50 protein-coding genes and 1 pseudogene (2 of these 51 cut by a window edge) are annotated in these 57,671 nt (G+C 65.9%); 32 read left to right on the forward strand and 19 right to left on the reverse strand.

Annotated features, from left to right (window positions below; all coding sequences use genetic code 11):
• Together G8760_RS19615 and G8760_RS30925 are read right to left on the reverse strand one after the other, a co-directional pair.
• Window positions 1-10 carry the beginning of a DUF6112 family protein gene (locus tag G8760_RS19615; RefSeq protein ID WP_246222621.1) on the reverse strand. 323 nt of this gene lie to the left of the window's left edge, so the window shows 10 of its 333 coding nt (coding positions 1-10); it begins with the start codon at window positions 8-10; its stop codon lies beyond the left edge, outside the window.
• A gap of 95 nt (window positions 11-105) precedes the next feature.
• Window positions 106-207, reverse strand: a pseudogene (locus tag G8760_RS30925) (DUF6112 family protein); the annotation flags it as partial.
• A 412-nt stretch (window positions 208-619) separates the two neighbouring features.
• Between G8760_RS30925 and G8760_RS31185 the strand changes: the two are divergent.
• Window positions 620-1,126, forward strand: coding sequence for an AAA family ATPase (locus G8760_RS31185; protein ID WP_425502363.1), 507 nt, complete (start codon window positions 620-622; stop codon window positions 1,124-1,126).
• A 48-nt stretch (window positions 1,127-1,174) separates the two neighbouring features.
• Here the strand turns inward: G8760_RS31185 and G8760_RS19625 are convergent, their stop codons facing one another.
• Complete coding sequence (locus tag G8760_RS19625; protein WP_166354312.1) at window positions 1,175-1,429, reverse strand: hypothetical protein; 255 nt, start codon at window positions 1,427-1,429, stop codon at window positions 1,175-1,177.
• The gene (locus tag G8760_RS19630; protein WP_166354314.1) at window positions 1,430-1,765 is read right to left on the reverse strand and encodes a DUF6247 family protein; all 336 of its coding nucleotides are present in this window, start codon (window positions 1,763-1,765) and stop codon (window positions 1,430-1,432) included. It lies immediately after the preceding gene.
• Between the two features lie 154 nt (window positions 1,766-1,919).
• Here G8760_RS19630 and G8760_RS19635 point away from each other — a divergent pair, with 154 nt between their 5' ends.
• The 3 genes from G8760_RS19635 to G8760_RS19645 all read left to right on the forward strand — a co-directional run bounded on the left by G8760_RS19635 (window position 1,920) and on the right by G8760_RS19645 (window position 3,908).
• Complete coding sequence (locus G8760_RS19635; RefSeq protein ID WP_207782528.1) at window positions 1,920-2,099, forward strand: hypothetical protein; 180 nt, start codon at window positions 1,920-1,922, stop codon at window positions 2,097-2,099.
• A 162-nt stretch (window positions 2,100-2,261) separates the two neighbouring features.
• Window positions 2,262-2,654 carry a hypothetical protein gene (locus G8760_RS19640; protein ID WP_166354316.1) on the forward strand — a complete coding sequence of 131 codons (393 nt, stop codon included), beginning with the start codon at window positions 2,262-2,264 and terminating at the stop codon, window positions 2,652-2,654.
• Window positions 2,655-2,765: 111 nt separating this feature from the next.
• Window positions 2,766-3,908, forward strand: coding sequence for a DUF429 domain-containing protein (locus G8760_RS19645; protein ID WP_166354318.1), 1,143 nt, complete (start codon window positions 2,766-2,768; stop codon window positions 3,906-3,908).
• A 34-nt stretch (window positions 3,909-3,942) separates the two neighbouring features.
• Here the strand turns inward: G8760_RS19645 and G8760_RS19650 are convergent, their stop codons facing one another.
• From G8760_RS19650 to G8760_RS19665, 4 genes are all read right to left on the reverse strand, one after another.
• Complete coding sequence (locus tag G8760_RS19650; RefSeq protein ID WP_166354320.1) at window positions 3,943-5,505, reverse strand: serine hydrolase domain-containing protein; 1,563 nt, start codon at window positions 5,503-5,505, stop codon at window positions 3,943-3,945.
• A 206-nt stretch (window positions 5,506-5,711) separates the two neighbouring features.
• Window positions 5,712-6,263 (reverse strand): insulinase family protein, encoded by a 552-nt coding sequence (locus G8760_RS19655; RefSeq protein WP_166354322.1) that lies wholly within the window; start codon window positions 6,261-6,263, stop codon window positions 5,712-5,714.
• A gap of 209 nt (window positions 6,264-6,472) precedes the next feature.
• Window positions 6,473-7,345, reverse strand: a complete 873-nt coding sequence (locus tag G8760_RS19660) for an LLM class flavin-dependent oxidoreductase (protein ID WP_166354324.1) — start codon at window positions 7,343-7,345, stop codon at window positions 6,473-6,475.
• Window positions 7,346-7,349: 4 nt separating this feature from the next.
• Window positions 7,350-7,499 (reverse strand): hypothetical protein, encoded by a 150-nt coding sequence (locus G8760_RS19665; protein WP_166354326.1) that lies wholly within the window; start codon window positions 7,497-7,499, stop codon window positions 7,350-7,352.
• Between the two features lie 333 nt (window positions 7,500-7,832).
• On the opposite strand from G8760_RS19665, the gene G8760_RS29945 reads away from it, so the two are divergent.
• The 3 genes from G8760_RS29945 to G8760_RS19680 all read left to right on the forward strand — a co-directional run bounded on the left by G8760_RS29945 (window position 7,833) and on the right by G8760_RS19680 (window position 9,628).
• A complete protein-coding gene (locus G8760_RS29945; protein ID WP_246222625.1) occupies window positions 7,833-7,937 on the forward strand; it encodes a helix-turn-helix transcriptional regulator in 105 nt (34 codons plus the stop codon).
• 190 nt (window positions 7,938-8,127) lie between these two features.
• The gene (locus G8760_RS19675; protein WP_166354328.1) at window positions 8,128-8,916 is read left to right on the forward strand and encodes an SDR family oxidoreductase; all 789 of its coding nucleotides are present in this window, start codon (window positions 8,128-8,130) and stop codon (window positions 8,914-8,916) included.
• A 16-nt stretch (window positions 8,917-8,932) separates the two neighbouring features.
• A complete protein-coding gene (locus G8760_RS19680; protein WP_166354330.1) occupies window positions 8,933-9,628 on the forward strand; it encodes a TetR/AcrR family transcriptional regulator in 696 nt (231 codons plus the stop codon).
• A 151-nt stretch (window positions 9,629-9,779) separates the two neighbouring features.
• Here the strand turns inward: G8760_RS19680 and G8760_RS19685 are convergent, their stop codons facing one another.
• A complete protein-coding gene (locus G8760_RS19685) occupies window positions 9,780-10,988 on the reverse strand; it encodes an ROK family protein (protein ID WP_166354332.1) in 1,209 nt (402 codons plus the stop codon).
• Window positions 10,989-11,097: 109 nt separating this feature from the next.
• Here G8760_RS19685 and G8760_RS19690 point away from each other — a divergent pair, with 109 nt between their 5' ends.
• The 7 genes from G8760_RS19690 to G8760_RS19720 all read left to right on the forward strand — a co-directional run bounded on the left by G8760_RS19690 (window position 11,098) and on the right by G8760_RS19720 (window position 23,233).
• Window positions 11,098-12,240 (forward strand): Gfo/Idh/MocA family protein, encoded by a 1,143-nt coding sequence (locus tag G8760_RS19690; RefSeq protein WP_166354334.1) that lies wholly within the window; start codon window positions 11,098-11,100, stop codon window positions 12,238-12,240.
• A gap of 8 nt (window positions 12,241-12,248) precedes the next feature.
• Window positions 12,249-13,796, forward strand: a complete 1,548-nt coding sequence (locus tag G8760_RS19695) for an ATP-binding cassette domain-containing protein (protein ID WP_166354621.1) — start codon at window positions 12,249-12,251, stop codon at window positions 13,794-13,796.
• Window positions 13,793-14,932, forward strand: a complete 1,140-nt coding sequence (locus G8760_RS19700) for an ABC transporter permease (RefSeq protein WP_166354336.1) — start codon at window positions 13,793-13,795, stop codon at window positions 14,930-14,932. Before G8760_RS19695 ends, G8760_RS19700 begins: the two co-directional genes overlap by 4 nt.
• Window positions 14,929-15,975 (forward strand): ABC transporter permease, encoded by a 1,047-nt coding sequence (locus tag G8760_RS19705; RefSeq protein ID WP_166354338.1) that lies wholly within the window; start codon window positions 14,929-14,931, stop codon window positions 15,973-15,975. Before G8760_RS19700 ends, G8760_RS19705 begins: the two co-directional genes overlap by 4 nt.
• Window positions 15,976-15,987: 12 nt before the next feature.
• Window positions 15,988-17,271: a substrate-binding domain-containing protein gene (locus G8760_RS19710; RefSeq protein ID WP_166354340.1), complete on the forward strand. Its 1,284-nt coding sequence runs from the start codon at window positions 15,988-15,990 to the stop codon at window positions 17,269-17,271.
• A gap of 28 nt (window positions 17,272-17,299) precedes the next feature.
• Window positions 17,300-18,154 (forward strand): sugar phosphate isomerase/epimerase family protein, encoded by an 855-nt coding sequence (locus tag G8760_RS19715; protein WP_207782531.1) that lies wholly within the window; start codon window positions 17,300-17,302, stop codon window positions 18,152-18,154.
• A 114-nt stretch (window positions 18,155-18,268) separates the two neighbouring features.
• Window positions 18,269-23,233 carry a ThuA domain-containing protein gene (locus tag G8760_RS19720; RefSeq protein WP_166354344.1) on the forward strand — a complete coding sequence of 1,655 codons (4,965 nt, stop codon included), beginning with the start codon at window positions 18,269-18,271 and terminating at the stop codon, window positions 23,231-23,233.
• A gap of 170 nt (window positions 23,234-23,403) precedes the next feature.
• On the opposite strand, the gene G8760_RS19725 is transcribed toward G8760_RS19720, so the two are convergent.
• Entirely contained in the window at window positions 23,404-24,657 is a 1,254-nt protein-coding gene (locus tag G8760_RS19725) for an ROK family transcriptional regulator (RefSeq protein WP_166354346.1), read from the reverse strand.
• Window positions 24,658-24,838: 181 nt separating this feature from the next.
• Between G8760_RS19725 and G8760_RS19730 the strand changes: the two genes are divergently transcribed.
• Window positions 24,839-25,846, forward strand: coding sequence for a sugar phosphate isomerase/epimerase family protein (locus G8760_RS19730; RefSeq protein ID WP_166354348.1), 1,008 nt, complete (start codon window positions 24,839-24,841; stop codon window positions 25,844-25,846).
• An 80-nt stretch (window positions 25,847-25,926) separates the two neighbouring features.
• Window positions 25,927-26,388 (forward strand): DUF4190 domain-containing protein, encoded by a 462-nt coding sequence (locus tag G8760_RS19735; RefSeq protein WP_166354350.1) that lies wholly within the window; start codon window positions 25,927-25,929, stop codon window positions 26,386-26,388.
• Window positions 26,389-26,476: 88 nt separating this feature from the next.
• On the opposite strand, the gene G8760_RS19740 is transcribed toward G8760_RS19735, so the two are convergent.
• Window positions 26,477-26,773 carry a DUF4287 domain-containing protein gene (locus G8760_RS19740; protein ID WP_166354352.1) on the reverse strand — a complete coding sequence of 99 codons (297 nt, stop codon included), beginning with the start codon at window positions 26,771-26,773 and terminating at the stop codon, window positions 26,477-26,479.
• Between the two features lie 248 nt (window positions 26,774-27,021).
• Here G8760_RS19740 and G8760_RS19745 point away from each other — a divergent pair, with 248 nt between their 5' ends.
• Window positions 27,022-27,645 (forward strand): TetR/AcrR family transcriptional regulator, encoded by a 624-nt coding sequence (locus G8760_RS19745; protein WP_166354354.1) that lies wholly within the window; start codon window positions 27,022-27,024, stop codon window positions 27,643-27,645.
• A 3-nt stretch (window positions 27,646-27,648) separates the two neighbouring features.
• Here the strand turns inward: G8760_RS19745 and G8760_RS19750 are convergent, their stop codons facing one another.
• Both G8760_RS19750 and G8760_RS19755 read right to left on the reverse strand, forming a co-directional pair.
• A complete protein-coding gene (locus tag G8760_RS19750; protein WP_166354356.1) occupies window positions 27,649-28,344 on the reverse strand; it encodes a DUF998 domain-containing protein in 696 nt (231 codons plus the stop codon).
• Between the two features lie 236 nt (window positions 28,345-28,580).
• Window positions 28,581-28,976: a RidA family protein gene (locus tag G8760_RS19755; RefSeq protein ID WP_166354358.1), complete on the reverse strand. Its 396-nt coding sequence runs from the start codon at window positions 28,974-28,976 to the stop codon at window positions 28,581-28,583.
• A 125-nt stretch (window positions 28,977-29,101) separates the two neighbouring features.
• Here G8760_RS19755 and G8760_RS19760 point away from each other — a divergent pair, with 125 nt between their 5' ends.
• A complete protein-coding gene (locus G8760_RS19760; protein WP_166354360.1) occupies window positions 29,102-30,076 on the forward strand; it encodes a helix-turn-helix transcriptional regulator in 975 nt (324 codons plus the stop codon).
• 44 nt (window positions 30,077-30,120) lie between these two features.
• Here G8760_RS19760 and G8760_RS19765 read toward each other — a convergent pair whose 3' ends face one another.
• Complete coding sequence (locus G8760_RS19765) at window positions 30,121-32,694, reverse strand: tetratricopeptide repeat protein (protein WP_166354362.1); 2,574 nt, start codon at window positions 32,692-32,694, stop codon at window positions 30,121-30,123.
• Between the two features lie 381 nt (window positions 32,695-33,075).
• Between G8760_RS19765 and G8760_RS19770 the strand changes: the two genes are divergently transcribed.
• Together G8760_RS19770 and G8760_RS19775 are read left to right on the forward strand one after the other, a co-directional pair.
• Window positions 33,076-33,771, forward strand: a complete 696-nt coding sequence (locus G8760_RS19770; RefSeq protein WP_166354364.1) for a hypothetical protein — start codon at window positions 33,076-33,078, stop codon at window positions 33,769-33,771.
• Window positions 33,772-35,363: 1,592 nt separating this feature from the next.
• Window positions 35,364-36,413 carry a DNA glycosylase AlkZ-like family protein gene (locus G8760_RS19775; RefSeq protein ID WP_166354366.1) on the forward strand — a complete coding sequence of 350 codons (1,050 nt, stop codon included), beginning with the start codon at window positions 35,364-35,366 and terminating at the stop codon, window positions 36,411-36,413.
• A gap of 135 nt (window positions 36,414-36,548) precedes the next feature.
• On the opposite strand, the gene G8760_RS19780 is transcribed toward G8760_RS19775, so the two are convergent.
• From G8760_RS19780 to G8760_RS19795, 4 genes are all read right to left on the reverse strand, one after another.
• Entirely contained in the window at window positions 36,549-36,992 is a 444-nt protein-coding gene (locus G8760_RS19780; protein WP_166354368.1) for a helix-turn-helix domain-containing protein, read from the reverse strand.
• Between the two features lie 700 nt (window positions 36,993-37,692).
• Window positions 37,693-38,520: an ImmA/IrrE family metallo-endopeptidase gene (locus G8760_RS19785; RefSeq protein WP_166354370.1), complete on the reverse strand. Its 828-nt coding sequence runs from the start codon at window positions 38,518-38,520 to the stop codon at window positions 37,693-37,695.
• A gap of 1 nt (window position 38,521) precedes the next feature.
• Entirely contained in the window at window positions 38,522-38,857 is a 336-nt protein-coding gene (locus tag G8760_RS19790; protein ID WP_166354372.1) for a helix-turn-helix domain-containing protein, read from the reverse strand.
• Window positions 38,858-39,130: 273 nt separating this feature from the next.
• Window positions 39,131-39,826 carry a helix-turn-helix transcriptional regulator gene (locus tag G8760_RS19795; protein ID WP_166354374.1) on the reverse strand — a complete coding sequence of 232 codons (696 nt, stop codon included), beginning with the start codon at window positions 39,824-39,826 and terminating at the stop codon, window positions 39,131-39,133.
• A 49-nt stretch (window positions 39,827-39,875) separates the two neighbouring features.
• On the opposite strand from G8760_RS19795, the gene G8760_RS19800 reads away from it, so the two are divergent.
• From G8760_RS19800 to G8760_RS19850, 11 genes are all read left to right on the forward strand, one after another.
• Window positions 39,876-40,565: an alpha/beta fold hydrolase gene (locus tag G8760_RS19800; RefSeq protein ID WP_166354376.1), complete on the forward strand. Its 690-nt coding sequence runs from the start codon at window positions 39,876-39,878 to the stop codon at window positions 40,563-40,565.
• Window positions 40,566-40,715: 150 nt separating this feature from the next.
• A complete protein-coding gene (locus tag G8760_RS19805; RefSeq protein ID WP_166354378.1) occupies window positions 40,716-42,224 on the forward strand; it encodes a tetratricopeptide repeat protein in 1,509 nt (502 codons plus the stop codon).
• 161 nt (window positions 42,225-42,385) lie between these two features.
• Window positions 42,386-44,173 carry an alpha/beta hydrolase gene (locus G8760_RS19810; RefSeq protein WP_166354380.1) on the forward strand — a complete coding sequence of 596 codons (1,788 nt, stop codon included), beginning with the start codon at window positions 42,386-42,388 and terminating at the stop codon, window positions 44,171-44,173.
• Between the two features lie 320 nt (window positions 44,174-44,493).
• On the forward strand, window positions 44,494-45,699 hold the full coding sequence (gene wecB / locus G8760_RS19815; protein ID WP_166354382.1) for a non-hydrolyzing UDP-N-acetylglucosamine 2-epimerase: 1,206 nt from the start codon (window positions 44,494-44,496) through the stop codon (window positions 45,697-45,699).
• Between the two features lie 39 nt (window positions 45,700-45,738).
• Window positions 45,739-45,903: a hypothetical protein gene (locus G8760_RS19820; RefSeq protein ID WP_166354384.1), complete on the forward strand. Its 165-nt coding sequence runs from the start codon at window positions 45,739-45,741 to the stop codon at window positions 45,901-45,903.
• A gap of 4 nt (window positions 45,904-45,907) precedes the next feature.
• The gene (locus G8760_RS19825) at window positions 45,908-46,528 is read left to right on the forward strand and encodes an exosortase/archaeosortase family protein (protein ID WP_166354386.1); all 621 of its coding nucleotides are present in this window, start codon (window positions 45,908-45,910) and stop codon (window positions 46,526-46,528) included.
• On the forward strand, window positions 46,525-47,856 hold the full coding sequence (locus G8760_RS19830; RefSeq protein ID WP_166354388.1) for a glycosyltransferase: 1,332 nt from the start codon (window positions 46,525-46,527) through the stop codon (window positions 47,854-47,856). The genes G8760_RS19825 and G8760_RS19830 overlap by 4 nt, the downstream gene beginning before the upstream one ends.
• 173 nt (window positions 47,857-48,029) lie before the next feature.
• Window positions 48,030-48,776, forward strand: a complete 747-nt coding sequence (locus G8760_RS19835) for a hypothetical protein (protein WP_166354390.1) — start codon at window positions 48,030-48,032, stop codon at window positions 48,774-48,776.
• Window positions 48,777-48,878: 102 nt separating this feature from the next.
• The gene (locus tag G8760_RS19840) at window positions 48,879-49,634 is read left to right on the forward strand and encodes a hypothetical protein (protein WP_166354392.1); all 756 of its coding nucleotides are present in this window, start codon (window positions 48,879-48,881) and stop codon (window positions 49,632-49,634) included.
• Window positions 49,635-49,679: 45 nt separating this feature from the next.
• Window positions 49,680-50,426: a hypothetical protein gene (locus tag G8760_RS19845; RefSeq protein WP_166354394.1), complete on the forward strand. Its 747-nt coding sequence runs from the start codon at window positions 49,680-49,682 to the stop codon at window positions 50,424-50,426.
• A gap of 108 nt (window positions 50,427-50,534) precedes the next feature.
• Entirely contained in the window at window positions 50,535-52,925 is a 2,391-nt protein-coding gene (locus G8760_RS19850; protein ID WP_166354396.1) for an acyltransferase family protein, read from the forward strand.
• Here G8760_RS19850 and G8760_RS19855 read toward each other — a convergent pair.
• Window positions 52,882-55,338 carry a helix-turn-helix transcriptional regulator gene (locus tag G8760_RS19855; protein ID WP_166354398.1) on the reverse strand — a complete coding sequence of 819 codons (2,457 nt, stop codon included), beginning with the start codon at window positions 55,336-55,338 and terminating at the stop codon, window positions 52,882-52,884. The genes G8760_RS19850 and G8760_RS19855 overlap by 44 nt on opposite strands.
• A 306-nt stretch (window positions 55,339-55,644) precedes the next feature.
• On the opposite strand from G8760_RS19855, the gene G8760_RS30625 reads away from it, so the two are divergent.
• On the forward strand, window positions 55,645-57,671 hold the 5' portion of the coding sequence (locus G8760_RS30625) for a helix-turn-helix transcriptional regulator (protein WP_166354400.1). It continues 730 nt past the right edge of the window; 2,027 of the gene's 2,757 nt are visible here — the first part of the coding sequence; its start codon is at window positions 55,645-55,647; its stop codon lies beyond the right edge, outside the window.

Below are 57,671 nucleotides of genomic sequence, written 5' to 3' on the forward strand. Positions count from 1 at the left end.
GTTCCAACATGATCAATGACGTTCCTTCGCACCTAGGTGGAAGACGGACTCGTCGTACAGGTGCGCCCACGTTGCCCACCCAGCGGAGGGCGACGCTTGCCAGGACTAGATCGTTGAGCCGAGGTCGATCAGGAAGTTCGTCCACCCAACCGCGGCACCAGCCAAGACGGCAGCGCCAAGAGATACCCACACGCCCGCCCTCGCCCGGGCTACGGACTGAACCGCGTCGCCATCTTGGGGAGGTCATTCTCCCGTACGAGCCCGTAGGGCTCCGGCGGTAGAGGTGTACAAGTCTGCCTTGTTTGTCGGGCGAAGGTAACTCACGTTGTCGGGTAACACTGGATCGTGTTGTCGGGTCAAAAGGGCTCTCATTGTCGGGTAAGATCAGCTCATGTTGTCGGATGGCCATGTTGATCGCCGCCTCCTGACCGTGGTCTCTGGCACTGGAGGAGCAGCCGGCGGTTGCCGTGACGGGGCCGCGGACATCGGGGAAGAGCACTCTAGCCCGTAAGATCGTCGATGGTCTGGGTGGCACGTTGCTTGACCTAGATGATCCAGCGGTGCGCGCCCTAGCCGAGGATGACCCTTCTGCGTTGTGGGCGACCTCGCTGAGCTCGTCGTGGTTGAAGAGTTCCAGCGTGTGCCGCCGGTGCTGTCCGCAATCAAAGCCGAGCTGAACGTCGACCGTCGGCCGGGTCGGTACGTCCTAACAGGTTCGGCGCGACATCAAGTAGTGCCGGAGCTCGCCGACTACCTCACCGGGAGAATCGAGCTGCTGACCTTGTGGCCCTTCGCGATGGCAGAGCTCGAGCCTGGAGCAGCATCGATTGTCGACCGGCTGTTCGATGGATCATTGACCATGCAGCGTCGTGCCACTGCCATCGATCGCAAGGCTCTCGTCGATCTTGTCCTGCGTGGTGGTTGCCCGATCGCTGTCACGCTGGGGCCGCCTGCGCGGGGACGGTGGTCGCGTAACCTGGTCGACCTTGTCGCCGAGGGCAGGAGTCGACGCCGGGTCGACTCTGCGCCCCGAGATCCTGCGGAACTTCCTGCAGCTCAGTGCTGCCAGAACCGCCCAGATACTCAACGTCGCCGAACTCGGTCGAGATGTGGGATTGGAGCGTGACCAGGCCGGCGAGATGCCGAGTTGTCGCATGGAATCGCCGGTTTGGTGTCAGCCAAGCCATTGGATGAGCAGCAGGTGGACTTCTTGTTGTTCCTCATGGATGAGGTAGATGATCTGGCCGGCGTGGTCGGGGCCGAAGGGCCACCACCTCACTGCGCCGTCGGGGTTAGCGTCATGCTGGGGACGGCCGTTCCATGGTGTGAGCTGAAGGACGTCGAGGATCTCAGCGTAGGCAGCCAGTGCTTCGTTGGGGAGTTCGGCGAGTTGGTCGAGTACGGCTGCGTCCGGGATGAGGCGGTACATCTAGGAACTCAAGCGTTGCCGGATGAGTTCGTGCATCTGCTCTGCGGGCACGGCATCGGGGTTGTGGCCGCTGTGGGTGATCTGTTCGGCCTTGGCCAGCACACGGAAGTACGAGCCCGGATCTGTGGTCTCGGTGTAAGCGATGTGCTGCCACTTGCGGAGAAACTCATGCACGCCGGTGAGGTCTTTAGATTGCTTGGCCCGTTCCAGGACGATGTCCCATTCGGTGTCGAACTCGACGGCGACTCGCCAGCTTAGGCGTGCCCGGATAGCTACCGGGTCGGCGGCCGGTGGTGCTGGGTGATCGCCGCGGAGTGGCTCGGCTGGCGTGGTCATATTCCCACGATAGCCCAGCCGGACGTTCTTCTCGCTTGATCTGGGGGTGCTGCACGGATGGGTGACATCTGATTTGGCTTGCCTGTGAGGGCGGTCTAGAAGGATGTCGTTGTGCCCAAGCCTTATCCGAGCGAGTTTCGTGACGACGTAGTGCGTGCTGCGCAGCCGCGAGCCTGGAGTGACGATCGGGCAGATCGCCCGTGACTTCGGTGTTCATCTGATGACGCTGGAGAAGGGGCTGTGGCTTGCCGGTGTCGAGCACGGCGTCAAGCCCGGCCAGACGCGCAGCGCAGATTGTGTGGTACGCATGCTAAGCCTGGTTCGGGAGCTGTGAGGAGGCTCGTTGCAAAGAAGTAGCGGCTTCGTGGGCTGTTGGCTTGTTATCGCAGCGACAGCCTGTGGCTGCGGACTGTCGACCGGGCCGTCTGAAGGCGGTCCACTTCGGCTGGGTGAAGACTCTAGTCGCACCTGCATTCCGTCGGCGTCGGGGCAAATTGTGACCTTTGGCTACAACGTGCTGACCAATGAGTCGGATGCCGACATCGAGCTTCGAGCAGTGGAGATCGACGATCCTGTCAATGTCGAGCTCGTCCACGCGCTCGTTACACCGACGGATATGGAGACGATTGGGGTGTGGGCGGAGTGGCCACCGCCGTACGGCGAGGACGACTTGATGTGGTCCGGGCGCGAAGAAGCTGCAGGCGCAACTATCGGGCCAGGCGAAGAACGAGGTTTGGTACTTGGCCTCGAGCCGACGACTGCGGACGAGGTCGGCCGTTCATCGGCGATACGTGTAACCTACGTTGACGATCGAGGCCGCGAGTTCGTGGCTGTAGCAACGACCGGAATTCTCGTCGCGTCCGGGCGCGACACCTGTGCAGACCTCTGAAGCACTGACCGGACTGTTCCGCAGTCGCCGAGGCCGAGTGTCGACGGCGCTTGTCCTTCGGTCCGGCCGGCCAGGCCTCGGGGATCGGCGGTATTCGGCTAGGGTTCGGTCGTGGCCTCGCCGTCGCCGAGCTTCGTCGGTATCGACTTGGCTTGGGGCCCCAGGGCACGGACAGGCATGGCCGTGGTGGACGATGCTGGCCGATTGGTTCATTCCGGTGCTGTCCGGACTAACGACGACATCGATGGGTGGCTGCGAACGTTCGCGAGCGGGGTCGTTGTCGCGGCGGTCGATGCGCCGTTGATCGTGCCGAACGAGACGGGACAGCGACGATGTGAGACGGAGATCTCTCGAGCGTTCTGGCGTTACAAGATCGGCGCGCACTCCTCCAATCGAAGCCGCGCCGAGTTCAATCCTCCGCGTGCGGCGACTCTCGCGGACCGATGTGGCTGGTTGGTGGACCCTGCCCAGCGTGGGAGTGTCAATGCGCCGGTGTGCATTGAGGTCTACCCGCATCCGGCGATGGTTGGACTGTTTGGTCTCGCCGAGCGGATCATCTACAAGTCGGGGCCCTCCCGGGCCGAAGGCTTCGCCCAGTTGGTGCGGCACTTCGCCTCGATCGGTGAGTTGTGTTTGAGTGAGCATCCACGATGGGCGGAACTGTCTCACATTGTCGCGGATCCGAAACCCGGCGACGTGACCCGCATTGAGGATGAGCTGGACGCTATCTTCTGCGCGCACTTGGCATGGCTCTGGCACCACCGCCCGGACAGCCTGCAGGTCTATGGCTCGCTCGAGGATGGCTACATCGTCGCGCCACCGCCACCGCTGACCATGCCGGAACCGCCGGCCGACGACGTTTCGGGGCAGGCGTCGCCCGTATCGACGGCCAAGACCGCCATTGCCGTTGATGTCGTTGGTCGGCCTACGGGTTTCGCGGCCGAAGACAATGAGCAGCGTTGGAAGGCTGCGGTGCGAACGGCGTGCGCGGGTAGGACCGTTTCGCGGTCGAGCCGGGGCGGTATCGATGTCGAGTATCGCCTTGATCCCAGCCAGGTCGGCGACAACGCACCAGACCTCGACAATCTCCTCAAGGCGACGATCGACGCACTCGACGAGGTCCTCGGCCACCGGCCAGGGACGTTTGGCCGCCCGCAGGCCGATGACGATCGCGTCGATCGCATCGTGGCGTCCAAGCGAGTCGCCCGGCCAGGCGAGCCCCCGGGTGCCCGTCTGCTCATCTTTGAACTGTGACGACGGCCGGCGGTCACCCGGATCTGGATCGGCCTCACGGCTTCTCGAGTCCCCTGGGCACACCGATGAGATCGGTGCCGTCGGGCTGGCGGACAAACCGCAACGTGTGGACGCCGTGTCCACTCAGCAGCAGGTCGTCGCCCTCGCGCCGGAGTGCTGCGGGACCGGCACGGAAGGTGTTGTCCGGGCCTGGTTCGAGCTGACCAGCGATCTCGAGGCCGAGGCGAAATCTCCCATCCGCGTGGATGATCGCGAGGATGCCGAGTTCAGCGTCGAGGTAGGTGCCAGTCGGTGCGGCGGCGGACGGATCCGGTGCTGCGCACCGTTCGTACGTCATGTCGCGACCCGGCCTCATCCTGGTACTCACGCGCAGCAGGTCACCATCGAAGTGGAGCTGCAGGCCGTCGTCGGGGTCGTCGCCGTGCCAGCTGCCATCGGTCGCAAGCGTGAAGCGCCCCCTCTGGAGTCCAGACAGGGTCAGGGTTCCGTCGGCCTCGGCGGCGAGTTGCACCGAATGACCGGAATCGCGCATGATCCACCAGCCGTCAACGGCCTGCGCTGCTGTTGTGTCGTCGACACGGACGGGCGCGGGGGCGTCGGGGATCTCCGCGGCGATCCTGGCGACCTTCTGCGCGATCACGCCGGGATTCACGGCGGAGTTGTTCGAGAGGACGACGACGCCGAGATCGTGATCGGGGAAGTAGTAGAGCTGCGACCGGTATCCGACGACTGCGCCAGCGTGGCCGATGACACGCTCGCTACCGAGGGCCGCATGATAGAGGCCATACGTGTACGGGCCGACGCTCCCGTCGGGGAACGTCGGATTGCCACCGAACAGGGCGTCACGGATGTCCTGGCCGAGAACGTCGCCGGTCCGCAGAAAGCGGAACCAAGGGCCCAGCTCGCTCACGCTGGTGGCGAGTCCGCCGTCACCGACCGCGCACTCCTCGCTGTCGGCTCTGCGGAAACCGTCGCCGACGCTCTCGTAGCCATATGCGAACTGTGGCAGTACCGCCCTGCTGTCCTCTCGGAACGCCGTGTGGCTCATCCCCAGCGGTGCGAAGATGCGCTCGGTGGCGAACTCGCCGAGAGTGCGTCCGGTGAGGCGATGTACCAGGGAGGCCACGAGCACGTAACCGGTGTTGGAGTAGCTGAATTCGGAGCCGGGAGCGAAGTTGAGGGTTTCCAGGCCCGAGATGAACGCGAGAGCCTGGTCCTGCGTGATCCTGGTGAGGGGTCGACCGGCGATCTCGGCCAGCGCTAGCCATTCCGGCAGCCCACCGGTGTGCAACAGGCACTGAGCGATGGTGACCGGCGTCGTCAGACGCAGCTCAGGCAGATGGGAGCGGATGTCGTCCCCGAGGTCGAGGAGCCCGTCGCGGGCGAGCAGCAGTACCGCGGTGGCGGTGAAGTGTTTGCTCGTCGACGCGATGTCGAAGCGCGTGTGCTCGTCGATCGGCACCCCGAATTCCACCGAGGCGAGCCCGGCAGCCGCGTGGCCGACCAGGGAGCCTCCTCGGTAGACGCCGACGGCGAGACCCGGACCGGTGGGGGCGGAGGAGCGAATGACGAGCTGAGCGATGGCGGTGCTGTCCATGTCGGAAGTCTGCCGAACGGGAACACCTCCTGCCTCGTCGGGAGCGGCAAAGTGGGAGCGTCCGGTTTGGCCTCCGCGACACCTGGCGTCGGCCGCAGTGGTCGCTGAGCAAGGCGAGCCAGCCCCTTCAAGAGTGCTGATTCAGATGTCAGCCGGATGCTCCTGGCTGGTCGCTCGTACCCCGTTGCTCCCTCAGGACATCGTGATCACGGGCAGGTTTCGTGACGCCGTGGGCTGCCGTCTGGGGTTGGCTGAGTGACGGTGGAGGGTTTTCGGTGTGACAGGGGAGGGTTCTCCTCGCTATAGAGCCTGTTGTTTTTTGGGAAGGGTGGCTGGTCGATGGTGTGGCGTTTGCCGTCGGCGATGAGCCGGTCGGGGCCCGCAGCGGTGAGGTTGTCATCGCAGTCGTAGCCGGCGTCGGCGATGATGGTTCCCACCTGGCGCAGGTCCTCGCGGCCGGTGCGGTCGGCGAGGGCCTGAGCGGTGGCACTGACCTCGTTCATAGCCGGGATGAGCTGTTCGACGTCGTTGGCGTCGGTGGTGGCGCGGACGGTGAAGATGGACCCGTCGTCGCTGTTGGTGATCTGGCAGTTGTAGCCCTGGATCCAGCCGTTGCGGGTCTTGAGCAGCCGCGAGTCGGGGTCGGTCAGGTTCGCCGTGTACCGCTCGCCGCTGGTGGTTTCGTCCGTGCTGGCGGCCTGGTTGTTGGTCGCTGCCGCGGCTTGGCCGGCCTCGTAGGCGGCGCGGGCTTTGCGCACGTGGCTGCGCTCATCCGGCGGGAGCGGGTCCGTGCCGGTGTAGGACCGTTGCGCGCGACGCGCCCGGAGGTCGGCGAGACCATTCGATATTCAGATGCGGATGAACATCTGGACGATCGCCCTGCCGCCACTGTCATCGGCAGACCTGGCACTGCCAACTACTGCCAATCAGCGGGAAGCGGCGGAGCAGAGGCCGCGATGGGGCGTTCTCAGTCCGGATCGAGACCGAGCAACCGCTTGGTAGCTGGCACCACTTCCGCGCCGAACCGGTGGAGCTGCTCGCCCGGGCTTCCGCCGAACACGAGCAGGTCGGCCCGGTGCTCGGTGACCAGGACCGCCAGTTCATCGGCCCATTGCCGCACCGGACCACGCAGGTATCCCGCAGACGACCCTTCGGTGATCTCGCCGGCGACGTTGAACACCCGGCGAATGGACGACGGGTCGCGGCCCGCGTCCGCGGCGGACTGGTCGATGCGGTCGTTCATCTCGGGGAGACGATCGAGCACGCCCTCGTCCAGCGACGGCACCCAGCCGTCCGCGATCCGTCCCAGCTGCCGCAACGACCGTGGGCCCATCGCGCCGACCCAGATGGCGATGTCATGCGCCGCCGGTGGCCCGGAGTGGACCCCGCGCAGATGGTAGTAATCACCCTCGAAGCGCAACCCCCGCTCACCGCTCCAGATCCGGCGGATCACCTCGATGCCCTCGGCCAGCTGGTCCACCGACTCACCGGCCGTGCGGCGCTCACCGCCGTAGCCGTCGATGGCATCCCAGAAGGCGCCGGCTCCCAGGCCCAGCTCGAAGCGGCCACCGGACAGCGCGTCCAGCGACGCCGCCGACTTCGCCAGCACGGCGGGCGGCCGCAGCGGCAGGCAGGCGACGTCCGGGAAGACCTTGAGCGTCGTCGTCGTTGCCAGAATGGCGCTCATCAGTGCGAACGTGTCGTGGAAGCGCCGCTGGTAGGGGTGATCCTGAATGCCGACGTACTCCAACCCGAGCCGCTCGGCGTCCCGGGCGTGATCCAGCAGTGGCTCGGCGGCGTTGGGTACCAGGAAATACCCGAAACTCGGCGCATGAGGCATACGGTCACCGTATAGGGGACCGGGTTCTCAGATCGAGGGTCACCACCTTGGCTGCCGCGTTCTGCCAGTTGTAGAGCGTGAGCTCCGGGACGTAGCGGCGCAACCAGTCGAACGCCCGCCGCGACGAGGCGGCCGGTCCAGCACTGCGAGACACCGTATGTGCGGGCGACCTCGGGCTGGGACGAGCCGGCGAGAACGGCCGTGATGACCATGCGTCGCTTCGACACAACCCAGCGTCGGACTCGAAGGTGCGACGACGTCGTCAGCCATGCCGATGACCCGAGACACACCTATGCCGACGTCCTGAGACACCCCATTCCGATGTCGCGAGACCGCACACTGTCATCCCGACCGATCGGTCCTGGTCAACCACGGGTTGCCAGGACCTTTCTGGTAGGGGATGTGACAAGCCCATCGAAAACCCCCTCGCGACGCACAACACGCTTCGGCGTCGTCGAATCCGTGGGGCCTGGAACCGCTGTTGGATGTGGCCGAGCTGGCGGAGTATCTGGGTGTGCCGGTGTCGACGGTGTACGACTGGCGCACCCACGGCAAGGGCCCGCGCGGGCACCGGTTCGGCGAGCGGGTGTGAAGTTCGCGGTGTCGGACGTGCAGGCGTGGATCGAGCAGCGGCGAGACCCGGAACCTCCGCGCACGTCGGATGCGGGGTGGGCCGATCAGCAGGATCGAGTCCTCCACCCGACGCCCGCCCACTCCAATCATAGACCGACTGTCGGTCTATGATTGGAGCGTGGTGGCTTGTTCGATGGCGAGGAGTTGCGATGAGAGTGTTGATCACGGGAGGAACCGGGGTCCTCGGACGGGAGCTGACGAGTCGGCTCCGCGATCACGCGGAGGTGCGGATCTTGAGTCGCTCGCACCGCTCTGAGCAGGGGTTCGTGCAAGGCGACCTGGAAACCGGCGAGGGTCTAGCCGAGGCCACCGCGGGGGTGGACGTGATCGCGCACCTGGCAAGCGCGGCGGACTACCGGCGGCCGCAGCGCGATGTGAAGCAGACCCGCCGACTCGTGGCGACCCTGACCAGCGCGCGCCCGCACCTGGTGTACGCCTCGATCGTCGGCGTCGACAAAGTACCGATTGGGTTCTTCCGGGCGAAGCTGGAGTCCGAGCGGGTGATCGAGGCGTCTGGGATGCCGTGGACGGTGGTGCGGGCGACCGAGTTCCACGACCTCATTCTGCGGTACCTGAGGCCGATGGCGAAGGGACCGGTGGCCGTCGTCCCCAGACGGGCGATACTTCAGCCGGTCGAGGTCGGTGAGGTCGCCGACCGGCTCGCGGAGCTCGTCATCGGTCCACCCGTGGGTCGGGCGCGCGACCTCGGCGGACCTCAGGTCGAGACGATGGAGGAGCTGATGCGCACGTACCTGGAGGTCGCGGGCCGCCGTCGTCGGGTGCTCGCGATCCCGTTGCCGGGCCGGCTCGGCGCCATGGCCGGCGTGGGCGGTTCCATGGTCGTCGCCGACGGCGATCGCGGCCGGCTGACCTTCGCGGAGCATCTTCGCGCCCGCGTCGCGACCGACGGCTCCATATCCCATCGCTACCACGACTGACGACGGGGCCGAAGGTATGGCACGCACGGTGGACGTGGCCGCTCACGAGAGGCGCCGCAACGAGTTCCTGGACGCCGCTCAGCGGCTCATCGAGTCCCGCGGATATGAGCGAATGAGCGTCCAGGACGTGCTGCACGAGACGGGCGCCTCGCGGGGAGCGTTCTATCACTACTTTCAGGCCAAGCAGGAACTCCTGTCGGCCGTGGTCGACCGGTTCGCCGACGGCATAGCTGCGTTGCTCGAGCCCATCGCGGCAGACTCGGCGCTGAGTCCGATGGACCAGTTACGCGGGGTCTTCGCCGAGCTCTCGGCACGCGGAGGCCGAGAGAACGACGAACTTCGGGCCACGCTGGGAGTCTGGTATTCGGACAGCAACGTCCTTGTCAGGCAGCGATTCCGCACGGCGATCATCGACCGGCTCGCCCGCCTGCTGACGCCCGTCGTTGCCCGGGGGGTACGGGAGGGCGTCTTCACGGTCCCTGACCCCGAGCAGGCCGGCCTGATCCTGGCCACCATGCTCCAAGACCTCAACGACGCACTCGCCGACCAGCTCTTCGTGCCCGGATCCACCCCTATCGCCCCCAGCGCCGTCGAACACATAGTTGCTGCCCATTCGTGGGCCCTGGAACGGATCCTCGGCCTGCCCGACGGCTCGACGGCACTTATCAACACGTCGGCGCTGCTGTCGGTGGCCGACGTTGGCCGCTCGTAAAGGCTTCCGGGGTTTGAGAATCACCCACAGCATCGCCGACGCCCACCGGCGTGTAAACGTAGTGTCCTGCACGTCGAGCGCCCAGGCGCACGCTTCGCAGGACGCTACGTGAGCGTTGCTCGCGTGACCGCTGGACCAGCAACAAGGGAGGTCAGATCAGGGAATCCACCTGAGCGGGGGACAGTGCGTGGTCGATGACCATGACTGCGGCACCGATAATGCCGGCACGGTCGCCGGTGTGTGATTCGACGATCCGCAAGTGCTGTGTGGCGAGTGGAAGTGAGCGCCGATAGACCACCTCGCGGATTCCGGCGACGAGTTGCTCACCGGCCAAGGAAAGGGAGCCGCCGACGACAATCAACGACGGGTTGAACAGGCTGACGGCCGCGGCGAGCACGTCGCCGATGTCCCTGCCGGCCTGGCGCAGGAGCTGGAGGGCCTGGAGCGAGCCGGCCTTGGCGAGTGCGGCGACGTCGCGGCTGGAGCTGGCGTCGATGCCCCGTTCGCTTAGTTGTGCTGCGATGGCGGCACCGCTGGCGACCGCCTCGAGGCAGCCCTCGTTGCCGCAGTGGCATGGGACGTTGGCGCCACGCGGTACCTGCACATGCCCCATGTCCCCGGCGGCTCCCTGTGCGCCTCGATGTAGTCGGCCATCGCTGATCAGGCCGCTGCCGATGCCGGTAGCCACTTTGACCAGCATCATGTGCGGCGAGTTGCTCCAGTGGCTGAAGTGTTCGCCGAGGGCCATGATGTTCACGTCGTTGTCAACGAGGACGGCGACACCGAATACGTCGCGGAGGTAGCCTTGCACGTCGTAGCCGTCCCAGCCTGGCATGATGGGCGGGTTGACCGGGCGGCCCGTCGAGTGCTCCACCGGTCCGGGTAGGCCGATCCCGACCCCTAGCAGCTGGGGAAGGCGGCCGGATTCTTCGAGTAGCCGTAGTCCGCTGGTTGCGACCCAGTCGAGGACCTTCTCCGGACCTGTGGTCACGTCGAGTTTCGTGCGAGCCTCAGCCAAGGTGGTGCCGGCGAGGTCGGTGACGGCGAGCCGGGTGTGAGTGGCGCCGATGTCGGCGGCGAGGACAACCCGGGCGCTGGGGTTGAAGGTGAACTGGGTGGGTGGGCGCCCGCCCGTGGAGGCGGCCTTGCTCGCGGGGCCGATGAGGTTGCTGTTCAGCAGGGCGTCCACCCGCTGGGTGATGGTGGATCGGGCCAATCCGGTCTCAGTAGCAAGCTGGGCCCGGGTACGTGGCAGTCCGTCTCTTAGTAGCTGGAGCAGCATGCCGGCGCCGGGGGTGCCCCTGGCGGCTACAGCGGCCGCCAGGGGCTGTTTTGCTGTTTCATGGACGCTTTCGAGCATGGAACTAGTGAAACATGCGCGTGTTCATCACGCGATCTGTTCATTATTCGGTAACAGGTGGGCAACTTTTGCTTGACGAAGGATCAAAAGTGCCTTTACGGTCCTCTGCATGAGTAGGACGCAGATCACAGAGGACGACGTTGCCCGTCTGCGTACCAGCCCGACACCCACCTATCGGGCCGCCATCGTTGGTACTGGATTCATGGGCCGGGTCCATGCGCAAGCCGTCCATACGGCCGGGGGACGCGTCGTCGGGATCGTCGGATCAAGTGTTGACCAGGCCAAGACAGCCTTGCCAGAGATGTACTCCGACCTGGCTTTTAGCTCACTGAACGAGGCACTGGAGTCGCAGCACGTCGACGTCGTCCACGTATGTACACCGAACCACCTGCATGAATCAGTGGTCCTCGCGGCGGTCGACGCCGGTAAACACGTTGTCTGCGAGAAGCCCCTGTCCACCTCCGCGGAATCCGCCGCATTGATGACAGCCGCGGCCAGAGATGCACAGCGGGTAGCGACGGTGCCATTCGTCTATCGATTTCATCCGATGGTCCGCGAGGCACGCGAGAGGGTGCGGGCCGGTGACATCGGTACCGTGTTCCTCGCCCACGGCGGGTACCTCCAGGATTGGCTGCTGCGTCCCAGCGATGACAACTGGCGCGTCGATCCAAGCCTCGGCGGCCCCACCCGCGCGTTCGGTGATATCGGGTCGCACTGGTGTGACCTCCTGGAGTTCGTCACCGGAGACCGGATCGTTCAAGTGTCGGCGCAGCTGTCGACGGTGAACGAGCATCGTGGTGACGGCGCTCCCCGCCTGGTGTCGACCGAGGACATCGTCGTCGTCCAGTTCACCACCGCCGCCGGCGTCATTGGGTCCGTGGTGATCAGCCAGGTATCCGCTGGGCGTAAGAACCGCCTCGTACTGGAGATTTCCGGCTCCACGTCATCGCTTGCGTTCGATCAGGAGAACGCCGAATTCCTGTGGCGCGGCGGCCGGGCGAGCAGCAGTGTGCTGGTCCGTGATCCGGAGACTCTGACCCCCGCCGCCGCCCGCTATGCGCGTATTCCGTCCGGCCATCCGCAGGGTTATCAGGATTGTTTCAATTCGTTCGTCTCCGATACGCGTTCCGCGATGGGCGGGAGCTGGCCGGACGGCTTGCCTACCTTCGACGATGGTCTGCGCGCCGCGAAGATCGCCGACGCGGTCGTCGCTTCCGCACGTGAGCACACCTGGGTGGAGGTGGGGATGTGAGCGCGAACCTGGCCAGTGAACCCGCGGAAGGCAGACCCGTCGACGGCACGGCCACCGATCAGCCGTTGGTGCGGGTACGTGGGATCGACAAATCTTTCCTCGGCGTGCAGGTGCTGTTCGGGATCGATCTCGACGTACGTGCCGGTGAGGTACATGCGCTGGTCGGGGAGAACGGTGCCGGCAAATCGACGCTGATGAAGATCCTGGCCGGGGTCTATCAGCCGGACAACGGGCGGATCGAACTCGATGGACAGGAGGTCCGGTTCGAGCATCCATTACAGGCGCAGCACGCCGGAGTGTCCACGGTTTTCCAGGAGTTCAACCTGCTGCCGGAACGTACGGTGGCGGAGAACGTGTTCCTTGGCCGCGAGCCCAGGACACGTGGCCTGGTCGACGCCGCCCGCATGAATGCCGACACCGCTGCCCTTCTGGCTGATCTGGGGTTGTCGTGGCTGACCCCACAGACTCGGGTGCACTCGCTCTCGGTCGCTGGCCAGCAGATCGTCGAGATCGTCAAAGCGCTTTCCTACGACGCCCGGATCATCTCCATGGATGAGCCCACCGCCGCGTTGGCCGACGAAGAAGTGGACGTGCTCTACCGGCTGATCGGCACCTTGCGCGAGCGTGGAGTGGCCGTCCTGTACGTGTCGCACCGGCTGAAAGAGATCTTCGACCTGTCCGATCGAGTGACGATCCTTAAGGACGGTTCGCTGGTCGACACCGTCGACACGACGCAGATCACCTCCGACGAGCTGGTCAAGCTCATGGTCGGCCGGCCGATCTCGAGCTTCTTCCCGGACCGGCTGGATGGCACCACCGTCGGCGACGTCCAACTGCAGATCCGGGGCGGCGGTAATACCCAGCTCGACGGAATCGATCTGGACCTCCGGGCAGGTGAAATCACCGCGCTCGCCGGACTGCAGGGCAGCGGGCGAACCGAGATCGCCCAGGCACTGTTCGGGATCGACCGCTTCACCCGAGGTGAGGTGCGCCTGGACGGGCGCCCGGTGAACATCCGCTCGCCGCGGCAGGCGGTCCGGGCGGGCCTGGCACTGGTCACCGAAGACCGGAAGGCCGAGGGTTTGGTGCTGAACCAGTCGGTGCTGGCCAACGCGCGGTTGGTACTCGACGCGGTGACACCCAGGCAGGCGGCGCGGGGCGCCCGGAGGGTGCCCGGCATCTTGTCGTCGCTGGACCTCGTCGCCCGCGGCAACAACCAAGAGGTGCGCTTTCTGTCCGGCGGCAATCAGCAGAAGGTAGTGCTGGCCAAGTGGCTGGCTACCGAGCCGTCGGTGATGCTCCTCGACGAACCGACCCGAGGTATCGACGTCGGCGCCAAACAACGTGTGTACACGCTCATGCGGGAACTCGCCGCCAACGGCGTGGCGATCTTGATGATCTCGTCGGAACTACCCGAAGTGATCGGCATGGCCGACCGGATCGTCGTCCTCAAAGACGGCCGCATCGTGGGCGAGCTGCCCGCTGGGGCCGACGAAGAATCCGTCATGGGCCTAGCCACCGGTCACACGGAAGAATCGGGGGAGCGGGAGCGATGACCCAGAGCGTCGACGTATCGCAGCGTCCAGCCAGGTCTACCTGGCGTCTTGGGCCGACCGAGTTGGTCTTCGTGGCCTTGTTCGCCATCCTGGCGATCAGCGCGGTTCTTGTCGGAATGCGCGGATCGAACCTGTTCAGCACCGGCAACCTCGTCGACATGTTGACCAGGTCCAGCCTCTTAGGGTTCATCGCGATCGGCCAGACATTCGCCATCCTGTGCCGCTCCCTCGACCTCTCCGTCGGCTACGTCGTGGCGCTGACCAGCTTGATCGCGGCGACGACGATGGCGGGGCAAGCCGACCGGATCGTTTTGGGCGTAGTGGCCGTGTTGGTGATTTCCGCGTTGATCGGACTGGCGAACGGTCTGATCATCACGGTGCTGAAGGTCAACCCGTTCATCACCACACTGGGCATGGGGCTGATCATCAAGGGTTATCTGGACACCCAGTACCAGGGGCCGGCCGGAGACGTGCCGAGAGAGTTCCAGCAGTTCGGTTACACCCGCCTGGGGTTTCTTCCGTTGTCAACCGCGGTGATGCTGGTCATCGCGGTGGCGGGAATCCTGTTCCTGCGTAAGAGCCGCACCGGATACCACATGTTCGCGGTAGGTGGTAACGCCGAGGTCGCGAGGATGTCGGGGATCCGGACCGGCCGGGTGATGATCACCGCCCACGTGTTGTGCTCGTTGTGTGCGGGTATGGCGGGCCTCCTCATCGCCGCCCGCTTCGGAACCGGAAGTTCGCTCGTCTACAACAGCCTGTACGAGCTCGACTCCATCGCGGCCGTGGTGCTGGGCGGGACTCTGTTGCTCGGTGGGCGAGGCGGCATCGCCGGGACCATCGGCGGCGTGCTGATCCTCGCCGTACTGGACACGGTGTTCAACATCATGCAGGTGGACCCGTTCTTCAAGGACGTACTTCGGGGTGTGATCATCATCGCCGCCGTCGCCATCTACGCCCGTCGCCAGCTTGATCGCCGGGCTCGAAGAGATCGGTTCAACGGCGACGGCGGAGGCGGGGGCGGGGCCGGCCGCGATGACGGCGGCGGAGGCGGGAGCGATCCGCCGGTGCCGCCAGCCACACCCGTCCCGGCGGGTTCAGGTACGGCCCGGACCGCACAAGGGGGCGACACATGACGAATGTGACGCTCACCCGGCGCGGCGACCAAGCCCGCACGGCTGCCGGCCGGCTGTTCGGCGGCGGTAGCGGCACCGTGTTCGCGCTGCTCCTATTGATCTGTGTGGTCATTTCTTTCGTCAACGTGACCTTCTTCGAGCCGCCGTCGTTGATGGCGTTCGCCAAGACCGTGGCGCCTTTGGTGCTGCTGGCCATCGGCCAGTACTTCGTCATCGTCTCCGGCGAGCTTGATCTTTCGGTGGGATCGCTCGTTGGCGCCCAGGTGGTTATCGCTGCCCGGCTCATCGATGGGGAAGAGAGCCGTACCATTCCGGTGCTGCTTCTAATGATCGCCTTTGGTGCCCTCGTGGGGTTGATCAACGGACTGATCACCACGCTGCTCAAGGTGCAGTCGTTGATCACGACGCTCGGGATGATGCTCGTCCTGTTCGGCGCGGTCCGGCTCTGGACGGGAGGAGCCCCCACCGGTGCGTTGTCGGAGGCATTCCGGCAGCCTGGGCGTGGTGGGATCGACCTACCGGTGGTGCGCCAACTGCCGTGGGCGCTAGTCATTCTGGTGGTGTTCGTTGTCGCCGCGATCGCGTTGATGCGCAGCTCATACGGTAAGACGCTGATCGCCACTGGCGACAACGAACGTGCCGCGGCCTATTCCGGGGCCCGGGTGTGGCAGGTGCGCACCACCGCCTTCGTTCTGTCCAGTGTCATGGCCACGTTCGCCGCCGTACTCATCGGCGGATTCGCCGGTGTGACGGCGCAAGTGGGACAGGGACTGGAGTTCTCGGCTATCACGGCGGTGGTCCTGGGCGGGGTGGTGTTGGGTGGCGGCCGCGGCACCGTCATCGGCGCGATGGGTGGTGCGCTCACTCTCCAGGCGCTGTTCACCCTGTTCAACCAGCTGGCCTTGCCATCAACCATCAGACCGGCAGCTCAAGGCGTGATCATCATCGCCGCGGTTGCCTATGCCGCACGGGAGCGGTCCCGTCCCGTCGCGTCTACCGAACCAGCCCTTTCCCGAGATAGCGAGAGTCGTTCCACAACCTAGAGGAGGCACCAGATGCGCAAGTCCCGCGTATTACTAGCCGGCGCCGCGGCAGTGGCACTGGCATTGTCCGCCTGTTCAACAGACGATCCGGACGACGCGGCCGACCCGGGGGATGACGTCGCCGCTGAGGCCGACGCCGACGCCGGCGACGACGAACCGGACGACGACGCCGGTGATGGCGATGCCGACGACGCCGGCGATGACGACCAGCGCGAGGACGACGACTGGTTCGTCCGCGCCGACTACGAGCGGCAGCTGGCGCAGCGTGACATAGAACCCGAGGGCCCGGCGGATCAGCCGTGGCTGCAGGCGATCGACCCCGACTGGACCGACACGTCGGAGTTCGCGGCGGAGACCGGCGACAACACCTTGTGTTTCTCCAACGCCTCGGTCAGCAACCCGTGGCGGGTGACGGGGTGGATCACGATGCAGCAGCAGGTGGAGGTCTACCAGGACAGCGGTGACATCGGTGAGTTCCGCGTCTCCGACGCCGCGGATGATGACAACCAGCAGATCTCGGACATCCAGACCTTCATCGATGCTGGCGACTGCGATGCGTTGATCATCTCCCCATCGACGACCGCCACCCTTACGCCAGCGGTCCAGGCCGCCTGTGACAGCGGCGTTCCGGTGATCGTGTTCGACCGCGGTGTCAACACCGACTGCATGGTGACCTTCATCCATCCGATCGGCGGATACGCCTACGGTGCCGACGCGGCGGAGTTCCTCGTTGACAACCTGGAGCCAGGGGCGTCGGTCCTGGCGCTACGCATTCTGCCCGGAGTTGATGTCCTCGAGCACCGCTGGGCGGCTGCTCAGGAGATCTTCGGTGCTAGTGAGCTGAACGTGCTGGGCTTTGAGTTCACCGGCGGAGATGGCGCACAGATCAAGGATCAAGTCACGCAGTACCTGCAGCGAGGCAACGTCGACGGCATCTGGATGGACGCCGGTGACGGCTCCGTCGCCGCCATCGAGGCGTTTGAGGACACCGGAAACGACTACCCGGTGATCGCGGGTGAGGACGAGCTGAGCTTCATGCGCAAGTGGCAGGAGACCGGACTCACCGCCGTCGCGCCGGTGTACTCGAACTTCCAATGGCGTACGCCGGTCGAAGCGGCCGTCAAGATCTGGAACGGCGAAGAAGTACCCAGCGAGTGGGTGCTGCCTCAGGAGCCGATCACCGAAGCGGATCGCGACGAGTTCCTCGACCGCAATGCCGACATGCCAAGCCTGCACTACGCCAAGTTCGGGGGCGAGGACCTGCCGGGCTTCCCGGACGTGTGGCAGGACCGGTAGCGAGCGCTGGATGGCCAGGAGGGCAAGCGTGACGAGGAAGCTTGGTGTCAACACGTGGGTATGGACGTCCCCGCTGACCGACCAGCGGCTGGCCGAACTGGCTCCGCGGATCGCCGAGTGGGGGTTCGACGTCATCGAGTTGCCGGTGGAGAACGCCGGTGACTGGCACCCGGATCGCGCCGCCAAGCTCCTGGACTCCCTCGGCTTGTCCGCCAGCGTCGTCCTGGTCATGGGACAGGGTCGTGAGCTGGTGGCGGCCGACCGGGGAACGGTCGCCACCACTCGCGACTACCTATGTCACGTGATCGACGTCGCGGTTGCCGTGGGCTCGCCGGTGATCGCTGGTCCGGCTTACACCTCCGTTGGCCGGACCTGGCGAATGGACGCCGCTGACCGCGGCAAGTGTTATGCCGAGCTGCGCGACGGACTGGCGCCGGTGGTCGATCACGCGATCCAGGCAGGTGTAAGCGTTGCCATCGAGCCACTCAATCGATACGAGACCAGCCTGATCAACACCGTCGACCAAGCACTCGAAGCCCTCGACGGACTGCCGGTCGCGGGCTGTGGGCTGGCGTTGGACGTTTACCACATGAATATCGAAGAGCGCGATGTACCGGCGGCGATCCGGCGCGCGTCGGGACGGATCGCGCACGTCCAGGTATGCGCCAACGACCGGGGGGCACCCGGGGCGGACCATCTGGACTGGCCGGGCATCGTGGCCGCGATCGACGCCGCGGAGTACAAGGGGCCGCTGGTCATCGAATCCTTCACCGCGGAGAACGAGACCATCGCGACCGCGGCGTCGATCTGGCGGCCCCTAGCCGCGAGTCAAGATGCGCTCGCCGTCGAAGGCCTGTCGTTTCTGAAGGGAGTGATGCGCTAGCCGTCACCGGACTTGGACCGCCGGCCTGCATTCCGTGCGGGCTTCGACCACATCAGAAGCTCTTGAGAGATCGCCGGTCGGTTATGCCCGGGGTCTCGGCTTGGAGGGACTTGCATGAACGTGGCCCGACATCGATGGTGGAAACGGCCGCTGGCCGGCACCGTCACCGCAGCACTGGGGTTGTCGCTACTTGCTACCGCCCAGTCGGTGGCGCACGAGCATCCGGACGAGCACGACCAGCACGGCGAAGCACACGTATTGATCTTTACCGCGACGGCCGCGGGACCGTGGCACGATCACGCGATCGAGTACGGCACACCGATCGTGCAGAACGCGCTCGAAGACGTGGGCATCACGTCGGTGGCGACGGACGACCCTGCCATCTTCACCGACGAAGACCTCGCCCAGTTCGACGGCCTGGTGATGTTCCACACCAACGGCGACCCGTGGAACGACGAGCAGAAGGCCGCCATGGAGCGGTATCAACAGGCCGGCAACGGCATCGCCGCGGTCCACAACGCCACCGACATGCGTGGCAACTACCAGTGGTGGGACGATCTCGTCGGCACGCTGATGCCTGGGCATGCCGACAACAACCCGGCCGAAAACGGTCTCCAAGCGACCGTGCAGGTGGAAGACAGCACACACCCGTCGACGGCGCACCTCGAAGGCTTCGAGTGGGTCCGCAATGACGAGTGGTACAACTTCTCCACCAACGTCCGCGGCGACGCGCACGTCCTCTTGTCGATCGACGAGACCACATACAACCCCGGGCAGCACGCCATGGGTTACGACCACCCGCTCGCCTGGTGCAAGATGTACGACGGCGGCCGGGCCTGGGCCACGGCACTCGGACACTTCCCCGCGCACTACGACGAGCCGGAAGTGGTCCAGCACATGGTCGGCGGCATCCAATGGATCGCCGGCGCTGCCGAAGGCGACTGCGGCGGTACGGTGTGGGACTCGTTCGACAAGGTGTCGCTCGACACCGACACCAGCGCACCATTCGGTATGGACATCGCCCCGGACGGGCGGGTGTTCTTCACCGAGCTGGTCCGCGGCCAGATCCGGGTGTTCAACCCGGAGACACACACCACCACCACCGCGCTCACCATTCCGGTCTACTCCGGCGGTGAGGACGGCATGAAGTCGATTGTGCTCGACCCGGACTTCGAGGAGAACGGCTGGCTGTACGTCTACTACGCGCCGGTCAGCAATCAGTCGGTCTACGTCAACCGGCTCTCGCGATTCACCGTTGGGGAAGGTAACGTCATCGACCCCGATTCCGAATCGGTGGTCATCGAGATTCCCAAGCAGCGCTTCGATCAGCCGGGGCACACCGGCGGTGGGCTGGGCTTCGACCCGGACGGCAACCTGTTGCTATCGGTGGGCGACGACATCAACCCGCATACCGAACCGTCGCCGTCGTCGGCCCCGTTGTCGACCATTGAGGGGACCTTCCACGACGCGCGGGAGACCTCGGCGAACACCGCTGACCTGCGGGGTAAGCTGCTGCGGATCACGCCGCAGCCCGACGGCGGGTACACCGTGCCGGACGGCAACATGTTCAACAGTGGCCGGTTCGACGACCTGTTCCCGGACGGGGTCTACGACCCTGAGCTGGCGCTGCCCGAGATCTATGCGATGGGCTTCCGCAACCCGTTCCGGTTCGCGGTGGACCCGGTGACCGGACACATCGGTCTGGCGGACTACGGGCCGGACTGCAACAACCTGAACAACTGCGGCAACTACGGCCCGACGGGGATGGTCTCGTGGGCACTGATCACCGAGCCGGGTAACTACGGCTGGCCGATGTGCCACGGCGACAAACGGCCCTACCGCGACGTGGACTACACCACGAACCCGCGCACCTTCGGCGAGCTGTTCGACTGTGACAACCCGGTCAACGACTCACCGCGGAACACCGGCCTGCAAGAGCTGCCGCCGGTGGTCATGAACGACATGGTCTACGGCTACCAGATGTCCACCGTGCCGGAGATCATCCCGCAGGGCGGCGGGCTGGCGCCGATGGGCGGGCCGTTCTACCAGTTCGACCCGGACAACGAGTCGGAGACCAAGTTCCCCGAGTACTACAGCGGTAAGCCGTTCTACTACGAGTGGTCGAAGAACCGCCTGTACTCGATGATCGTCGACCACAACGCGGACGAGGGGGAGCGGCTACAGAAGATCAACCACTTCCTGCCACCTCCGGAGCAGCAGTGGCTGGCCCCCATCGAGCTGAAATTCGGCGCCGACGGCTCGTTGTACGTGCTCGAGTGGGGCGGCGGCTTCGGCCGGCACAACCCCGACTCCGGCCTGTACCGGATCGACTACGTGCCGGACGGCCGGTCGCCGATCGCGGTGGCCGAGGCGACGCCGGACTCCGGGCACAGCCCGCTGGAAGTGGAATTCTCCAGCGAGAAGAGCCACGACCCCGAAGGTGGCGAACTCACCTACGAGTGGGACTTCGAGAACGACGGTGAGACCGACACCACTGAGCCCAACCCCACCTACACCTACACAGAGGACGGCGTGTACAGCGCCCGGCTGACGGTGACCAACGAGAACGGCATGACCGGTGTCGCGGTGGCCACCATCACCGTCGGCAACACCCGGCCGGATGTCGAGTTCACCTGGCCACCGGACGGCGGGTTCTTCGAGTGGGGCGACGAGATCAGCTGGGATCTCAGCGTCAGTGACCCCGAGGACGAGGAGATCGTCGCGGAGAACGCGGTTGTCCAGCCGGCCATCGGCCATGACGACCACGCCCACTCATTCGATCCGATCCAAGGGCTGACCGGTTCGATCACGGCTGGGCTGAGTGGGCACTCGAGAACGGACAATGCGTTCTACGTACTCGACGGCCGCTACACCGATCAGGGCACTGACACCGCGCCGCCACTCGTGGGGTCGCAGACGGTGGTGCTGCAGCCGAAGTTCAAGCAGGCTGAGCACTTCACCTCCTCCGATGGCATCACCACGTCGAGCAACAACGACGTCGAGGCCGGCAACGAGGTCATCTCGGGCAGCGGCGGTGCATGGGCGGCGTACGACCCGGTGAACCTCACCAACATCGACTCGATCGCGCTGAGGGTGGCCTCGGCGGCCGGTGGCGCCGTCGAGCTGCGCCGGGACGCACCGGACGGCGACCTGCTCGGTACGGCCGAGGTTCCGGCCACCGGCGGGTTGTCTCGGTTCGTCGACGTCGCGGTGGAGCTCGACGACCCAGGGGAGACGTTCGTCCTCTACCTCGTCTTCCCGGACCCGTCGGACGTGCGGGTGAACTTCTTCGAGGCCGTGGGCAAGGGGATCTCACCGGAGTCCCGGCCGGAGGTCCGGATCACCTCACCTGACGGGAGCGAACAGCTCGAAGCAGGTGAGGTCGAGATCACGGCTGAGGCCAGCGACGCGGAGAACGAGATCACCCAGGTCGAGTTCTTCGTCGACGGCGACTCGATCGGCGTCGACGGGTCCGCGCCGTACACGGTCACGTGGAACGCCGAGGAGGAGAAAGTCTACCAGCTGACGGCGGTGGCGACCAATAACCTCGGTCTGACCACGACGTCGAGGATCGTGCGTGCTCAGGTGGGCGAGTTGTTCGGCGACTTCGAGACCTTCGCCAACACCACGGCGGAGTTCGAGCGGCTGGGCGGCAACCAGTGGGCCGTCACCGCCAACGGCGCGAACATGTGGCAGGCGACCGACCAGTACGGGTCGCTGTACTTGCCGTCGGCAGCGGGCACTCGCTGGGCCGCGACGGTCAAGATCGAGAGTCAGCAGAACACCAACAACTCGGCGAAGGCCGGTCTCATCGTCCGCAACGACGTCACGTCGCCCGGCACCTCGCCGGGATACGCGGCGATGACGATGCGGGCCGGAAACGCCTACGAGTGGCTGCGGGATACGACCGGCAACGGCCAGCTCAATGCCAGTGACGGCGGTGGGCAGCACGAGTATCCGGCGTGGGTGCGTATCGTCCGCGACGGAGACACCTACACCGCATACCGGAGTTCCGACGGGGAGAACTTCATCCAGGTCGGACCGTCCGAGGTGCTCCCCGGCGCCGCCGACATCCAGGACATCGGCATGGTGGTCACGGCGCACAACGCCAACCAGACCAGCCGGGCGGTGTTCTCGGACTTCGAGCTCGACCTTGACCCGCAGGACCCGGATGATCCGGATGATCCGGAGCTGGAGTGCCCGGACGACGACCCGGACGGCGGTGTGCGGGCACCATCGGACGAGTTCGACGGCGACGCGCTCGACGGCTGCCGCTGGAGTGTCTTGCGTACCGCCCCGGGCACGGAGGTCACCCAGGTGGACGGACAGCTCGTGCTGCCGGTCACCAACGGCGACATCAACGAGAGCGAGCCTGGCCCGATCAGCTACCTCGGCCAGCCGGCTCTCGAGGGTGAGTGGGAGATCGAGACCCGGCTCACGCTCGAGCACACTCGGGAATGGCAATATGGCGGCTTGATGCTGCACGCGGACGACGACAACTACGTCCGGGTGAGCTACACCGCCAGCTCGGCCACCAACCGGTTCCTCGAGTTCCAGTCCGAGACCAACGGTTCACGGACGTGGCACGCCAACAACGTCGCGGTCCCCGGTGACCCCGACACGGTGCACCTGCGCCTGGCCAGCGACGGCTCGGAACTCACCGCGGCTTACTCGGTTGATGGTGAGGACTGGACGGACCTGGACGGCGCGGCTGTGGTGAAGGAGGACGCCACGGTCGGCTTGGTCGCGGCAGGTGACACCGGCGCGATCGAGGTGGACGCCTACGTCGACTACTTCCGGGTAGCTGGCGAGGACGACGAGGACGTCACCTACGAGGCGGTGCAGGCCATCCTCGATGAGCTTCACGAGGAAGGTGCGGTTCAGCGGCGTTCGTACAACAAGCTGCGCACGCAGCTGTCCATCGCCGAGCGCGCGGCAAACCGGGGCAAGATCAGCGAGGCCGAGCAGGCTCTCGACCGGTTCATCTCGTTCGCCGAAGAGGTCGACGACGAGGAGGTCACGGCGCAGCTGATCGATCTGGCTGAAGCGCTACGCACGCAGCTCCACGCTAGTGGATGAGTGAGTAGCCGAGGGTCGTCCGGCTGTTCTGGATGGCCTGACTGTTGAGGATGGCCTGAGGGTCGTCGGACAACACGCCGGGGTCGGCATCGCATCTGTGTGGTGCCGACCCCCGGCGTTGGGTGGTGCGGCGACCCAGAGGCCGCACCGCACTAACCGGCTTCTTGAACTCAGGTGGTGTGAAGGAGGCTGTCGATGTGCTCGGGAGCCAGGACATGTTCGACCACCTCGACGGCGGCACCGATGACGCTGCCGCGTTCGCCGGTGTGTGAGCGGACTATCCGCAGGTGTTGGGTAGCGAGGGGGAGCGAGCGGCCGTATACGACCTCGCGCACACCGGCGAGTAAACCTTCTCCGGCTTCGGCGATGGGGCCGCCGATGACTATGACGGAGGGATTGAGGAGGCTGACGACGGAGGCGAGGACTTCGCCGAGAGTACGGCCGGCGTCACGGACAAGTGTCAACGTCTCGACCGAGCCCGAGCGGGCTAGCCGTACGACATCGTTGCTGGTCTCGGCCTCCACGCCCCGGGCTCGTAGTTTCGAGGCGATGGCGTCGCCGCTGGCCACGGCCTCGAGACAGCCGGTGTTGCCGCAGTGGCAGACCGCTTCCTCGCCGTGGGGGACGTTCAGGTGGCCGAGGTCACCGGCGGCGCCCTGAGCGCCGCGCCGAAGAGCGCCATCGATGATGATGCCGCTGCCTATGCCAGTGGCGACTTTGACGAAGACGAGGTTGTCGATATCCGGGTAGTTGCTGAAGTGTTCGCCGACCGCCATGATGTTGACGTCGTTGTCGACGACAACCGTCGTCAGCCCCAGCTCCGACTTCAGGTACGAGCGGACGTCGAAGCCGTCCCAACCGGGCATGATCGGGGGGCTGATCGGCCGGCCGGTGGCGTACTCGACCGGACCTGGCAGGCCGACACCGATACCGGCTACCTCGGATATGTCGCGGCCGACCTCTCGGATCAGTCGCTGGCCGTGTTCAACAACCCAGGCCAACACGTCCTGGGGGCCGCGGTCAACGCCGAGGTCGGCGCGGTGGTCGGTCAGAACGGTCGCACCGAGGTCTGTCACGGCGATGCGGGCATGGGTGGCGCCGATATCAGCGGCCAGCACGATACGTGCGGACGGATTGAATGCGAACTGTGCTGGTGGTCGACCTCCGGTTGACCTGGCCTCGCCGGCCGGCCCCACGAGCCGGCTGCTGAGCAGCGTGTCAACCCGCTGGGCAACAGTTGATCGCGCAAGACCAGTGGCGTCGGCTATCTCGGAGCGAGTGCGGGGGGCGCCGTCGCGGAGCATGCGTAGTAGCCACGCGGCGCCGGCTGACAACGATGGTTGTGCCACGGCTGCCCGCTGTGCATCGTCGACCGGAGGTACGCCGTCTGCGGTCGGCCACACGCTGTTGACCACGCTTCCCATTCAAGCACACCGGTTCTTGAAGCACGGGGAACGGTAGTCATATTACAGCTATACAACTTTTGCTTGACGTCTGTTGAAAGCCCCCATAGCGTCCAGTTTGAGGTCGTGGCCGCAGACCACGCCTAAGGCGCCACGGAGGTGCCGGGGTGGTGGTGGCCACGCACGAAGAGGAGGGCGACTAATGATCCGGCCGATCACGTTGTTTACCGGTCAATGGGCAGACCTGCCGTTCGAGGAGATGTGCCGGCTGGCGTCGGAGTGGGGGTACGACGGGTTGGAGATCGCCTGCTGGGGTGATCATTTGGACGTGTGGCGGGTGGCTGAGGACGACTCGTATGCCCGCGATAAGTTGGACACGCTGGAGAAATACAACCTGAGGGTCTGGGCGATCTCAAATCACTTGAAGGGTCAGGCGGTCTGTGATGACCCGATCGATGAGCGGCATCGCAATATTCTGCCGGACCGGATCTGGGGTGATGGCGATCCCGAAGGTGTGCGGGTTCGGGCGGCGGAGGAGATGAAAACAACGGCGGTGGCCGCGGCCCGGCTGGGCGTGGACACGGTGGTCGGATTCACCGGCTCGGCGATCTGGAAGTATGTCGCGATGTTCCCGCCGGTGTCGGCGGACATGATCGAGGCCGGGTACCGGGACTTCGCGGATCGGTGGAATCCGATTCTCGACGTATTTGATGCCGAGGGAGTGCGGTTTGCCCATGAGGTGCATCCGTCGGAGATCGCGTATGACTACTGGTCGACGGTGGCGACGCTAGAAGCGATCGGCCATCGACCGGCCTTCGGGTTGAACTGGGATCCGTCGCACATGGTGTGGCAAAACATCGATCCGGTGAGCTTCCTATGGGACTTCCGGGACCGGATTTATCACGTGGACTGCAAGGACACGAAGATGCAGACCGGTAACGGCCGAAACGGCCGGTTGGGGTCGCATCTGCCGTGGGCGGATCCCCGGCGGGGCTGGGATTTCGTGTCAATGGGACACGGCGATGTGCCATGGGAGCAGGCGTTCCGGATGTTGAACGCCATCAGGTACGACGGCCCGATCTCGGTGGAGTGGGAAGACGCTGGTATGGACCGGCTGGTGGGCGCTCCGGAGGCGTTGGAGTTTGCCCGCCGGATCGCGTTCGATTCCCCCGAGGCGGCATTCGATTCGGCGTTTAGCACCGGCGGCTAAGTCCCGTAGTCCGGCTATACCGCCCATGTAGTGGCCACATCTAGGGTGGTGCCTCCTGCTCCGCTGACCAGGAAGGCACGATGAGTAGAGAATATCGGACCCCCGAGTCGTTCGAGCAAAGCGCGCGGCTGAGTCCGCTCGCCGTGGCGTCGTTCATCCTTGGTATTGGGATGGTGGCGTGTTACAGCGCCGGGCTCGGGCTGTCGGGAACGTCCAGGGTGTCGCTCATGTCGCTGGCGCCCGCGCTGGGTGTGCTGGCGGTGCTCTTCGGCCACCTGGCCAGGGGGCAGATCCGCATGCGTGGAAACCGGGGCAAGGGTCTCGCCCTTGGTGGGCTCGTTCTCGGCTACGGTCTCATCGCGCTTTTCGCATTGAACCTCGCGATCAGGGACGAGGTGTTCCGAATCCTGTTCGTGTTTATCGCCGGTATTGTCTTCGGCCTCGTGGTCCGAAAACTGTTCGTCGGCAGTAGCCCCCGACCGCTGGATGAGCACGCATCTGGCGATCCGGCGGGCGCGGAAACTAGATTAGATCGGGATTAGCAGCACGATAGAGACACCCCGTGCGGCGTGCGGCTCCCTCCACGCACCTTGTACTCCAGGCGCCCGATTCCGGTCCCAATCCGGCGCCCTATTCGCGCGGTTTCCTCGTCGCTTTTCCGTCGAGCCAGAGCGTGTCAGATTCATCTCGGTGTGAACCGGTTGTGCCGACATGTTTGCTGTCGATTTTTGGACCCTTCTTAATGACCTGTACGAGCGCCATGCCGTGTCCGCGTCCGAGCCCGTAGTCGTCTTTGAGCCATTCGAGGATCACCGCGGCCTTGACGTCGGGTGCGTCGTAGCCCCGGCTTTTGGCGATGTCGATGAGCTGGCGTGGGGTCAGCCCGGTCTTGTCTTCGATGCTGTCAAGGTATGCCTGGAAAGACATCTGATTACCCCTTCTTCGTTTCAGCTGGAGTCGTCTTGTGGTGGGTCCTGTGGTGGGTCCTGTGGTGGTCAGGCTGGGGGATGGTGTCAGGTGCCGGCCGGAGCCGGCAGGGTGGGGTCGTTTCCCGCCGGGGGAACCGTAGGGCCACAGGTCCTTCCGCGTAGGGTACTGATCGGTACCAACATTGTACGGTACTGTTCGGTACTTAGGCCAAGGTGTTGTTCCGCAAATCCGAATGTGAGGTCAAGATGGATGCGGCGAGGTTGGCGCAGAAGCGAGAGTTCATCCTCGAACGAGCGCTAGACGTGTTCGTTGCGCACGGCTATGTGGGGACTACCACCGATCAGCTTGCCGCGGCCGCGTCCGTATCGAAGCAGACGCTCTACAAGGAGTTCGGCGACAAGGAAGGTGTGTTCGCGGCGCTGATCCAGTTTGCCTGCGATCGCGTCGACGATCCCTTTGCCCCGCTGGTGGATCAGATGCGGGACATCGCATCGGCGGACGAAGCCATCGAGCTGATGGCGACGCAGTTCACCGGCTCCATCATGTCGCCGAACGTACAGCAACTGCGCCGTCTGGTGATCGCCGAGGCGACCCGGTTCCCGCATCTCGGGTTGCTGTACTGGGAGGAAGGTTTCCTGCGCGTTGTGAACTCTGTTGCGCGCTGCCTGTCGATTCTCGCGGAACGGGAGCTGCTCTACATTCCGGACGCGCACCTCGCGGCGCACCATTTTGCCGGGATGCTTCTGTGGATTCCGAGCAATCAGCGGATGTTCGCCGTATCGATGCCGGTCGACGAGTCAAAGCTGGTCGAGACCATCACCGCGGGTGGCCGGGCCTTCCTCCGCGCGTACCGGCCGGAGGCGGGCTGACCACTACTCCGTTGTCGCGGCCGCCGGATCGGGTGCCGATGGCCGTCCGCTCCTGACCGCCGAAGCGACGGCAGACAGCCAGGTGAACGAGACTGTTCCAGCGGCGAGGTAGAAGACACCTGGCGTGTCGGTAGATGCGACTGTGCCGAGAATGATGAGTAGTGGTGTCACGACGCCTGCGATGAGGCAGATGTTGCGCCAAGTGTGGAGCGTCTTGTCGAAGTGTCGGGCTAAGACGAAGCACGCCGCGATCAGGGTCAGGAACGCGGCGAAGAATCCCAGGCTATGAAGGCCACCTGTCGTGCTCATGGCATCGGGCGCCCCTTCCGGCGCGCCTTCCGGGAACCCGAACGCGGGGTCGGGTGGGAAAAGCCCGGCGATGATCATTCCGATCCCAAAGACACCGACGAGTGATGGTCCCCATGTGCCGCCCCGTGAGCCAGCCAGGCGTCGGCGCAAACCCAGTGCGCACAGAACGGCGAGCAGTCCGCAGAGGATGAAGTTCGCTGACTGCACCCACCCGAAGTCACCGTTCTGCAGGGAACTGACGGCATGTTGTGTGATGTCGAAGCCGGGCCGCGCGATCATCTGCACTGCTGCGACCGCAAGGAATAGGGGCGCGATGGCGACGCCGCACTGGAGCAAGATCCGGGTGCGTTGTGGGTCGGTGGTCATGGTTGGGGGATTGGCGACATGCATGAGGCTCCTCGCGCCGGAGTTCGGTCTTGCGATCGATAGGAAGCAAGAGGGACGCGGGCTAGATCACTGGCCTGCGACTGCATGGTACGGTACTGTTCCGTACTGCACCGAGTCAAGTAGCGGCACTGCGTCCGGCGGCTGGCCGCCGCTGCGGAGACGGTCGAGGAGGCGCCGCCGCGCGATCCCGCTGCTCGTGCCGACGGAGCGGCACGAGCAGCGGGATCGGCCAGGTAGCGCTACGCGACAGCGGTTCCTTCGAGTTCGACCATTTGGCCGGGGATCGCAAGGCGGGTGACCCCGAGCATCGTGGTCGTGGGGGCAACGCCGGCGGCTCCCAGCCGACTGGCGAGGATGCCGTAGTGCGGGAACAGCGCGTCGACGTCGGTGGTGTAGACGTTGAGGCGGACAAGGTTCGCCAGCGACATGCCGGCCTCGCCTAGCACGGCTTCGAGGTTGTCGACGGCCAGCGCGAGCTGCGCCGCCATGTCCCCGTCGTGTTGGGGACGGCCCTCCTTGCTCATCGCGGTCTGGCCCGAGATGTACAAGGTCCGGGTCTCCCCAGAGACGACCTCCCCCTGGTTGAACCCCATCTCCAGCGACCACGTCACCGGGTTGACTGCTGTTCGATCCATTGCCATTCCAATCGTTGGGCTGTGTGCGCCCGGCGGTTCGGTAGCCGCCGTCTTCGACGCTCGCAAAGCCAGCCTTCCAAGGAATCACGACATCTTGTGTCATGTTTTTTGGTAAGTATGAATCTATGCGTGCGGATCGGTTGGTCTCGCTGGTGCTGCTGCTGCGCCAGCGCGGGCGGATGACCGCGGACGAGCTGGCCAGCGAGCTGGAAGTGTCCGCACGCACCGTGCTGCGCGATATTGACGCGCTGTCCACGGCGGGCGTTCCCGTCTATGCCGACCGAGGCCGACACGGCGGGTTCTCGCTGCTGCCCGGCTTCCGCACCGAACTCACCGGCCTGAATCACGACGAAGCCCTCGCGCTGCTCACAGCCGGATCCGGACGCGGCGAGAAGGTCTTCGGCCTCAGTACGGCGCTGGCCTCCGCGATGCGCAAAGTGGTCGACGCGCTGCCCGAAGGTCATCGAGCAAGCCTGGACGACGCCGCCAAGCGTTTCCTGGTCGAACCGGAGATCGACCTGCTCTCACGGCGACCGGTCACCGAGGACGTGGCGAGTGGGGTGATGAGCGAGGTCCGCCATGCGGTGCTCACCGGACACAAGCTCCGCTTCGACTACGCCGCACCCAACAAGGAGCCTCGCTCACACACCGTTGACCCCATCGGTCTGGTCACTGTCCGCGACCGCACCTACTTGCTGGCCACCAAGTCCGGAGAAGATCGAACCTACCGGCTGTCGCGGATGCTGACCGCCGAGGAACTTGCCGAACTGGCGGAGCGTCCCGCGCAGATCGACCTCGACCGGATCTGGGCCGAACGCAGCGCCCAGTTCCTCTCCGAGAATCACCTCGCAGTGCTCGTCAGAGTTAAGCCGTCACGCCGAGAAGAACTGCTGAACACAGCCCGGGCTGTCCGCGCCGAGGAACCAGAAGCGGACGGCTGGGTCCGACTCGACGTAACGTTCGAGGATCTGCGACACGCGGTATGGGCGATCTGGCAACTGGATACCGCCGCCGAAGTTCTCGCGCCAGACTCGTTGCGTACCGCCCTGCATGACCGTGCGAAAACCCTCGCCGCCCGGTACGAGGTATCCGACGATTGAGTCGCGCGCCCTAGACTATTGGCGGAAGCTCTTAGCCCGGCTGTTCATGCGCTGGGCATGCTTTCCAGGCGGTCCCGCACGTCGGCCGCCTCGGGGGAGCCGAGTTGCTCGAAGATGGCCGGGGCGTCGGTCCAGCATTGCCGAGCGTCGCCGGTGGCCCCCTCGGCGGCGTGGAGCGCACCGAGCCCGTCGAGCGCGCGAGCCTGCTCGAACGTGTCGCCACTCTTCGTGCTGATCGCGTGCGCGTCACTATGGCGGCTGCGCGCCTGGGTGTACTCGCCGGTGCGTCGAAGGTTGGTTCCGAGGTTGTTGAGGACGCTAGCCTCCAGGTGTAGATCGCCGATCTCCCGGCTGAGCCGCAACGCCTCGAGGTAGTGCTGCTGCGCGCCGTCGTGGTCGCCGTCGGCGGAGAGGATGTTGCCGATGTTGTCGAGGCTGTAGGCGATGGTGGGGGAGATGTTCAGCGACTGTGCGATATCGAGTCCGCGACGGGCCGACTTCAGGGCGTCGTCGCGACGTCCGAGCAGGAGCTGGACTTCGGAGACGTTGGTCAGGCCCGATGCCTGCATGTACTTGTCGCCGATCTCCAGAGCCTTGTCGAGTGCCTTCGCGTGGTAGTCGACGGCTTCCTCGAGCCGACCCGCGCGTCGATGCACGATCGCGATGTTGTCCAGGGAGTTCGCTTCGCCATGAGCGCTTCCAGCCGCCCGGCTCAGCTCCAACGAACGATGGAACCGGTCGATACCGTCGGACAGCCGCCCGAGATGCACATCGATGATCGCGAGTGCGTTGACCGCCGAGCTGGCGCCATATGGGTCGCCCATGTTCTCGAAGGTGTCGGCCGCGCGGTTCAGATGGTCCGCGGCGGTATCCCATTCGGTGAGCCGGACCAGGATCTGTCCGAGATCGAGGTTGGCCCGAGCCTCGCTGACCTGGTTTCCCCGCGAGACGGCCGTATCCAGGGCGATCCGATGCACCAACCGCGCCTCGCCGTAGCGTCCGAACCGGTTGAGCCACCACGCCAGCCCATCGGACAGATGGATCGCGAGATCTGGCTCGCCTAGCTCGGCTCCTTGGCTCGCCAGAGTCAGGATGTTCCCAATGTTGGCGCCGAGCCACTGCCGGCCCGACTCTTCGTCCACCTCGGCAACGGTGACTCCCGGGGGAGCGTCCCGGTTCCTGGGACCCATGAGCGCGTAGGTGGCGCGGTAAGCGGCCCACACCATGGCGACGTGGTGCTCGCACAGCCGGTGTAGCGCAGCCGCCCGTTCGGCCGGACGATCTTCGTCGTACGAGCGGTCCAGGGCGTGGATCTGGACCAACGAGTGCAGCGAGTATCGCGCTGGTCGAGGCCGGGTCACGACGTGGTGTTTGACGAGTTCGGCCAGATGTGTGGCCGTCCGGGCGGTGTCGGTGTCGGTGAGTTCAGCGATGGCGGCTTCGTCGAGGTCGGCACAGGGCTGGGTGGCCAGCAGGCGCAGCGTGCTCTGGGCTCCTCGGGACAACGCGGCATACGACAGCTCGAAGGTTGCTTGTACGGCGTCGTCCAGGCGGAGGCCGCGGCGACGAGTGCGTAGCGGTTCGACGTGGTCGGCGAGCTTCCAGCCCGGGCGGGCCGCAACCCGGGTCGCGGTGAGCCCAACGGCTAGCGGAAGGAAGCCCGACGCCGTCACCAGTTCGGTTGCCGAGGCGATGTCGGCGTTGACGACGTCGGCGCCGGCCACCTCCCGCAGCAGCGCTACCGACTCCTCGAGACTGAACACCTCAAGGGGGATGCGGACCGCACTTACCGCCTCGCTGAGAGTGGTGCGGCTGGTAAGCAGCATGACCGTCCCAGGCACGTTCTGCATGAGTGGCTGGACCTGATGGGCACCGGCCGCGTCATCGAGGACGACGACGCGGCGACGGAGCATCAAGTGCTCCCGAAAGAGTGCCTGCCGGCGGGCGAGACCGACCGGTATCTCTCTGCCGGGCACGTCCAGCAGCCGCAAGAACGCATCGAGCACCGACGCCGGGTCGGCCGCTGGATGGTCAGGGTGAAAACCACGGAGGTCCGCGTAGAGGACACCGTCGGCATGGCCCGCTTCGACGAGGGCACGCGCCGCCCTGATGGCCAGTTGGGTCTTGCCGCTGCCTGGCATCCCTTCGATGGAGAACACAGGTGAGGCGTGCGGGTCGGCAGCGAGGATGGCCGCGAGCGCGTCGTCGCGGCCGATGAAGCTATCGATCTGCGTCGGCAGTTCGGCGTAGGCGGTGACCACGGTTGCCGCGTCGGCGTGGCTCTGCGCGACGCGGCACGCTTGCGCCCACCGTGCCGCCTCGGCGTCGTCGGCACCAAGCGCGCGGACGATGTCGACGACGAGATCGATGTCGAGTCGGCGCCGGTTGGTGCGGAAGCAGTCGTAGACGGTGGCCCGGGCGGGCTTCTGCTCACTGGCAGGCACGCCCCGGGCAGCGCGTTGCTGGCCGACCCGGCGGGCGATCTCCGCATACGACGGATGCCCGGCGGCTGAGCGCATGGACCGAAGCCCATCGGCGATGGCTCCAAGCGTTCGAGACTGACCAGGGACGCGGTGTTCCCCGCCCGGGGGTTCGGACGCGTCCTGCTGTTCGTTCACCGAAAGTCCCAGTCCTTCGCTTGGCCCGACGTAGCAACGATCATCAGCCTAGCGGGAGAGGACCGCTCGGTAGGTCTTTCCATGCTCGGAACCGGCGTCGCCTGGACGGAAGTTTCCGCTGCTCACCGGAGTAGCAGTCGCCTGGTCACCCGGCAGCGGAGAAGAATTAGGGTGCCGCCTCCACCCGGTGGGAGCGGGCGACGGCTGTGAGCCACGACGGTTCCAATTCTGTATCGGGGCTGGCGATCAAAGTCGATTCGTCATACGCTGTATTACGTAACTACAGGTGAGTGAGACGGCTTCTTTGGCTACGAAGCTTCAGTCCTCCCCATCGAAGGTGTGGACTGGAGCGAAAGATGTGATCACCTTCGGACCCGGTCGATGCGCCATCCCGGCGACATCGACCTCGCACCGGAGTGGGCGACGGAGGCCGCTCTTGACGAGGAACGTCTCGTCCTAGCGCCAGACCCATCAAGTAAAAGCGGAACGTCCATCCGGATTGTGGGCTACAGTCCATCGGCGAACCGGATCTTGGTCGTCATCTTGGTCCCCAAGGACATCGATGCCTTGGAGGACGGGGAGTACTGGGGGGGGGGCGACGGCTTGGGCGGCCGACTCGCGAACGATGAGGCTCTACTACGGGGAAGGAGGCCGGACATGACAGATTCGATCAAGAAGATCCTTGCGGACGAAGCCGACCAGGCCGAGGCTAACGCCACGGTCGATGATGCGCTGTATGTCCGCAACCGCCATAAGGCTAAGGACCCCTCACAGGTCTACTCGCTTCGAATCCCGGTCCATCGGCTGGAGGAACTCCGAGCGGTTGCACAGAAGAGCCACCTGGCCCCGTCTGTTTTGATGCGCCGTTGGGTGCTCGAGCGCCTCGACGAGGAACGAGACGGCGATCGCCGGTCGCGGAACGCGGGACTAGAACCCGATTCGCCAGGCATGATCGTCATGACTGAAGAGGAGTTCGCTGAGCAAGTGGGTTCTATCGCCAGCCGGGTCATCGACAGGATCGTGGAGCCACTACTGCAACAGCGACTCGAAGAGATGGAGCAGCGGAGAGCGTTTTAGTGCCAGGGAAGAAGTCGGCCACTGCCGTCCCACGCGCTCCTGCGCAAGAGCGGGTGTGACGTTTCGATCGATTGGTGTGCGGCTGCGTCGTCGCCCGCGGTTCTAGCCGAGTCTGTTCTTCGACGCGTCCCACTCCGTCATCCGTTTCGCTGACACTCGAGCGCAGCAGTAGGTCGTGCACATTGGTCTTGCGAGAACCGGATCAGCGACTACTGCATGGCGTGCTCCAGCGACTCCAGGTCCTTCTCGGCGACCAGCGTCTCGCCATACTCAGGGTCGAAGGACATCAGGCATTGGACGCTGTCGACTGGGGCGACGCCAAGAACTCCTCGACTTCGCGGGGGCGGACGTGACCTTCGGGCACCTCGCGATGCTCGAGACGCGCAGAGGCCGCGGCGGCCCTGAGAGCCCACCGCCGGATTGCAGTCGCGTCAACCCTGCGCGTCGCCATCATCCCTCCTGTGATCGACCAGAACTATCGAGTCTAGGGCGCGCGGCAGCACACCGGTCGCGTCCTGGCAGAGTCGAGGCGCGACGATATGATGCGGTTTCAGAGCGACCTCAAGCCGACAGGTAGGAACTCCTGTTGGCAAACAAGGCCAGTATGGGCGAGGTGCCCCTTGCGTAATGACGAAGTACTGGATTCCGACATCTCTTGTGTAACTCAGGAGATTGTGGCTCAACTTGGTCCGCACCGGCAGAGCTCTTGAGCGAGATCGAAGCTTGCGGTGGGCCTGAGGGTTTCGCAGATGCCCTGAGTAATCACTGGCGTGCCTGGCAGCGCACAACGGCGCCTTACAAGACCCAAGTGATCTATGAGGCAGCCCAACTACTCGTTGCGGCCTCAGTCCGCGACTGCAGCGACCTTGAGGCGGTATTGAGGGACGAAGCGGTTCATCAGCAACTGAAGAAGAGCTGGCTCAGCTTGCCCGGGCAGCGCAGCGGGTTGACCTGGCGGTACTTCCTCATGAACACAGGGATGCCCGGCATCAAAGGCGGACCGGATGATCACACGGTGGCCGTCCCGAGCGGTCGGGCGAGATGTGACGCCACCTGACGCAGAGCGAATCTTGACTGGTGCAGCCGAGCGGCTGCCTGTTGAGACGCGCTTACTTGATCACGCTGTCTGGCACGACGAGCGCCGAAGGCCTAACCGGCGGCGTCAGGGCTAGTCGCGGCGAAGTGACTCACCATTCATGAGGTTCGAAGCCGTGCTTGCGTCGGCGTGCTGTCGTCGCTCTCGCGTCCAGTGGCCCACTGCCTTGAACTTTCGTGGAGCTTCGAGCCAATAAGCGCAGGCGTCGTGAAGACAGGGCTCGGACTTCGTGCTGAGGAACATCGCCATCCATCGCGGACGCGAGGAGACTGTGCCCATCCGTCACATGGTGTGTGCTCCTGACGCCTTGACGCGGTGGTTTGGCGCGAGGTGGAGAGGGCAGAAGGCGAGCCGTCATTTCGTCAGGGAAGGGAGAACCTGCCACCCCTGAAGGGCGCCCATTGTCGGGGATCGGTGCGAGGCTAGGGGAGTGAATGCCTCCGCCGACCTTTCCGTCACTTGGAGCCAGGCGCTGGCCTGGCGGTTGGAGCGACACATGCTTGACCCAGTGGGCTCCGAGCCGGTAGCTGAGGTGGTCCGACGGCTCGGTGCGGTGCTGTCGATGGATGAATCCCTTGCTGAGCTTGCCGTGAGAACCCGTCGCGCGACATCGCGCTCCGGCGAGCTAGCGGAGGCGCTGGCGGACGGAAATGTCATCAAGGTGTTCGCGTTCCGCGGTTCGATGCACTACCTCTCGCCCGAGGAGGGCGGCATCTACCTCGCACTCCGATCGGCGGGGCGGCAGTGGGAGCTGCCGAGCTGGGTCGAGCACTACCGGCTCACGCCGTCGGACTGGCCCGATTTCCGGGCGGCCGTGCGCGAGGCGCTCAGCGATGGGCCGTTGACGCTTGCTGAGCTCGGGGATGTGCTGGCGAGCCAGCGCGCTTACCGGCACCTGAAGCCGGTCTTCGACAAGGGCGCGGGCACCCTGGTCAAGCCGCTGACCTGGCAGGGTGACATGAGCATCGGGCCGCCCCGCGACCGGCAGCACACCTTCCAGCGCCTCGACACCAACCCGAGGTGGGCGGGTGTGCCTGACCTCGACGACGCTGGTCCTCGAGCCATCATGGCGTACCTGCGCACCTACGGGCCGGCGACCTTCGACCACATCCACTACTGGCTCGGGGAGGGTTTAAGCGCCGGCCGCAAACGGCTCAACCGGTGGCTGACGGAAGTTCGCGACCAGCTGGTCGCGGTCGACGTCGAGGGCACCACCGCGTTCGTTCTCGGTGCGGACGCCGACTCCGTCGGTGCCGCGCGCCCGTCGCAGGCGGTGCGGTTGCTTCCCGGTCATGACCAGTGGGTCATGGGGCCTGGTACTAAGGATGTCCACGTCACCCCGCTGTCCCGACGGGACCCGGTGACACGCAAGGCCAATGTGGTGATCGTCGGCGGAGTCGTTTGCGGGACATGGAGGCGGAAGGGCGACGAGGTCATTGTCGTCTGGCTCGACGGGCGGCCGCTACCTGAACAAGCCATCAAGGAGGAGGTTGCGCGGCTGGCCGGCATCGTCGGCCGTGATCTGCAGCCGACATTCGGCTCATAGCATCAGCTAGCAGGGAATGCTGCTCAAGAGCCGACCTGTCTTCACTACGTCGGCGTCAAGTTCCTGGTCGACGGCTGTCAACGGCCAGCCGGTTCGTGGCGTATGCGGGACGTGGTTCGTGCTCACGGCTAGGCGCTACAGTGCGTTCAACTCGTCGAGGTCGCTGTCGGTGAGTTCGGTCGCGCCATCACGCAGCGCTTGCTCGACCAACGCTGGGTTGCCGAACGCACTGGCGACGGTGGCCTTGGCGCGTTCGCGACGTGCGATGAAGTCGAGCAGGTCGGCCATGCGGATGCGGCGACGGTTGCCGACGCGATAGAAGTCGAGTTCGCCGTTGTCCATGAACTTGAGCAGGTGCGGACGGCTCACGTGTAGGAGGTCTGCGGCCTGGTTCGGCGTCAGGTGCTCATCCGAAGCCAGGATGGTGACGTCCCGGCCCTTGCGGACCGCAGCGACCAAGTGTTGCATGACGACGGCGAGCGGCGATCCCTGGGGGAGGGTCTCGGCCAGGGCTGCGACCTGGTTCAAATCGCGGGTATCGACGTCGCTGGCACTCAGCGTTTGGGTTGTGGCGGTCATCCATTCCTGCATGCTATGCACGCGCCCGGTCTAATCTGCCTCAACTGTAGTAGCTGTCATGTCTGTAACATTGTACGGTCATGCTGGATGCCACACACGGGCGCGCCGTGGTGTGTACTTCTAAGAGTGCAATGGCGGCGAAATGACGCTGCATCTTGTGGGTCTACCGTTGGGCGGCTTCGATCTCGTCCCAGATCGCACGGTTGAGCAGGCTGGTCTCGCTGATCGGTGGTATGGCGGCGTCAAGGAGCCGCATCCTTCGAGATGGTTGATGCGGCGGGCCTCGTTGTTGGCCATTGCTGTGCCGTTGCGCTCCTGAATAAGCACCGCCACGTCCTCGCCGACTTCTGCTCGTACGGCGGCGTGTGCGATCACCAGGAGTTCGCCTAGATCCTGCTGCTGGCGCATCCGCTCACTCATGGGCATGCGGCACAGTCGCTGGACCGCGGCCGCCAGCTGTGGAGTCTCGTCGTCGGACAGAACTGTGAGCCGACGCGGTGACGATCTTCTTCCACGCTGCTTCGGCAGCCCCGAACCGTTGTTCCTCTTGGCGGCACTTGCGGATAACCTGCAGAGTCGACCTGCTCGGGGGCGAGCAGGTCGACTCCGCCTAGCCCTGCGTAAAGGATTCTCGTGGTGTCCTTGCGCGCGAGGAAAGTGAGGGCGGGACCGGCGTCGACTATCGCGTCCGGACCAGGGTTCATGCGTCGTCCAGCCAGGAGAGGTCGACGCCGGGATCGGCTCCGGCGAGGAGGTCGTCCTTGTCAGCGCCGTCATCGCGGGCGGTTGGTTTGATACCGGCCTCGTCGAATTCGGCGGCAAGATCTGTTGGGGCGATTCCCCGCACAGACGCAACAGTCTCGAGAGAAACAAGACCTGCGACGTAGCCTTCGATAACGCGAGCGAGCAATTGCTGCGGGGCCCGGCGATGGCGTGACTCTGCCTGGAGGCTTCTGTACTGGTCTGCCCAGCCGAAGCGGGCCGCCAGCGTGGGTGTGTAGATCGCAGACCACTCGGTGTGCTGCGGCGCGTTGATAGCACCCAAAGCGCGCAGTTGGATCGCGGCGACTGCTGGTGAGACCTGGAAGCGCTGGACGAGGTCGGAGAATGCCCTCGTCTCGAGCCGCTCGTTGTGCCGTTCAAGGAAATGCTGAACGCCCGGTAGGGGTATGAGCACGTGGCGCGCAAAGGATTGCGCACGCTTCTCGACGACGGAGCCTGCTGACAGGACGCCCGGCTTACCGTTGTCATGGTCCTTGAAGATCAGGTGTCCGAGTTCGTGGGCAAGGGTGCTTCTCCAGCGCATGGGCCTGGTGGAACTGGCAACGGCCACGATGGTCGCCCCTCGGGCGGGGTCGATCATCGTGAGACCGTGTTCGTTGGAATCGTCGACACCGAATACGGCGACGTCGACATCTTGCGTCTGCTCGATCAGAGCGACGATGTCTGCGATTGGCGCGATGCCGAGGCCGTTCTCCTCCCGGAACCCCTCTGCGGCGTTTCGAGCGTCTTCTTCGTAGGCGGGCACGTCAGCTGATCCCGTACTCGTCCAGGTAGGCGTCAAGTTCGAGGAGGTGCACGAGTTCGCGGCGCAGCCCGCTCATGTCGCTGCCGTTCTCTGCACGGGCGAAGCAGATGACCCGGTCACGCACCGCTGAGTGTTCGGAGATCTCAGAGACCGAACAGCCGATGGAGCCTGCGATGAGGATGATCTCGCTCATCTTCGGAATGCGTTCACCGGATTCGATACGCGACAGAGTGGACTGGCTAAGTCCGGTCTTATGCGCCAAGGCGCGCTGCGATATGCCGATCCGCTCGCGAGCGCTTTCGATCCGGGCACCGACGGAGGCGAAGGTAGCGGCCATCTGAATCACTCTCCTTTACTGTGATTCAGTATAGTTCGAGTTGGGCCGAGAAAGAAGTCGTCAGCCCTCGATCTGCGCCATCTCATGGACGTGTCGCCCCGCGAACGGCCCGGCCGACCTTGGTCGCCGACGGGACGTAGCCTGACGAGTTCGACGAGCCGATGAAGTACCCGGGGCAGGCTCGAAGGGCTGGGCAGGTGGCGGAGCAGTCCTTGATCTTCTCGGACAGACCCTAGTCACGACAGTCCGTTGGTTCGGAGTTGCTCGGCGGTGTCATAGGTCTGCCACGGATTCGGCGGTAGCTGGCGGGGTGCCGACGGCGGTCATGGGAATGTCGGCGGCGGCTTCCGTGGTGAGATGTGCGTTGCTGATGCCGTCGAGGCGGAACCAGCGGATCGCCTCTCGGCTTCGGCAATGCCCGACGAGGTACCACTGTCCTCGTGTCCCGGCGAGAAGTACCGGGTCGACGCGGCGGGTGGTCTGCTTCCCCCGCCCGTCGCGGTAGCGCATCACTAGGACGCGCTGTTCGTGCAGTGCTTGCTCGACCGTGCGGCGGGTGCGAGCGTCACCCGGCGTGTCGAGGTGGTCGATCCATACCCGGTCGTTGAGTGCGGTGGCGCGTTCTCGCGCGCGGGTGTCCATGACGCTCAGGGCCTTCACCAGCGCTGCCCGGGCGTAACCGTCGAAAGGTTGTCCGCGGTGAGCGGCGACGGCGGCGGCGAGTCCGGACACCTCGGCGTCGGTGAAGTTCACCGGCGGCAGGGTCGCGGCAGCATCGACCACGTAACCCCCGCCTGGTCCAGGACGCGCCCACACGGGGAAGCCGCCGAGTTGGAGCGTCGATATGTCTCGTTTGACCGTGCGGGTGCTGACCTCGAAGATCTCGGCGAGGCGTTCGGCGGTACGCCCGGTTGGTCCGGCACGCCGCAACTCCTCACGCAGTGCGTAGAGACGGTCGGTTCGACTCATCGATAAATAGTGACATACCGGTGACATTCTTGGGTGAGACGATGCAGTCATGACTAGTCCACGCGATTCGATTCTCTTCCTCAGCGGCGCGGGTCTTCCGGCTTGGATCTGGGACGACGTCCGCCGCGATCTAGGCGACGGATACGAGACTCAGGTCGCTTCCCGGCCCGACGGATCCAAGGCCCGGCTGCGTGACTATGCCGAGGCCGCCATTGGCAGTGCCCCGGCGGGTGAGTTCACGATCGTCGCGCATTCGGCCGGCGGCCTGATCGGTGCCGAGATCACCCGGCTCGTGCCCGACCGGGTCAGCGCGTTCCTCGGGGTCAGCGCAGTGATACCAGCGCCGGGTGGATCGTTCATCTCCGCCATGCCGGCACCCAACAGGTGGGTGCTGAGTGTTGCGATGCGGCTGGCCGGGACCCGGCCACCGGATTCGGCGATCCGGCGTGGTCTCGCCCATGGCCTCACCGACGAGGTCACCGATCGCATCATCGCCGACTTCCACTCGGAGTCGCCTCATCTCTACCGCGACCGGATCGGGCGTGGGGCGTGGAGCGGCTGGCGCGGTTATGTACACACGACCGGCGACCGCGAGCTGCCACTGAAGCTGCAACAACGATGCGCGCAACGATTGGGCGCAGGATGGCACGATGACCTCGCGACCGGACACCTTCCGATGATCGAAGACCCGAAGGCCGTGGCAGGTCTCATCACCCGGTTCCTCGACGCGCGATCATGACACCCGGTACGGCGCTGACTCGACACGCCATGCCATGCCATCTCCCTGACTAGTGCCGGCCGGTCCGTTGAGCTATCCACAGTTCCCCATACGCCGGACGTTGAGTCTCCGGGTGCGGCACACGAGCCGCCCCTGGCTAGACTTCGCGCTGTGTCCGCAGCACACAGCTATTTCGATCACCATTTCCTCGCCGATGTCGGACTCGCCGATCCGCCCGGGCCCGAGGCGCCCAGCGCATCGGCGACGCTGGCGGCCGTCTATGGTGTGGCCTGGTCCGAGCGTGTCGCCCAGCTGCTCGACGCCTGCGGCACCGGGGTGGCCACGGGCCTCGGTGAGCTGGATCTCTGGCCGGCCGAAGACTGGTTGCCTCCCGGCGGCGTCAACACTTTCGAGTTCATGATGCGGGAGCCGTTTCGGCTCTACGCGCTGATGGGTGATGCGGTAGCGATCGGTTCGACCAGCAGCGGCGATCAGTGGTGGATCGGCGTGCACGCGCCGGACGGGGAGCACGAGGTGTTCCTCTTCGATCATGAGGTCACCACGCGCCGCGTCGCCGCCGACGGCGTTGCGACGATGGCCTGGCTGAATCGGTCGATCGCCGACGGCGGCGCGGAGGCCGACGCGTTGATCGAGGCGCTCGGTCGCGGCGCGGTCATGCACGAGCGCGACGGTGTGCTCGACGTTGTTGAGCCCGGCACCCCATCGGCCACCCAGGTTGCCGACGCGCAGTTCGACGAGGGGCTCGTCGTCGCTGGGTTGTTGCTCGGAGACGGCGGCGCTCTCGACGCGGCGACGGATCTGGATGTGGCCGCGGCGATGTCGGCGACCGGCCCGGCGGAACCGATCCGGACCCTGTGGCAGCTCTACTTCACCGGATATGACGAAGCCCTCGGTATGGCGTTGACCGACGCGGCGCGGCACCCCGCACTGGTGGTCCGGGACGCCGCCGGGCTGATCGAGCAGCTGCTGACCGACCGGCCGATGGCCATCGAGCCTGACCTGCGCGGTATCCGCGAGCAGATCTCCCGGGGAGGACACGTCGCCGGTGCGGTGAACGTCGGCTATGTCGCCAGAGACGATGACGGAACCATCGGCGCCGACCGGTTCGCGGCGGGTGACTATTCGGGTGCGTTGGAGGCATTCGAGCGGGTGCCCGACGGAGCGCGCGGATTCGGCGTGTTGTCCAACATGGGGTACTGCTACCAGCAACTCGGTCGGCATGCCGAAGCCGTCGACATGTTCGAGCGCGCCGTCGGGCTGGAACCGAAGGCACACGTCTACCGGGCGGCCGCCTACAGCCATGGCGAGCTGCACCAATGGGCGGCCATGGGGGAGGCCGCCCAGCGTGCGCTCGATCGTGAGGAGGACAGCTACACCTGGCAGCAGCTCGGTATCGCGAGGCAACAGCTCGATGACCATGCCGGTGCGGCGCAGGCCTACCGTCGGGCGTTGGACGTCGAACCGGGCAACGGTTACGCGGCGTTCAACCTCGGTCGGGTCCGCTGGCTCAGCGGCGCCGACGGTTTCGCCGAGATGATCGCCCACGGGCTCCGGCAGGCGCCCGAGCTGCGTGCCGTGCTGGCTACCGACGATTACGCCGACCTCCGGGCGGATCCGGCTGTAGCGCGCCTGCTGGATTCCGTGGCCGACCCCGAGTAGTCGGTCTCGACGCGCGACCGAGACCGTTCTCGGGTCGAGCGGCCCGCGACGCCGCACCGTCGCCGACGCCGCACCCCCCGATACTAGACACCTGGCCTAAACGTAGGGCTCTGACCAGCGGAAATCTTGCGGGGAACGCGGCGACTCCCTACATTCACTCCTTGATCGGAGTCATCCGCACCGGTCTCGTCGTGCCCCACAAGGGCACCCACAAGGGAGACATCATGTCGTGGTCTCATCGACCATCCGTTCTACCAGCGGTGATCGCAACAATGATCACGCTCGTCCTCGTGGTGCTCAGCGGCGTTCCAGCTGCTAGCCATGCGCCGAGCGGCGAGAGCCCGCCATCCTCGGCCGTCGCCTCGATCGCTGCGGCGGCGAGCATGCCGGTTCAGCCAGCAGCGAGCTCGGCATTACCCGATCCGTACAAGACAACTGAGTACAACGCGTCGCGACACGAGTACCGGCTTACGATCGATGGGGTCCGGCGGGACGTCGTGGCCTATCTTCCGGTCCCGGAGAATCCGATGCTGGCGGTGGTTGACCGCCCCATTATCGTGCTTCTCCATGCTACCGGCGGCAACTACGGCCCGGACTCCTACAAGGGGATGATGGAGTTCCTGGCGAAGAACGGCTTCGTTGTGGTCGCGCCCACCTGGGACGCACACGCTTACAGCGTCGTCGACCAGAACGCCGACACCGCCTCCGAGGTGTATGGCTCGCCCGCCCGGGTGATCAAAACGGTCATCGACGACAGCTACCGCCGTTTCGAGGCGCACACCTTCTCCGATCAGGTGGTGCTGATGGGGCACAGCGTCGGCGGCGCGGGTGTGGTTCGGGCGGCGGACGCCATCGGCAACACGTGGATCCATGACCGCCGGGTCCGGATCAAGTCCGTTGTCGCCATGGCGCCAGCACCGAAGGACCGCGATATGCGCGAACGGCATGCCCTGGCCGGCAAGTCGTCGTCGTTCCTGGTCATGATGGTCGCCAAGGACGAAGACATCCACGGCATCGGTAGCCCGGACAGCGTACGCGACACCGGCTTCAAGCTTTACGACGTGGCGGGGTCCGAAGAGAATCTCTCCGCCAACGCAGCAGCGCTGTACCCCGACAAGGATCTGCTCTTCATCAAGGGCGGATCGCACTCCACGTTCCGCGGCACCGATCCGTCGCTGTCCGGGACTATGTACAGCTACCGGCGTTTCGCGGCCGCATATGTGAACGCATATCTGCGCCGGCACGTCTACGGCGAGAAGGTGTACGACGCGTATCTTCTTGATGGTGTACGTTCGCCGTCGTCGCCGGACACCCTCGTGTACCGGCAGGCGCACAGCAGCAAGAACAAGCTGGTGGTGGAGAACTTCCAACGTGGCCAGGGCTCGACTGGGTCTTTCTACGGCGGCGGCTCCAGCAGCGTCGGCCGGATCATCAGTTCGTCCACCGCGCTGTCCTTCACCCGCGAGAACAGTCACCGGCTGACTGACTCGCCGCACGCTACCCGGGTCTTGGTGACGACGTGGAACACCGGTGCAACGCCCTACCTCGAGTTCGACTACGCCAATGATCAACGTGTCGACGTCAGCCAATACAAGTACCTCGGGATCCGTATCGGGCAGATCCACAATCACCGGCACAACGAGGTGGACACCGGCAAGGACCTATCGGTGCGCCTGCTGACCATGTCGAACGGTAGCCGGGTGCTCAGTGATGGTGCTCGGATGCATGTGCCCTATCCGTTCCGCGAATGGGTGAGGCCGCAGGGGCAGGGCACGGCCGAAGCGACCAAGAGTGCGATGCACACGGTGATCATCCCGCTGGATAGCTTCGGCGCGGGCGTGAATCTGAAGAACGTCGACGGTCTGCGGATCTATCTGCCCGGCAAGGGGCAGGTGCAGATCGACAACATCGAGTTCTTCGGTGAGCGCACGGTGGTGCCGGTCTACTGACAGCTTCCCTCCTGCATGGATGCGAGGCGGTATCAGTCCTGTGGCTGCTCCGCCTCGCATCCATCCCTGCGTGATGTACCTCCTGGCTCAGAGTTGCGGATGGCGGCGTATCCGAGGGGTCTATTCGCAACTCTGAGCCAGCAGGCGCACGGGACTGTGGTGTGCGTCACAACAACTCGTCCGTGCTGACTTCTCCTCCACGCGTCTAGGTACAAGTAGTCGCCCGGCGTACACACCGGACGACGAGCCGCCCGGCACGATTCCCGAGCGGTTCCGGGGGGCGCGTATCCACGAGTTGAGCGTGCGGATGGGGGAGTCAGATGCGTGGAGGAAAGCGCCGGGTGCTGGTGGCATACGGCACCCGGCCGGAGGCGATCAAGCTGGCGCCGGTGGTGCGGGAGATCAGCCGCAGTCCATGGCTCGAGCCGGTGGTGGCGGTGTCCGGCCAGCATCGCGAGATGCTTGACCAGGTCAACGAACTCTTCGGGATCACCCCAGACATCGATCTGGACATCATCGCGCCCGGGCAGACGCTGACTCAGGTGACCAATCGAGCCCTGGACGGCTACTCGAACTACGTGGCAGCCGGTGAGTTCGACGCGGCGATCGTTCAGGGGGACACGACGACGGCGTTCGCGGCGGCGCTCGCGGCGTTCTACGCCCAGACTCACGTGGTCCACGTCGAGGCGGGACTACGCACCGGGCATATGTACTCCCCGTTCCCCGAGGAGATCAACCGGCGGCTGATCAGCCAGATGGCCACCCTCCACTTGGCGCCCACCGGGATGAGCCGGGACAACCTGCTCGCCGAAGGGGTCGATGCCGGCGACATCACGGTGACCGGAAACACCGTGATCGACGCGTTGACGCACGCGGCCGGGCTGCGTCGCCCCATCGGTAACGTGGAGGTGGACGGGGCGATCAGTGCCGGTCGGCCCATTTTGCTGGTGACGGCGCACCGGCGGGAATCGTGGGACACCGGGCTGGCGGCGATCGGGAACGCGGTCGCAGCGGTGGCCCGGGCCCACCCGGAAGTCCTGGTAGCCGTCCCGGTTCATGCGAACCCGATAGTGCGTGAACGGTTGTTGCCGCCGATGGAAGGTATCCCGAACGTCGAGGTTCTCGAGCCTCTGTCCTACGGGCCGTTCTCTCATCTGCTCAGCCGGAGCGCGGTGGTTCTGACCGACTCCGGAGGCATCCAGGAGGAAGCACCCACGTTCGGGGTGCCGGTCCTGGTCACCCGGAACACCACCGAGCGGCCGGAAGCCGTCCAGGCTGGGACGGCCCGGCTGGTGGGGACCCAGTCCGGGGGGATCTTCAGCGCCGTGTCGAGAGCTCTCAGCCGGCCGGCGGCGGGGGCGCGATCCGCGGACGGCGCAGCCGCCATGGCGCCGGCCAACCCGTTCGGTGATGGCAAAGCCGCCGTGCGGACTAGAGCAGCGGTTGAGGCGTTGTTCGGCGTCGGACAGAGGCGGCCGGAGTTCACCCTGCCTGAACCGGTCTTGGCCGAGGCATACGCATCGTGACCCGCCGGAACAGACTCCACGAGGGTTAAGGAGATACGCATGTACGGGAACAATCCGCTGCCGCAAACCGGCTTCGCCGCCGGGCCGCTCGCGTTGCTGTTCAACGGTGCCAGCCTGATCGTTTATGTGCTGCTGGGGATGGCGCTGGTGGTGGCCGGCTTCGTGCTGATGCGCACCTACACCCATCAGCGTTCGGAGGCGTGAGACCGTGTCCGCCGCCACGACGCCGTCCCCGTCCCCGTCGCCATCGCCCGCCCGCCGGCGCCGCAAAGACCAGCCCGGACCGCTGATGGTGGCCGCTCGCCGGTTAATCGCGCTGATGCTCCTGGTGCTGGCGGTCTGGGCGATAGTGAACGAACAGGCCTTCCGCGCGGGTGAAGCTTGGGCGGTCTCCCACATCCTGGATGGCATCTTCGGGGTCAACAGCATGGCCGTCGCCGGTGAGCCGCTGTTCGTCTTTCAGGGGCGGGCGGGGAACGAACTCGGCTGGTCCGGTCTGCGGATCACGATGCAATGCACGGTACTGCTGTTCTTGGTGCCGACCCTGTTCGTCGCCGCGATGGCGTTGAACGGGCGCCGCGTCCCGGGCCGCCGGATTCTGCTCGCCACCACCGCGGCCGTCGGGCTACTGGTGGTGGCCAACCTCGCCCGCTGCGTGATGATCGCTCTCGCCATGAACCAGTGGGGCCGGGCCGGATACGAGTGGACCCACGTGTTGGTGGGCAGCATCGTGATGCTGGCCGCGGCGCTGGTTGCCGTGCTGGTCTTCGTCCGGCTGGGTTTCTTCGGCCGTCGTGACCGCCCGGGCCGGAGGGTGCAGCCGGCATGATCCTCGGGGTTTTCAACGTCGCCGCGACGCTGGTCATCTGCCTTGCGGCCGGGTACTTCATCCTCACCATGGGAGCGGGGATCGCCACCCTGCGTCGGCACGACACCCGGCTGCACGTCCAGGGGCAGGCGTCGTACGGCAAACCCCACGAGGACGCACCAAGCGAGTTGTATGTGTATTTCCTGGTGCCGTGTTTGAACGAGGCGGAGGTCATCGGCGGGACCGTCGCTGGGCTGATCGGCAATCCGAACGCGACGGTTGTGGTGGTCGACGACGGATCCGACGACGCCACCAGCGACGTCGCCCTGTCCCACGGCATTGGCGAAGTACAAGTGGTGCGTCGCAACCTCCCCGACGCGCGCAAAGGGAAAGGAGAGGCGCTGAACGCCGGGCTGGCCCGGATCCGCGAACTGGTCAGCTACCGCGAACAGGACGAGAACCGGGTGATCGTGTGTGTGATGGACGCCGACGGCCGGCTCTCGGACAAGGCCCTCTCGTACGTTTTGCCGCTGTTCGACGAGGACGACGTCGGCGGCGTGCAGCTGGCGGTCCGGATCCGCAACCGGCACAACTTTCTCACCCGATTCCAGGACTTCCAGTTCTGGTCGATGTCGGCGGTCACCCAGTTCGGCCGGGAACGTACCGGCACCGTCAGCCTGGGCGGCAACGGCCAGTTCACCCGGCTCGTCGCGCTGAACCAGGTGGGGGAGAAGCCGTGGTCGAACTCGCTCACCGAAGACCTGGACCTGGCCGTGACCTTGGCGTTGCGCGGGTGGCGGTTGTCCACTACTCCGTTCGCCTCCGTTGACCAGCAGGGTGTGGACAAACTCGGGCTGCTGATCAAGCAGCGCACCCGGTGGTATCAGGGGCACATGCTCACCGCCCGGCGGCTGCCGGAGATCTGGCGATCCCGGAAGTTGTCGCACGGCTCGGCGTTGGAGATGTCCGCCTACATCATGGTGCCGTGGCTGCTCGACCTGCCGTGGTCGATCCTGTACCAGTTCTGCATTCTCGGGCTGGCGGCCAACCACCAGGTGATGTTCGGGTTCGCGGACGGCCCGATCGGCCTGGTGTCGATCATCGTCGGCTGGTATGCGCTGGCGTTCGCGCCGGCTCTAGCGACGGGGTTCGTCTACCTGCGGCGGGACCGCACGGTGGGGTTCTTCCGGGCGATGGCGCTAGGGCACTCCTTCCTGGTGATGAACTACGTCTCCTTCATCTGCGCGTGGCGGTCGCTGGCCCGGATCCTGCGGGGCGAGACCAGCTGGGACAAGACGGCCCGAAGCCGGGAACAACTCCCCGGCGCGGAAGCGGCCGGAACCGCTTAGCGATGGCCGGCCGCGGTGGTGGGAGCAGGGGGAGCCGCGATGAAGGACGTATCGGGCGGCCGTGACCCGCCGGAGAGGGTGCGCTGGCGGCGCCCCGCTGGACGCTAGCGCCGCCAACGCTCTTCGCTCCGACAGACAACTCGCACCACACGTTGCGACGGAAGGAAGTATTGATGAGACTAGCAACCCGCGCCGCCGCGGCAGCAGCCGTGAGCGCGGTTCTGGTCGGTATGAGCGCGCTGACCGCCAGCGCCGCCGACTTCGCCGGCTCGGCGACCGCCACGGACACGAACTCGTCGAACCTGTACGAGCACGTCACCCACCCTCCACTGCCTGGTGGCGGGGGTGCGTTGTGGGGAGGCGGTTCGCTGATCTTCCCCGCTGAGCAGGACGGATCGTCCGGTGACGGAAACCAGGCGTATCCGTCGGTGGGGGCGATGCTGGAGGCACCGCGTCCGCTCTGCGCCGACGGCAGTCTTGCCGACGACGGCACGGTGACGGTCACCGTGTCGGTCCAGGTACGCAACGACGGTCCGAGCCAGGGTCGGGCCTACGTCGGCGGTCTGCGTCTCTACGCCAACGGCGACGACGTGGTCAACCAGGACATCACCTTCTCGGCGCCGGTCGGACATCAGGAGACGCTGACCGTCTCCGCGCAGGTGCCGGCCGAAGCTCTGGAGTCCGGGGACATCGGCGTTCACCTGTCGACGGAGACCTACCACCAGCCCAGCGGCACTACCTACAACAGCGGCACCCAGTGGACGGCGGACCAGTTCAGCGCGACGTACGAGTACGGCGTCGGCGAGGACTGTGCCGACGACATCCCGGCGGTCGCCCCAGCTGTGGCCCTCGGGGCAGGTGTGCTCGCCCTCGGTGGCTATGGCCTGTTCCGGCGCCGCCAGGAGTCTCAGACCGCCTGACCGCCCCCCGTGAGGACGCGGTGGTGGCGTTCCCCTGGATCAGCACCGGCGCCACCACCGCCCCTCAGATGCCGGGTGTCAAAACTCGAAAGGACAGACTCAATGAAAACCATGATGCGGACGGCGGCGGCACTGGCCGCCGGGGCCGTGCTGGTCGGGGTGAACGTGCTCAGCGCGAGCGCCGCCGACTTCGCCGGAACCCCTACGGCGTCGGACGCCAACCCGGAAGACTACCGGCCGCAGGCCGACTACCCGTCGCACGCCGCCCTGCCTGGCGGCGCCCAGAGTTTATGGGACGGCGGCGCGGTGGTGTATCCAGCGGACTCGGATGCGTCAGCGGGTGACAACAGCCAGGTTTATCGCGGCGTCGCGGCCACCTTGGCAGCGCCGCGCCCGGTCTGTGCCGACGGCTCGTTCGCCGATGACGGCACGGTCACCGTGACGGTGAGTGTCCGGGTGACCAACAACGGGCCGAACGACGGCGTGGGTTACGTGGGCGGACTTGCCACCTACGACGGTGCCGGAACAACGAGCGGTCAGCAAATAGTGGCCGACGCCCCCGCCGGACATCAGGAGACACTCACCGTCACCCGGACGGTTCCGGCCGCCGACCTGGCCGCGGGCGAGTTCGGCATCCATTTGTCGACCGAGACGTATCACTCGCCAACCGGTACCACGCGCAACACGGGAACCCAGTGGACCGCTGACCAGTTCGTGGCCAGCTACGAGTTCGGTGTCGGTGAGGACTGCGCCGACGACATCCCGATCGTGGCCCCAGCCGTCGCCCTCGGGGCAGGTGTGCTCGCCCTCGGTGGCTATGGCCTTTTCCGGCGGCACCAGCACAACCACGCTGCCTGACCGCTCCTACAGCACGAGACCCAAGAATCTGAAAGGACCTCCTTGATGAGAACTATGATGCGGGCGGCAGCGGCACTGGTCGCCGGGACCGCTCTGGTTGGCATGAGCGCACTCGGTGCAAATGCAGCCGATTTCGCCGGAACACCGACGGCTGTCGACACCGATCCGGACTTGTTGGAGCTGTCGCCCTCTCACACGAGCCTTCCGGGTGGTGGCCAGGACTTATGGGACGGAAACGCCCTGGTGTTCCCGGCCGACCCGGATGCATCGGCGGGCGCGTCGAACCAGGTGTACCGGACGGTCGCGGCCACGCTGGAGGCGCCGCGTCCGATGTGTGAGGACGGCACGTTCGCCGACGACGGCACGGTAACTGTCACCGTGAGTGTGCACGTGACCAACGACGGTCCCAGAGGCGGGGCCGGCTATGTCGGCCGGTTGGGCGTTTACCACGATGACGCGCTGGTGGCGGCCGATCCGATCACCACGGATGCCCCCGCTGGCCATCAGCAGATGCTGACGGTCACCACCCAGGTGCCAGCGGCCGATCTCGCGGCTGGCGACGTGGCGGTCTTGCTGGCCACCGAGACGTACCACTCGCAGGACGGGCAGACCGCCAACAACGGGACCCAGTGGACCGCGGAGCAGTTCAGCGCGGCGTACGAGTTCGGTGTTGGTGAGGATTGCGCCGACGACATCCCGATCGTGGCCCCAGCTGTGGCGGCCGGTCTTGGCCTGGCCGCGTTGGCCGGGGTCGGCGTGCACCGGATGCGCTCCCGCAACCAGGCCGACTGACCGGCCGACTATGACCGCGGTGGCGGCGGGGCTCCGTCCCAATTCGACCCGCCGCCACCGCTTCCATCAGCCAGTGCTGTCCAGCGTGATCCAGGGGGAACAAGCTCGATGACGGCGGCGGACCAACGCCAAGCACCAGCCCGGACGTACTACGGCGCGATCGACGGACTGCGCGGGGTGACGATCCTGTCCATCCTCGTGTACCACACCGGCCTGTACGAGAACGGCCTGTTCGGTGTGGACATGTTCTTCGTGCTGTCCGGCTTCCTGATCACGTTGATGTTGCTGCGCGAGTTCGGCCGCAACGGGCGGATCTCGCTGCGCCGCTTCTACGTGCGCCGGGCCAAGCGGCTGTTGGTGCCGCTCGTCGTGACTCTGGCGGGGACGGCGTTGATGGTGCTGGCCTGGGGGCGGTACGAGGAAGTGGAGCGGGCCGGGCAGCAAGGGCTGGCGTCGTTGTTCTACGTCGCCAACTGGGAGCAGATCTATCAGGGGGAGGCGTACTGGTCGAGTTTCGGGGTGCCGGGGCCGCTGGCGCACATGTGGTCGCTGGCGGTGACCGAGCAGTTCTATCTGGTGTGGCCGCCGCTGCTGCTCGCGGTGACGCTGCTGGCGCGGCGGCGCCTGGTGTTGTGGCTGGGTGTGGCGACGACGGTCTTGTTCCTGGTGGCGTCGCTGGTCCCGATCATGTCCTACGACGGCACTAATGCCGACCGCCTCTACCTGGGCACCGACAGCCACGGTATGGGGTTCCTGGCCGGTGGACTGGCCGCGTTGATCCTGGCGCTGGTGCACGGCCATGTGAACCGGGCAGGTGCGGAACGCCAACATCGGCAGGTGCCGGGCTGGGTGCTCAATGTGTCCGCTGTGGTTCTGGTAGCCAGCATCGTCGTCCTGTCGATTCGGACGTCGTCGTACCACGAGCCCTGGCTGTACCAGGGTGGTTTCAGCGTGATCGCGCTGCTGGGCGCCGCGCTCACGTTGACCCTGGTGCGCGACGACACCGTGATCGGCCGGATCTTCTCGGCCAAGCCGCTGGTGGAGATCGGCAAGATCTCCTACGCGCTGTTCCTGGTGCACGTGCCGATCTTCTGGGCGGTGCAGAAGAACGCCACCGATCCGAGCCCGACGTCGTTGTTGCTGTACGGCGTGCCGTTGTCCGTTGCGGTGGCCGCGTTCCTGCACCACATCGTCTCCGAACCGGCCCGGATCCGACGATGGAACCTCACGGGCCGCAGTGTGGTTAGCGTCCTGATGGCCGGTGTGGTGGCGGGCTGGGTCGCGTTGCCGAGTATGGCGCAGACGACGGCTGGTGATGGCGACGTCGCGGTGCTGACCCTGGGTGACTCGTTGAGCCACGACTTCTCCGACGCGCTGGCCACCTACTATCCCGACCATTTCACGGTCACCGACGGCGGCCTCGGCGGCTGCGGTGTGGCCTCCCCGGAGCTGACCCGCACGCCGCGTTCTGGTGAGCTGGACGTGCCGAACGGCTGCCTGCCGTGGGAGGAGCGGTGGCGGGACTGGATCCAGACCGCCGAACCCGACGTCATCGTGATCAACCTGGCGTGGGACGGTGTTGAGCAGCTGGTGGACGGTAGCTGGCTGGGTGCGTGTGACGACGCGTACCGCGACCACTATCGGGAGCGGCTCCAGGTGATGAGTGACCTCGCCGCCCCACCATTGGGTGAACGGTCCGTCCTGGTGACGAACTCGCGGGTGGACACGCCGGTGAACAGCGCCGCCGAGGCGCGGTGCCATTCGGTGCTGATCGAGGAGTTCGTCGAAGGGCAGGACCGGATCGATCTGCTGGACCTGAACGGGTTCGTTTGCGACGACGACGCCGGCACCTGCCACGAGACAACACCGGACGGCGCGCTGATGTATAGCGACAAGGTGCACTTCACCGAGTCGGGCAAGCAGCACATCAGCACGTGGCTGGCCACCGCGGTGAGCGCGGCCGCCGGTGTGGACCCGCCCGGGGAACCCGGCGGCGCCCTGGTGCGGCGGGCACCGACCCGGCCACCGGCCGCGACCGTCGCGGCGATCGCCGACGTGATCGGGGTCCGCGAGGGCGAGGTGTGTGACGACACTCCGATCAGCGAGTTCGACACCGTCGACGCGGCCTTCGAGGCCGACCGGACCGGCTACTTCGTCTGCGGCGGCGCACGCTGGCGGGTGCAGATCCACACCTACGCCGACGACGCGCTCGCCCACCACGCGGCGAAGAGCCTGATCGAGCAGCTCGGCGACGCCGGCTGGGTCAACGTCGAAACCGGCGACGCCGCCCGCCGGGTGCGGTACGACGCGGACAGCGGCCGCGTGATCGGGATGCTGCGCACCAACTTCAACGTCACCGTCGTGGAGCGGACCACCGACGCCGGGCTGGACGTCGCCGACGTGAAGACCACACCAGCCATCAAACGTCTCGATGGTGTGTGGGCCGAGCTCGAGGCTACCCAGACGAAGGCAGGAGCCCGAGCGCCCGAGCCGCCGTGATCGCTTCGTGCCGGTTCCGCGCATGCAGCTTGCGGTAGATGCTCCGAGTGGTGGACTTCAGCGTGTTCACCGACACGAACAGGGTTGTGGCGATTCTCGGCAGCGTCGCATCGGATACGAGTGCGGTCAGCACCTCCAGTTCCCGGTCGGACAACTCCGGGATGCCTTCGTGATTGGCCCGGTCCAGCGTCGCGATCTCCGCGTTCAGCCCCGGCAGGTGGCTGGACGGTGGGGGAGAGAGATGCCCGGCGATGACGGCGGCGCAGAGCCGCGGCGCGAGCAAGATAGGCCGTCGGCTGTCGACGTGTTGCAGCAGCGCGAGGAGGCTGTGGAAATGCGGCTGGGCATCCTGGCCGAGCCGCAACGCGCATTCCGCCTGCAACGCGTAGAGATCGGCTCGAACGGTGCGGGGGACGACGCTGTCGCTGGTCAACTCGGCGAGTTCCCGGCTGGCCGGCGCCGCGTCGTCCATGGCCAGCCGGGCCCGGGCCCGGGTCACCACCAGCATGGCGGTGTGCCCGGGTGGCGCGGTGACGTCGTCCAGCGCGGCGAGTGCCGCCTTCGGGTCCTGTTGTGACAGCCGCACCTGGGCGCGGGCGATCCCGGCTAGGAAGGCGTTGAACGGGAGCTGATTGGTGGTGTATTCCGGGCCGCACAACAACAGGGCCTGCTCGCCCGGGATCGGGTCGCGGGTCAGCAGGGCGAGGGTGGACCATGCCAACGCCAGCCGCGCGGCGGGAGGTTCGGCGTCACCCTTCATCCGGTCCAAGGCTTCGTGCAGGATGGCCGCCACGCCCGTGGTGCGGCCGCGTTCTAGAGCGAGCAGGCCGAAGGTAATGGACAGGTGATCGGTGAACTGGTAGTCGGCCAACCCGCTGTCCTGTACCAGCGCCAGCGCTGAATCTGCCTCGTGCTGGGCAGCGGCGATCTCTCCCCGCATAACCAGGGTGTAGGCCAGCAGAACAGCACAGTTGGCGCTGAACCAGGTGGCGCGGTTGTTGTGGGCCATGGTCCGGGCCGAGCGCAGGGCGATCTCGGCGTTGGCCAGGTCGCCTTCGGCCAGCCGCGATGCGCCGATCTGTGCGGTGAGGAAGACGATGCGGGTGTGGTGTTCGTTGCGTTCGTCGCTCGAAATGGCATTAACAAGGTCGAGTGCGACCCGTTCGTGTTCGTTCGCCCGGTGGATGTCTCCCTCGAACCGGGCCAGCATCATGTTCAGCCCGTGGTACGTCAACAGCGGACCGCTGAACACGTCGTGGTCGAGCAGTGCGCCGGCTTGCGCTAGCCGGAACCGGAACGCCGCGACATCGAAGTTGGGTGGGCGAAGCGACGTGACGGCCGCGATCAGCAGCAGTGCCGGATCGTTGGCGAGGACCTCCTCGCTGACCGCGGCGACCGCCTCGTTGACGACAGGACCGGTGCGGGCGAACGGGATCAGGTCGCTGCCCCAGCGTTCGCGGAGCACCTCGGCGACGGCGTGGTCGAGGGTGGCGTCGACCAGGTACGGGAGAGCCTCCGCGGTGCGGCCGGCCTCGACCAGCATCCGGGCCACCTGGCTGACGACCTCGCCGCGCCGGCCCGGGCGCTTGATGTCGAGACTGGCCAGCAGGCTCCGCCGCAGTGGTTCGAGCAGCCGCCAGGTTCCCGTCGCTGGCGCGTAGACCACCAGTCCGGTGTCCGCCCAGGCGTCGATGAGCTGGGTCGGGCTGGTGGGCGGGTTGTCCGGTTCGGTTGGCTGGTCGACCGGTTCGGCGAGTGCGGCGGCGAGGGTAACGGGATCGAATTGTGGTAGGACGGCCGCGTTGGTGAGCGCCGGGAGTTCCACGGCGGGAACCACCCTGATGACCTCGTCGCGGATGAATCGTTCAACAGCGTCGTTGCGGTGGTGACCACCCGTGTGGGTGGGGTGGCTACGGCGGGTAGTGTCCCGGTGCTCGCGCAGAGTGGCGTCGACGAGGGCCGGCCAGCCGTCGGTGGTGCGATGCAGCTCCGCCTTCTCATCCGGGGTGAGCCGCACCCGTCGGACAGCGGCGAGAGCGCTCACCTCCTCGTCGGTGAAGAGGAGGTCCTTGATGGTGACGATCCGGGCGCTGCCGTCGAGCGTCAGGCCGGAGGTTACCGCCACCAGTGGTGTCCTGGTGGCGACCACTAGCCGTGCGCCGAACCCGCGGACAAGGTTGACCAGTTCGCCCCATGCGTCCGTGTCGGCGCACTCGGCCTGGTCGAGCAGGATCACCTCAGCGATGTGCTCGCCGCGGGTCAGCCGTTCGGCGCAGCTGGCAACGTCAGCGCTGGAGGTGAGCCATGTTGTCCGTTCCGATCCGATCTCCTGGGCGAGCTGATCGAGTAGCACCGACTTGCCGAGACCGGCCGGGCCTTGGAGCACGGTGATGGAGGCGGACGTGGTGGCCAATGGCTGAAGGAGCCGCCTCCTGGCGAGCAAGCGGGGGGATGTCGCGCTGCCCCGAACCAATACTTCTCCCCCCAGGAAGGCCGTGGCCTGCCAGGCGCCACGCATCGCGGATCAATTGAATCATGGCGGTGGACTGGACCTCTCAGTGGATCACCCCGGCTATCACCCCCTGAACCAGCCCTTTGGGCACCTGCCTCGTGGCCCCCTGAACCATCCCCGAAAGACCTCGACGATGACATCACGACGGCGCGGTCCCCATGTCGTGGCCAGTGGTAGAGCCAATCGACACATTGGGTGGGAGACACAATGACGGAGATTGAGAACGGGGTCGACGTGGTGGGGCGGGACGACGAACTGAACCTGCTCGGCGGCTTGGTGGAGCCGCTGGCGGCGGGGTCGGGCGGTTCGATCGTCGTCGATGGGCCACCGGGTATCGGCAAAACAGCTGTACTGCGAGCGTTCGTGGCGCGGGTGCAGGCGCAGCCGGCCCCGGACGACGACACGACGCCGGTGTCGTTCACCACGGCCTCGATGGATGAACAAGAGTGGCCCTACTCTGGGCTGCACCTGGTGCTGTCCGGAATCAGCGCCGTGATCGACTCGCACCTGCACGACGCACTGATGACCGAACTGCGTGAGCTGTCCGTAGGCCTTGGCGACCACACCAGCGCACATCAGGTGTCGATGCGGCTGCTGTCGGTGTTCGGCCAGGTGAGCCGGCCCATGTACGTGGTGGTGGACGACGCACATCGGTTGGACTCGTCGTCGCAGCAGGTGCTCGGCTTCGTCGCCCGGCGGCTCGGTTCGGTGCCGGTGGCCATGGTCTTCGGAGCGGATCTGTCGACCAAGCCGGTTCCTTTCGAGGCGTTGACGAGCCTGTACCTCGGCGGGCTGAGCGAACCGGGGGCACGGACACTGCTGGAAAACGCCGCTGGAGCGCCGTTGCCGGCCCGGGTCACCCGCCAGATCGTGGCCGAGGTGGGTGGACATCCCCAAGCGCTGCTCGACGTCGTCGACCGGATCCCGGCCGACCAGCTCACCGGGCGGGTCGAGCTCGACGTATACCTGCCGGACTCACCCGTTGTGCGGCGGCTGTGCCTGCCCGAGCTCGACCACCTCGGCGAGGCCGAGCGCCGGGTGCTGCTGGTCGCCGCGGCAAGCCAGGACCGGCGCCTGGCGCCACTACTGGACGCGTTGCGGGAGCAGGACGAGGCCGTCGTGAAGTGGATGATCGACCACTATCTCGTCAGCGCCGACGGCACCTTCACCTTCCGCCGGCCCGCCATCGCTTCCGTTATGTGGCGGGCCGCCACCCACTCGCAGCAGCTTTGGGCACACGAGGCGCTGGCCCGGGCATACCGGACCAGCGGCGACGATCAGTGGTTGTGGCACAGTGCGCAGACATCTCCCGGCGTCGCCGAGGAACTGGCCGGTGCCCTCTATGCCGCCGCGGGTGCGAGCGCTCGGGCGGCCAAGCTCGAGCAGGCTCGGGCCTGGGCCCGGCAGGCGGTCCGGTTGACGCCGCCCGGAAAGCGGCGAGCCGAACGGCTGCTGTTCGCCGGTCAGCTCGCCCTGCTCGCGGGGTACTTCGACGAGGCGGTCCGGCTCGCGCGGGAACGGTTCAGCGAACCGATGACCGCGCAGCAACGTGGTGACCTCGCCCTGCTGGAGATCCGGGCGCGTCAGCTCGTGGACGGCGAGGTACCGTCCGGTGTCGTGACCCGGCACGCCGAGGAGCTGGCCGGAACGGACCCGAGCCGGGCCGCGCAGCTGAACCTGGCCGCCGCCCTGGGGTTCGCCCGGCGCCTGGAGTCCGCCGAAGCGGGCCGTTTCCTGACGCTCGCGCAGCAGGCCGAGAACGTGGACACCACCACCGCCGGGATGCTGCGGTACACCGAGGCCGCCGTGGCGTCGCTCCGAGGTGAGCATGACATGTCGATCAAGCTGATCGAGGGGGCCGAACCGCTGGGCGACACCTTTGCCGAGGCCGAACGGCACCTGACCCATGTGACCGTCCTGGTTCGAGCCGGCGCGTACGCCGAGGCGCGGCAACTGCTCACCGGCCTCGTCCACGACCCCATTCTGGGCGCGAGCGCGCTCGTGACGGGGTGGGCGTATGCGGTGCGAACCCTCCTGGAAATCCGCGCCGGTGACATGAATGCGGCTGGGACAGCGGCCAAGGCGTGGGAGAACGCCGGTGCTACAGGGTTGTCGAACGCTGTTGTGCCCGCCTGCATGATCCGTGTGCACGCGCTGCTCGGAGAGACCGAGCTGGCGTGGGCCGCCCGCCGCCGGGCACTCGACCGGGCCCGGCGGCACGGCGACTCGTGGGT

The organism is Phytoactinopolyspora limicola (assembly GCF_011320225.1).
GTDB lineage: Bacteria > Actinomycetota > Actinomycetes > Jiangellales > Jiangellaceae > Phytoactinopolyspora > Phytoactinopolyspora limicola.

Excerpts from the sequence above, each read along its gene's own strand:
- G8760_RS19625 (WP_166354312.1), bottom strand. The coding sequence starts at position 1,429 with ATGTACCGCCTCATCCCGGACGCAGCCGTACTCGACCAACTCGCCGAA.
- G8760_RS19630 (WP_166354314.1), bottom strand. The coding sequence starts at position 1,765 with ATGACCACGCCAGCCGAGCCACTCCGCGGCGATCACCCAGCACCACCG.
- G8760_RS19650 (WP_166354320.1), bottom strand. The coding sequence starts at position 5,505 with ATGGACAGCACCGCCATCGCTCAGCTCGTCATTCGCTCCTCCGCCCCC.
- G8760_RS19660 (WP_166354324.1), bottom strand. The coding sequence starts at position 7,345 with ATGCCTCATGCGCCGAGTTTCGGGTATTTCCTGGTACCCAACGCCGCC.
- G8760_RS19675 (WP_166354328.1), top strand. The coding sequence starts at position 8,128 with ATGAGAGTGTTGATCACGGGAGGAACCGGGGTCCTCGGACGGGAGCTG.
- G8760_RS19680 (WP_166354330.1), top strand. The coding sequence starts at position 8,933 with ATGGCACGCACGGTGGACGTGGCCGCTCACGAGAGGCGCCGCAACGAG.
- G8760_RS19685 (WP_166354332.1), bottom strand. The coding sequence starts at position 10,988 with ATGCTCGAAAGCGTCCATGAAACAGCAAAACAGCCCCTGGCGGCCGCT.
- G8760_RS19690 (WP_166354334.1), top strand. The coding sequence starts at position 11,098 with ATGAGTAGGACGCAGATCACAGAGGACGACGTTGCCCGTCTGCGTACC.
- G8760_RS19700 (WP_166354336.1), top strand. The coding sequence starts at position 13,793 with ATGACCCAGAGCGTCGACGTATCGCAGCGTCCAGCCAGGTCTACCTGG.
- G8760_RS19705 (WP_166354338.1), top strand. The coding sequence starts at position 14,929 with ATGACGAATGTGACGCTCACCCGGCGCGGCGACCAAGCCCGCACGGCT.
- G8760_RS19710 (WP_166354340.1), top strand. The coding sequence starts at position 15,988 with ATGCGCAAGTCCCGCGTATTACTAGCCGGCGCCGCGGCAGTGGCACTG.
- G8760_RS19720 (WP_166354344.1), top strand. The coding sequence starts at position 18,269 with ATGAACGTGGCCCGACATCGATGGTGGAAACGGCCGCTGGCCGGCACC.
- G8760_RS19725 (WP_166354346.1), bottom strand. The coding sequence starts at position 24,657 with ATGGGAAGCGTGGTCAACAGCGTGTGGCCGACCGCAGACGGCGTACCT.
- G8760_RS19730 (WP_166354348.1), top strand. The coding sequence starts at position 24,839 with ATGATCCGGCCGATCACGTTGTTTACCGGTCAATGGGCAGACCTGCCG.
- G8760_RS19735 (WP_166354350.1), top strand. The coding sequence starts at position 25,927 with ATGAGTAGAGAATATCGGACCCCCGAGTCGTTCGAGCAAAGCGCGCGG.
- G8760_RS19740 (WP_166354352.1), bottom strand. The coding sequence starts at position 26,773 with ATGTCTTTCCAGGCATACCTTGACAGCATCGAAGACAAGACCGGGCTG.
- G8760_RS19745 (WP_166354354.1), top strand. The coding sequence starts at position 27,022 with ATGGATGCGGCGAGGTTGGCGCAGAAGCGAGAGTTCATCCTCGAACGA.
- G8760_RS19750 (WP_166354356.1), bottom strand. The coding sequence starts at position 28,344 with ATGCATGTCGCCAATCCCCCAACCATGACCACCGACCCACAACGCACC.
- G8760_RS19755 (WP_166354358.1), bottom strand. The coding sequence starts at position 28,976 with ATGGATCGAACAGCAGTCAACCCGGTGACGTGGTCGCTGGAGATGGGG.
- G8760_RS19760 (WP_166354360.1), top strand. The coding sequence starts at position 29,102 with ATGCGTGCGGATCGGTTGGTCTCGCTGGTGCTGCTGCTGCGCCAGCGC.
- G8760_RS19770 (WP_166354364.1), top strand. The coding sequence starts at position 33,076 with ATGCGCCATCCCGGCGACATCGACCTCGCACCGGAGTGGGCGACGGAG.
- G8760_RS19775 (WP_166354366.1), top strand. The coding sequence starts at position 35,364 with ATGCTTGACCCAGTGGGCTCCGAGCCGGTAGCTGAGGTGGTCCGACGG.
- G8760_RS19780 (WP_166354368.1), bottom strand. The coding sequence starts at position 36,992 with ATGACCGCCACAACCCAAACGCTGAGTGCCAGCGACGTCGATACCCGC.
- G8760_RS19790 (WP_166354372.1), bottom strand. The coding sequence starts at position 38,857 with ATGGCCGCTACCTTCGCCTCCGTCGGTGCCCGGATCGAAAGCGCTCGC.
- G8760_RS19795 (WP_166354374.1), bottom strand. The coding sequence starts at position 39,826 with ATGAGTCGAACCGACCGTCTCTACGCACTGCGTGAGGAGTTGCGGCGT.
- G8760_RS19800 (WP_166354376.1), top strand. The coding sequence starts at position 39,876 with ATGACTAGTCCACGCGATTCGATTCTCTTCCTCAGCGGCGCGGGTCTT.
- wecB (WP_166354382.1), top strand. The coding sequence starts at position 44,494 with ATGCGTGGAGGAAAGCGCCGGGTGCTGGTGGCATACGGCACCCGGCCG.
- G8760_RS19820 (WP_166354384.1), top strand. The coding sequence starts at position 45,739 with ATGTACGGGAACAATCCGCTGCCGCAAACCGGCTTCGCCGCCGGGCCG.
- G8760_RS19830 (WP_166354388.1), top strand. The coding sequence starts at position 46,525 with ATGATCCTCGGGGTTTTCAACGTCGCCGCGACGCTGGTCATCTGCCTT.
- G8760_RS19835 (WP_166354390.1), top strand. The coding sequence starts at position 48,030 with ATGAGACTAGCAACCCGCGCCGCCGCGGCAGCAGCCGTGAGCGCGGTT.
- G8760_RS19840 (WP_166354392.1), top strand. The coding sequence starts at position 48,879 with ATGAAAACCATGATGCGGACGGCGGCGGCACTGGCCGCCGGGGCCGTG.
- G8760_RS19845 (WP_166354394.1), top strand. The coding sequence starts at position 49,680 with ATGAGAACTATGATGCGGGCGGCAGCGGCACTGGTCGCCGGGACCGCT.
- G8760_RS19850 (WP_166354396.1), top strand. The coding sequence starts at position 50,535 with ATGACGGCGGCGGACCAACGCCAAGCACCAGCCCGGACGTACTACGGC.